Genomic DNA, 57,671 nt, shown 5'->3' on the forward strand with positions numbered 1-57,671 from the left:
CCGTGGCCTGCTGCTGACCACCGAGCCGGGTACGCCGCAGCTGGCGGCGCCGCAGGCACTGAGCCAGTTGCAGGAAAGCCAGCAGCTGCTGCAGCAGCTGGCCGAGTCGGCGGCCAACCAGCAGGCACAGCTTCCGAGTGATCCCAACGAATTGCCGGTGGACACGACGCTGACCGAACTGCAGGAGACCCTGCGCGCGACCCACAGTGGCAGCGCGGCGGGCAGCATTGCCGGTGGCGACGGTGAAGCGCCGGGCTGGAGCGCGCCGGTCCTGCTGGGCAGTGGCGTGGCCGGCGTGCTGAGCCTGACCCCGGCCGACCAGGTGTGGGTGAGTGGCACCCACACTACGCTGGCCAGCGGCGTGGCACTGAACTGGATGACCCAGGGGTCACTGACGATGGCCGTGGCCGGCGGCCTGGTGCTGTACACCGCCGGCATGGAACCCAGCGGCGAGAGCCCGAACCAGGAGCGCGGCATCGCGCTGCATGCTGCACAGGGCAAGGTGAGTGCGCGTGCGCACAAGAACCAGGCGATCGTGGCGGCCAAGACGCAGGTACGCATCGCCAGTACCGAAGCGGACGTGCAGCTGTCGGCGCCGAGCAAGCATCTGCTGGCGACGGCGGCCGGCGCCTACCTGCGGATCGAGGGCGACAACATCGAACTGGGCGCGCCGGGCAAGGTGGAGTTCAAGGCGAGCCAGAGGGAATGGCTGGGGCCGGCGAGTGTGCCCGGTGAGGCGACGAAGAACGAAGGGAAGCTTGCCCTGTGCCCGACCAAGGCGGCAAACGCCGAGCGCACGGGTGCGGCTGTCGTGGGAGTGGGCTGATGCCATGAGCTTTTCGCATAGGCACTTTCTTGAACACCCCATTGCGATCATCAGTGAATCCACACTTGGCCTGATCCCACTCCTGGCCCGGTTCCAGTGCCACAGCCTGGAACCGTCGGGACTCGCATTGCCTGCCGGTATCTGCCCGCATCTGGTCGTGCTCGATGAGGTGGATGCAGCACTGCGCCTTGCTCTGCTGGACGAGCTGGAACATCTGCATGTGGAGGGAGAGCTGCGTGGGTTGCTGGCATTGCTTGGGAGCAGTGAGTCAGGAGAACGGGTAGCGGCGCACCTGCGCTCGGTAATGCTGAGACGCAAGCCCGGCGGTACGCGCTATTGGCTACGGCTCCACGATCCGCGTGTATTCATGCATTTTCCCCGCATCCTTGATTCCCTCCAGCTGCGTGATTTGATGGGACCCATCAGCGTATGGTGGTGGCGCGATCCCGACCTCAATCGTTGGGGAAGCATCGACCGCCCAGCGGAAGCAGGACAGCCTGGCCAGGGCTGGACAGAGCGTCAGTGGGATGCAGTCTTCAGGATAGAACTGGTGAACCGTGTTGCGCTCGATGTGGTGCGCGCCGCCCCGCAGATGGCGGCCCATCCAGATCTCCACGAGCGCGCCGACGTGGCCTTGCGAAGAGCGATCGAACTGGAAGCGCTTGTAGTGCCGGAGGACCAGCAGGCATTCGCCGTGGACCATGTGATCCATGGAGAGGCGCTGTTCGCACACCCGGAAATGCAACGCTGCCTGCGCGACGTTCGCGAGAATGGCGCGACCTACGTCGGCGGTACCGTCGATCTGGACCTGTTCGCGCTCGCACGCGCCACGAATCCAGCAGCCCAGGCCGAACGCCCCTCCGGGCGGCGCTGGTCGGAAAATGAAATCAAAGGAGTGAGAGATGTCTGACTTCAAGCCAGGTTGGTATATCGTCTCCGAACCGGATGCCGAGGGACGGACCACGCTCAAGTACTTCGCCGAGCGAGGTCTGGTCACCTGTGAGTGCTACAGCACGAGTGATGGCCGACAGATCTATCTCTGGGGTAACCGTGAGCGCCCGGCGGGACGAAAGGAGTCCTGGAAATCCACCTACAGGTTCGTCGCGACGGATCCCAATGGGCATTGGGACAACGAGAAGGTTGCTGCCAAGACCAACAAGGGTGCAGGCCAGGGGAAGGCGAAGGCGCTTTCCCCCTGTGAAGACCTGACCAAGCACTGCCCCGCCTGTGACCGAAAAGGCCTGCTGCTCATGCCATTGCGTTATGCGGTCGCGAGGGCGGACGTCAATGGCTGGGCGCAGGCCCCGAAGCTCGCTGGAAGTTTCGCCAGTGGTGGAAGCGCGGTGCCGCTGCCTGGAGCGCTTGCGCAATACACCCTGAGAACAATGCGCGAGGGCTACCTGTATGTGTTCAACGAGCGACTGGGTGCCAAGGGGTGGAAGGGCTACCTGGTAGATGCCAAGGGCTATCTTTCCGAGTTCGACGTGCACGCGTCGCAGCCTCCGACCCTGGAAGCACTGGACAATGCGCCATGCGGTCGTCGAGCGACATCCGAGATGGCGCGCTGCATACCCATTCCTGATGCGCACCTGCCTGGCAAGGTTGGCAACATCTGGATGGCGTTCTGCGATACGCCCTGGACCCCTGCCGTGCTGAAGGAGCACATGGACAAGCCTGCAGTGAGGCAGGCGAACATGCGTGTGTTCGATGGTGCCGCGTGGTGCGAGTCCAAAGGCGCAGCAGCGCAGTCACATGCCGCGACCCTCGCCGCGAATCATTCCAGCGTTGCGGAGTTCAAGGTGGGCGGGGATCTGTTCGAGCGGATGATGCAGCCGATCAGCTTTGCCTGGCCGCTCGGGCTCAACGCCGTGCAACAGAACACGTCACCAGCGTTCGCCGACTCATTGAGTCCCTTCATCAGTGCGGTGGGGAAAGTTCCCCAGCTGCTTGAGGCCGCCAGGCAGGCCGGAAAGGATATTCCGGTCGCAATGGTTGCGCTTGAGGATCCAATAGGCATTGCGATGGACTTGAATGCCCAGATCATCCGACGGACCCATGCATGGACCAACGAACCGCTGCGCCGCTGGAAGCGGGAAAGCGCGCAGGCGATTGATGCGCTCGCCATGGCGGTGCGGCACAACGTTGTCCAGCGCACGAGCGAGACACGCTCGGCCGTGGCGGGAATTTTCGGAACATGGTTCCCCGCGCACTCCAGCGCGGTGTACCGCGGACGGAACCCGGGCGAGAAAATGGAGTACGCGGGCTACATTACCGAGGAAGAAGCTGATCGTCTCGGCACGGAAGCTTGGAATAGCGACCATATCGAACTGTTCGACAATGCCAAGAAGAAGAACTACATCGAGGTTGAGTACCCCGCAGAGCTCTCCGCATTCGAGAAGGCAACCATCGAGCCGCTCGATGCTGCGTATCTCTCGTGGATGAAGTCGGATCTTTACAGAAATCACTTCATCTACAACTTCGACAGGCGGAACATCGACAGCGGCGTGGCCTATGTCCACAAGGTGATGCTGGTCATCACCGATGCCACGGCACGCGCCAGCGTTACCCGGTTCCTGATGGATCGCCTTGGTGATGACCCTGAGAAGCCAGGCTCCGTCGAGGTGCGTGCCCTGGCAGCCAATCAGGAGGAGATCATCAAGGGGTGGGCAGCGGCTACCAAGGAGGGGGCCATGAAGAAGGATGGCGTCAGCTGGGCGGATGCGTCCGAGAAGATCTGGGGCGTGTTCAATTCCGTGCTGACCAGTGATGGCTACAAGGCGGCGATGGCTGGTGGCCCTGCGCCGGTTGGCGGAAAGTGGATGGAGGTGGCGATGAATGCCATCGCCAAGTACGCGTTCCAGATCAGCGGCCCGGTGGTCTCGAGACTGAATGGATTCGGCAACGGTGCGGTGGGCTGGGTGGCGGCAAAACTGCCCGAGCGACGCATCATCTCTCTGCTGGGGGCACTCGCCAAGACGGAGGATCCGAACCGGCGATTGAGGTTGATCGACCTGCGCACGGAGGCGACCCGCAAGCAGGCGACCCGAATGGTGGCCTCCGCGCTGGCAAGCATTTCCGGCGGAAACGAACAGCAGTACCGCAGCGCCGTGCGCGCATCGCTTGATGGAATCCAGGATGCGCAGGGGCGGCGCTATCCGTATCAGGCCCTCATGTTCGTTGACGAGGGCGAAGCACAGCGCCTGACCCAGTTGCGGGGTGCACAGCTCGATGCGCACATTTCCCAGTCGGTGATCGTGCGGCACGAGGAGTTCGATGCGCTGCTGCAACGGAATGTCAGGCGGGTTTTCGATCTTGATTTCAAGGCCGGCGTCGTCTCGAACATCTTTACCGCCTTCAGCCTCGGACGGGCGTGGGATGAGATGAAGAAGGCGAAGCAGGAAGAGAAGGACGTCAAGATCGTCAACTTCGCAGGTGGCGTCGCGGGATTGACTGGCGGCCTGATGGAGCTGAGCGCAGGCGTGGCGAAGAAGCATCCCTGGTGGGTTGGCACCCACGGCATCAGGTTGCGGGCACTTTCCGGACAGCTGAGCACAAGGGCGGGACTGCTGGGAGGGCTTGGAAAGTTCCTTGGCGCCGCGGCAGGATTCATTGGCGGCACGCTGAACATCATCGACGGCTATCAGGACATCGGTCTTTCGCGAGGTTATGGCATCTGCATGATTGGCCTGGGTCTGGCCAGCATCATCGCCGCCATCCTGCTGTTCACTACCTTCGCCTTCGTCGGCTTGATCATCGGCCTGGTGGTCGCGATCATCACGTTGATTGTCGGCTACTTCAAGCCGACGAAGATACAGAAGTGGCTTGATGCCTGCTATTTCGGAAAGCACAAGAGCAAGAAATTCGAGGGTCTCCAGCAGGAGACGGAAGGCTTGAAGGCATTGAGTGAGGCGGATTGATGTACAGCGGCTGGATGCGCAGTTTCCCGACGGATCGCTTTCTCTCGGCGCAGGAGAGCGCCTCGCGTTTCGATCCTCGGATCGCCGAGGAGGTTGCACCTGACGAACGTGCGTCGTTGGTTCATTTCAACTCGACCTACATCGATCTGATCGACCGAAGGTTCCGCCTGCGCGGAATGGTCTCGACCACCATGGTCCTGCTGGGGACGCTGGCCCTGTTCCTGTTCGGTTTCTTTCTGCTTTTCACGCTGGTGATCCCGAACCTGGAAGGCGACTTCTGGGACTGGGTGATGTACGCCATGGTCGGCGTGTGCGTGGTCGGTGCCCCGGTGCTGTTCTGGCACACGACGCTGCGCTACGAGTTCTTCACCTATGTCTGGTATCCGACACGGTTCAACCGGCGCAACCGGACGGTCTATTTCTTCACGGGTGGGGAAGAGGGCGCTGTATCCGTCCCATGGGATGAGGCCGTGTTCTACATCGGGCAGGGGACCAGCCAGGCGTTCCTATGCGACCTCCGCTGCAGCATCCTCGAGGATCGGGTGATCAAGCGCACCTTCGCAGTGGGCCATTACTTCGACGACGAGCAGAAGATCCGCGGCATCTGGGAGTTCATTCGCCGCTACATGGAGCAGGGGCCGGCAGAGGTGGTCGATACCATCGAGGGTCGCCAGATGAACCTGTCCGTGACGCCGTCATGGCGCAACTGCTACCTGTTCGTGGTGGCCAGTCTCGGTCCCAGCCTGCTGGGCGCACGCTTCATCCTGATGCCCTTGCTGCTGCCCCTGGTGTTGTGCCGATGGCTGGTCCTTCTATCCTGCCGCGCGCCCGTGTGGCCACAGTGGGTGGAAGACGAGTGCGCAATCGATGCCAACGATCCTCTTCGGCTCGTGGAACCCGAGGTGATGGCGCAGTTCGAGCCGGATCGGCGTCCGCTCTGAGCGGGCCTCTGCGGCAGCTCCCTGCCTGCGTCAGCAGGCAGGGCTCGGGATCACATCGCCGGGCAGGCCGGATCCTTGCCGCTCACCGCCGCACAGATCCTGCGCCGGCAGTCCACGCCTTTCAGTGACGGGGCTGGGCCATCTACATCGTTTGTTGTTTGACTGAACGTCCGCTTGGTTGACTGCTGTGCTGTACCGGCGTGGCATGACCTTAATTTGATCGGGTCCGAGGTCCTGATGAGTCAATTTGCAGGTTGGCTTGCCCAGAGGTATCGCAACAATCGTCCCCTTACTGAGTACGAAAAGGCTGCCGATGTGCGCCGTTTCGACTCATCCACGTTTGTGCCAATCGATAAGGGAATCATCGCCATTGATGATGACTGCATTGAGTATGTTGATCGTCACTTCCTATATCGCGGTTGGGCATTGATGGGGGCGAGTGTATTCATTGCGCTGGGATTGCTATTTGTCGTGGCGATCCTGCATGCAACTTCCTCTCTGGTTGACCGAGCTGGGCCGCTCGAGTCAGGTGACACGTATGCGATCGGAGGCTTGATCGCTCTCGCTCTTGCATTTCTGGCGTTCATTTTCTGCAAACTGCTCTTGCGGGATGTTCTACGCTATCAGTACTACCCAGTTCGGTTTGATCGAGTCGCACAACAGGTACATGTGTTTACGGGTAAGCGTGAGAGGGTGGTCTCGGTTCCATGGCGGGATGTTAGGTTTGTTATTGGTAGGGACAAGCCTGCGGGCCCCGATGAGGGATGTACTTACGATCTTCGGGGGCTTGTGATGGATGGGGAGCAGGTCGTCTATACGTTTGCTGTTGGATCTGACAGCGGTCCCAACCCAGCGATCACGCTCGCACATTGGGAGATGATCCGCCGCTTCATGGAGGAAGGGCGTTCAGCACTTCCGTTTCCTCCGCTTCAGCTTTACACATCGGTGGCGCCGACGTTGCGAAATGCCTTCATCATCCATGTGTCTTCCGCTGGCGCGGGACTGATGTGGATGGCGCTGCCCATTACATTGCCTTGGGCGCTATTCCGTTTCCTGACAATGAAATTGTGCCGCAAGCCCGTCTGGCCGGCCGCTGTGGTCCGTCGCGGAGCATCTGGGTCCTCCAGTGTGCCGCCGCTCCGCGCGCCGGCAGTGTACGGGCGAGTCGATCATTCAGCAGGGCGCGCAGATGAGATGGAGCGCTTCTGGAAAGAGTCGATAGCCGCAGCGATGGCTCGCAATGATGGGGTGCGGCAGCTGTTGAACGAAAGTGGGGGCAAGGCACGGTGACCGCTATGGCTGGATTCCAGGTGCTTCCAGAGCGGAATGGCTACTGGGGACATTTCCTGACGAACGCGGGTCTGCCGGGATGCGCGCGTGTGGGCCCTGGTCGCGCGGTTCAGTGGAACGATAAGAACTGCCTGGTGTTTTCGGCCTGGAGGCGGTCCTCACATCGGGGTTTTCTATTCGTCCTGTCACTGATGGCGCTGCTACCGCTGTTCAGCATGGCGATGAATGTGCTGCTGGCGATCAAAAGCGAGACGCAAGGCTGGCCGCATTTGATGGTGCTGGCAGCGCTGTTTATTGCCGGCATGATTGGCTGCCTGGCGTTGGCCCGTCATCTGTATCGCAAACCTGCGGAGCCGCCGGTGGTGCTCAGTCGTCGGCTTGGAAAGTTCTACGCTTGGTTGGACGCAAGCAGGGGTTGGAAAAGTCTGGACTACGATACCGTGGTACCCATCAGCAGATGGGATTCGGTCCGCGGCAAGCATGTGTCCACGCCAGTTCAGGTGCTTGCCGTCGTAACGCTGGTGCCAGGCAGTCGCCAGATCGACACATTCCTGCCCCTGTCGGAGCCCGCGCTCAACGACGCCGGTCCCGAAGAGCTATGGGAATTTCTTCGGCACTACATGAACGGCGACATGAGCACACTTCCTGTGAGCGCGGCCCCTCCACGATTGGTCGGGGTCCGGGCCGACCTGGTGCAGTTGGAGCGGCTGGTGTTCGATCCTTGGATTGATCGTGATCATCGCGTCAGAGGGCTTTCCGGATGGCTTCATATCCTGCTTCTCGGCAGCTTTATGTTCTGGTTCGAACTGACGGGATTCTGGCTGCTGCGTCGTGCCCCGCGTGTTGCCTGGCCCGATGCGTTGGCCGACGAGCTGGATTCCCTGGCGATGAAGGCATCGCCCAGCCCAGGCGCGCACCCGCAGCAGTGGGCAGGCGGCGCGCTATGGGTTCGCTGGTTGCTGCCGGCACTACTCAATGCAGTGATCGTGCTTACGCCGATGGTTCTGCTGGCGCTTATGCCGTGGACCACTGGCAGCTCCTGAAGCCCAATCGGTGGGAACTGGGGCGTGCGCTCACCCAGCTGATGCGTCGTGACGTGGTGCACGGTAAAGACGAGCAGCGCCATGGAGCCCAGTGGCGGGCTGATGGCGAACCAGCGCCAGGCCTTCGACTGCCAGCGTGAAAAGCGTGTGGTACATCGAGTGCGAGGTGAGGCAAAACAGGCCAAGCACCAGCGCAATGTAGACACGTCTGATCGGTTCGATCTTCACGGGCATCCATCCCCGCAGCGTCGAGCATGGCTCGACTCTCCATAAGCAGATCACATCGCCGGGCAGGCCGGATCCTTGCCGCTCACCGCCGCACAGATCCTGCGCCGGCAGTCCACGCCTTTCAGTGAGGTGGGGCTGGGGCAGCTGCGCAGCTGCGCCTGGATGTTGGATTCGGTCGAGGCGGACTTCTTGCTGGCCACGCGCTCAAACGCGGCGCGCTCGTCTTCGGCGCGTTTGCGCTGGTCTGCTTCGATCTGGGCGATCAGATCATCCATGCTCTGAGGCTGGGCCTTGGCTTTCGCCTTGGCCTTGTCCTCTTCCTTGATGATGCCGAGCAGGGTGCCGAGCAGATTTTCATCGCCCTTGCCTGCGGTACCGGCGGCGCGACTGCTGCGTTCACCCGGCTGGGCGCCCCGTGCCCGCGTCGTTGCAGCGGTGCCGGTGGTTGCGGCAGCGCCCGCAGCAGCGGTTGCCGCGTCAGCGGCAGGAGCGGGTGGGCTCCCGGTGGTGGCCGGCAGCGCCGGCTCAGTCGGAGAAGCGGGCGCATCGACGATCATCGCGGCACCTTCACCCGGTGCCACCGACGGGGCATCCGGGTGCCCGGTCACATGGCCGGTGTCGGGTGTCAGTGAATACTCGGACGGGTCGCTGTAGTCATTACTACCGGACAGACCCCAGGCGGTCAGCCCGGCGATGACGACCACGGCACTGGCCAATGCCAGCCACAGGACCGTACGGCGTTTGCCGCTGGACGGCGCGCGTGCGGCACGTGGCGACGCGGTTGCCTGCCGGCCCTCCATGTCTGCCAGAATACGGCCCGAATTCGGGGCCTGGCCCTTTGCCTGCGCTCCCCCTGAGAGCAGACTTGGCCGATTGATTCCGCCATTATTCAAGTGCATCCAGCCCTTGGTTTGAGTCGGCAACTGCCGAAGCGAATTTGCGCATTCTTAGTGAAAGCGGTTGGGGCGTCAACCAGATCGCGTGTCAGGGAGGACCGGTGTTGCCAATCGTGGTTGCTGCCATTGCCGTCGTACTGTTGGTGGCTGGCGTGTGCTGGGTACTGTTGTTCCCCGAGACGGTCGAATCGCTGCGTCAGGCGATCGCGAAGCGTCTGGGCGGATTCCGTCGTCGGGCGGGGCAGGTGGGTGACCGGGTCGGTCACGGCGCCACCCGCGTGCGCAGTGGGGTTCGTGAAGAGGTCGGAGCCGTGCACGGCGCACTGCGGCGCCACTGGCTCATTCTGGTTGTCGCCGCAGCGTTGCTGTTGATCCCTCCAACTGTGATATTCGTCACGCGGCAGACCGTGGTCCTGGAGGATTTCAGGGGCGATGATCTGGCGGAATCGAGTTCGATGGTCGCCCAGCTGCTACGTGGGGAGCGGCTGACGCCGCCGCCGCCGCCGCCGCCGGAGGTGTTCACCACTGCCGAAGTGCGTCGTCTGCGGCCCGAAATCGTCACGGCTGATCGCAAATGGGATCAGATCGATCCCGATCTGCAGCAGCGCGTGCTGGCCATCTATGAGGTCATGCGACGCCAGTACGGTTACGAAATGGTGCTGATCGAAGGCTATCGCAGTCCGCAGCGGCAGGCCGAACTGATGGCCGGTGGCAAGGCGACCCGGGCCGGTGCCTGGCAGAGCTGCCACCAGTATGGGCTGGGCGTGGACAGCGCACCGATCCGCGATGGCAAGCTGCAATGGGACATGGAAGATCCGTGGACCCGGCGTGGGTACTTCCTGTACGGCGAGCTGGCTGAACAGGCGGGCCTGGACTGGGGCGGAAACTGGCGGAGCATCAAGGACTATGTTCACGTGGAAATGACGGACCGCTGCCGCGCCGCCCGGGTGGCAAAGCGCGAGGAACTGTCCCGTCAAGGGTGATAACCGCACGGCGGTACTGGTATGGTTACGCCGATGGCCTGCGTCGTCGGGGGAACCGGGGGGCGATGGAACGCCGGGTCACACATGGATCAAGGAGCATGATGGATGGCACGACCGTTTATCGTCGTCGGTGACCCGCTCAGCCACGGAGGCACCGTGGTGGCCGGCACCGGACAGACCGACATCAATGGCAGGCCGGTGGCGCGCGTCGGTGATCGTGCGTTGTGCGCCGTGCACGGCGCGACCACGATTGTCAGTGGCGACGCGACAGTGCTCATCGACGGTCAGCCGGTGGCGCGCGACGGCGACCGCACCGCGTGTGGAGCGACGCTGGTCGCTTCGCAGGCCATGACCGGTCTGCGTTGACCTGCACGGTCGACAGGAGCAGCGCATGGAGCAGGGCAACTGATGACAGGATGGCTGGGCAAAGCAGCTTCGGTGGTGATGATCTTCGTCGCCACCTGGGGCGCGACGATTCTCTACTGGCGCAACAGCGGCACGGTACCGACCGGCATGCAGATGCTGGCCTACCTGGGCCTGCTGCCCGTCGGCCTGAGCGGTGCCGGCTTCATGCTGCGTGGCGCCGCGCGCCGTGGCGTCGATGCGGCGCTGGACAAGGCTGCGGCCAACGATGGGGAGCCGACCAAGGGCAAAGGCGAAGCCGTCGCGACGAAGGCGATGGTGCCGCCATCGGTGGCGTTGATTGCCGGTGGCCTCAGGCTGGGTGTGGATCTGGATGCCCAATCATGGCTGGCTGCTGCCGCTGCGCCGCCGCGTCCGACGCTCGATGGCCGCTTCCGCGACAACTACAACCTGCCGGTGCGCATGAGCGCGGCGCAGGACCTCGATGAGTTCCTGGTGCTGCAGGCCCGTCAGGACGGCATCGACACCGCAGCCCACGAACGGCGTGCGCTTGCCCTGCTGCAGCCGGTGCTGGAGGAACTGCTGGAGGCAGCATCCGCGGCGCTGCCGGAAATCATGGCTTCCGAGGAAGTGGTGGTGGCCGGTCTGCGGCGTCGCGACGAACAGCGCGTGGAGAACGTACTGAGCGTCGAGCTGCTGGTGCCGGGCAGCTGGTCCGATGCGCTGCGCTCCTGGGTGCAGACATGGCTGCTGGAGCAGGCGCGGATGGCAGGCATCGATGCGCGCCGCTTCGATGTCCGGGTCACCTCGCTGGACGGCGCACGCGAGGTGTGGCCGCACCTGCAACGGGTGATCGACGCACTGGATCAGGGCGAGCCACGCTGGCACCTGCTGGTGTCCGCGTCTTCTTCGATCGATGCCGCCATCGTTTCCTCATGGCAGTCCTCCGGTGTGCTGGCAACCGCACAGAATCCGGATGGCCGCATACCGGGTGAGGGTGCTGCCGGCGTCCTGCTGGCGAGCCGGGGCGTTGCCCATGAAGGCGACGCGCGGCTGTGGCGCCCGCAACTGGTACGCGCCGAGCAGATCGAGGCAACCCGGCCGGCCGAACAGCGCCGTCAGCTGGCGACGCTCGCTGCGCAGTGGCAGCAGATGCTGGGCCTGGAGGGAGCACAGGCCCAGTTCGTGCTGCATGATGCCGATCACCGGGGCGATCTGATGGTCGATGCCGCCGCCATCACGGCGTCGCTGGCTCCCGACCTGGACTTCAGTCCGCAGAGCCTGGCGCTGGCGATCAGCGCAGGCGAACTGGGCCCGGTGCTGCCGTTGGCGCAGCTGGCACTGGCCCGCGCACAGCTTGACCGCCAGGCCGAGCCGGTGCTGTTGCTCGGCGTGGCCGACAACCAGCAGCGACTGTTCGGCCTGGTCGACCCTCTTCCTTCCCCGACGCAGGCGGCCGATGCGCCGTCGGCCCCCTGACTTCCTGGATCCCTGCATGAGTTTGAGCAATTTCAGCTACTACCTGCGCGACTACCGTCTCTGGATGGTGCTCGGCCTGGTCGGTGCCGCTGCGCTGGCCCACTACGGTGAGGCCGAAGCACGGCAGATCGGCATCTGGGTGGCCATCGTGCTGGCCGGCCTGCTGGTGCTGGCGCTGCTGGTCTGGATCGTGAAGCGGATCCTGGCCCGTCGCGCGGCCAAGCGCGTGGAGGCGATGGTCAAGGATGAGGCGGACAAGGCGGTAGCCACCGCTCAACCCGCCCAACGTGCCGATACCGAGGCGCTGCGCACGCGCATGATGGACGCGGTCAAGCAGATCAAGTCCTCGCGGATGGGCGTGCTGAAGGGCAACGCCGCGCTGTACGAGCTGCCGTGGTACGTGATCATCGGCAATCCGGCTGCGGGCAAGAGTACGGCCATCCTCAATTCCGGCCTGCAGTTCCCGTTCGAGGACAACCGCGGCAACGTGGTGCAGGGCATCGGTGGTACCCGCAACTGCGACTGGTACTTCACCACCAACGGTATTGTGCTCGACACCGCTGGCCGCTACTCGGTCAGCGTCGAGGACCGCATGGAGTGGCTGACCTTCCTCGGCCTGCTGAAGAAGAACCGCCCGCGCGCACCGATCAACGGCGTGATCATCGCCGCCAGCCTGGCCGAGCTGTCCGGCAGCAAGCCGGAGTTCGCGATCGAGCTGGCCAAGAACCTGCGCCAGCGCGTGCAGGAAATCACCGAGCGGCTGGAAGTGTTCGCGCCGGTGTACGTGCTGTTCACCAAGGCCGACCTCATCGCCGGTTTCAGCGAGTTCTTCCGCAACCTCGATCCCGGCGAGCGCGAGCATGTGTGGGGTGCGACTCTGCCGTTCGACGTGCATCAGCAGGGCGACGCGCTGGCGGCATTCGACAGCCATTTCGACGAGCTGGCCGAAGGCATCAAGGAAATGAGCCTGACCCACATGGCGATGCAGCGTGGCCGTGAAGTCTCGCCTGGGCTGCTGTCGTTGCCGCTGGAGTTCGTCGGCATCAAGCCGGCGCTGCGCACCTTCATCGCTACGCTGTTCGAGGACAACCCCTACCAGTTCAAGCCGGTGTTCCGTGGCTTCTACTTCTCCAGCGCACTGCAGGAAGGGCGTTCGGTGCATCACGCGTCCGAACGCGTCGGCCGCCAGTTCAACCTGGAGCGCGGGTCCAATGTCGATGAGGCGCCGACCGGCCATACGGCGTTCTTCCTCAAGGACCTGTTCCGCAAGGTGATCTTCGCCGACAAGGAACTGGTCCGGCAGTATTCCAGCCCGCACCAGAACCGGCTGCGCTATGGCGTGTTCCTGGGCGCAGTGGGTGTGCTGGCGCTGGCGCTGGGCCTGTGGACCTGGTCGTACACCACCAATGCCCAGCTGGTGGCCAATGCCACCAAGGACCTGGATCAGGCCGTGCGCGTGCAGAAGGACCGCATGGACCTGAAGTCGCGCATCGATGCCTTGCTTCTGCTGCAGGATCGCATGGAGCAGCTGGACCGTTATGGCAAGGAGGGCGGCATCACCACCCATCTGGGCCTGTACCAGGGCACCGCGATCCGCGAGAAGCTGCTGCGTGAGTACAACCACGGCATGCAGCAGGTGATGCTGGCGCCGACCGTCTCCAATCTGGAGAACTATCTCGGCCAGGTGGTCGCCGAGCGCGACAAGCTTGGCCAGGGCGGCAGCGCTGCTGCCGAGAGCGAGGTGCTGTATCAGAACGCATCGCCAACCAGTACCAACGATGCGTACAACGCACTGAAGACCTACCTGATGCTGGGTAACCCGAAGTACGTCGAAGGTGCTCACCTGTCGCAGCAGCTGACCCTGTTCTGGCGCACCTGGCTGGAGGCCAACCGCGGCCAGATGAGCCGTGAGGAGATGGTCCGCGCGGCCGAGAAGCTGATGACCTTCTATGTGGCGCAGGCGGGCCAGCCCAGCTGGCCGCAGATACAGAACAAGGTCACGCTGGTGTCCGACACGCGTCAGGCGCTGGGGCAGGTGATGAAGGGGCAGCCGGCGATGGAGCGCGTGTACGCGCAGATCAAGGCACGTGCCGGCGCCCGCTTCGGAACGACCACCGTCGACAGCCTGGTGGGTGTGGAGCGCAACGGGCGCCTGATCAACGGCAGCTATGCGATTTCCGGTGCGTTCTCGCGCAAGGCGTGGGAAGAGTACGTAAAGGATGCGATCAAGGAAGCAGCCAATACCCAGCTGAGCACCACCGACTGGGTGCTGGGTACCACCGAGCAGAGCGATCTGTCGCTGGCCGGCAGCCCCGAGCATGTCTCGCGCGAGCTGGTGACCCTGTACAAGAACGACTACGCGCGCGAGTGGAGCAAGTTCGTGCAGGGCCTGAGCGTGGCCGAGTTCAGTACGTTCGACGAGGCGGTGGCCCGCATCAACAAGCTGGGTGATCCCGGCAACTCGCCGCTCCGTGTTCTGCTGGAGCGCATCAACGAGGAGACGGTATGGGACAACCCGCCGGCGCAGGCGCGTTCGAGCAAGGCGCGCAAGGGCTTCGTGGCCTGGTTCCAGCGCACCATCCTGCGCAAGGACCCGGCAGCGACGGCCGCCGCGCAGCCGGTGGGTCCGATCGGCAAGGCGTTCGAAGGCATCGCGCGGCTCACCAGTGAGCGCGGCGATCAGCCGGCAGTGATCACGGCCTACTTCGAGACACTGGGCAAACTGCGTGCGCGCCTGAATGCCATCAAGAGCCAGGGCGAAATCGGCGTGGGCACCCGCAAGCTGATGCAGGACACCTTCAGCAATGAAGGCTCCGAACTGAGCGCGGGCCTGGCGCTGGTCGACGAGCAGGTACTGACCGGGCTGGACGAGAAGCAGCGTGAAGCCCTGCGCCCGCTGCTGCTGCGCCCGTTGACCCAGACCTTCAGCGCCCTGATCCCGCCGACCGAAGATGAGGTCAACAAGACCTGGAAGGCGCAGGTCTACGACCCGTTCAAGGCACGCATCGGGCAGCAGTACCCGTTCAACCTCAACTCGGATGTGGATGCCGCACCGAGCGACATCGCCGGCATCTTCGGCGCCAGTGGCAGCATTGCCGCCTTCAACAAGGACGCGCTCGGCACGCTGGTGATCCAGCGCGGTCCGCTGCTGGAGACCCGCCGCTGGGCAGGGCAGGGTGTGAACCTGTCGGCTGAGCTGGTTGCCAACTATGGCAACTGGGTGAGCGGCTCTGCCGCCGGCGCGGCGCAGGACACCACGATCTTCGAGATCCTGCCGTCGCCGGCTGCCGGCGCGCTGGAGTACAGCATCGAGATCGATGGCCAGGTGCTTCGTTATCGCAATACCCCGCCGCAATGGACCACCATGCAGTACCCGAACGCGGGGCAGGTGCCGGGCGTGAAGATCACGGCGGTGACCGGCGATGGACGTACCGTGGAGGTATTCAGTGCACCGGGCGCGAACGGCTTCAACCGCCTGATGGCCGAAGGCGAATACGAGCGCCTGGATGATTCCAGCCGGATCACCTGGAACGGCAATGGTGTGGCCGTGACGGTGGAAATGCGCATCGTCCGCCGGGCCGGCAGCGGCAGCGAGGGCGGTGGCGACTGGCAGCGCGGCCTGCAGCTTCCCGAGCGGGTGGCCGGTGGTACCCCTGCCGCGCCCGCGCCGGCAGCCACCGCGCCTGATGCGGCGCAGACCACGGGAGGTGCGCGATGAGCCGCGTCGTCAGTGCCGGAGTTTCCTACTTCGGCAAGGTGCCATCGCGCGGTGATTTCGTCCGTGCGGCCGACAATCACCAGCTGCTGGGCTGGCTGGACCGGTGGGCGGGCGAGAGCCTGGAACTGCTGAGCCAGAGCCCGGACTGGAAGCAGCGCTACGACGAGGCACCGGAGATTCACTACGCGTTCCTGGGTTCTCGCAGCAAGATGGTGCTGTGCGGGCACTTCCTGGCCAGCCGCGATTCCTCCGAACGCCGCTTCCCGCTGCTGTCCGCGCTGCGCCTGGATGCGCCGGAACCGTTGCCGTTCATCGGCCGCAGCCCGCTGGCGATGTCCAACGCCTGGTCAGGGCTGGCCCGCCTGGCACGCCAGGCCTACCAGGAAAGCGACGCGGCGCAGGCGCTGGCGCAGCTGGCGGACGCACGTTTCAGCATCAGCACCGATCCCGGTGACTACAACGGCAGCTTCCAGGACTTCCTGGAGAGCACCTCCGTGGCAGACCTCGAGTCGCGCCTGCGCGATTCCGGTCACGGCGAGGTGGCGCTGCGACAGGTGCTGCCGGCACTGGGCCTGCTGCTGCAGCCGGTGCTCAGCGGGGGCGATGTCAACATCGACAAGGCGCTGGTGTTTCCGCTGGTCCGTGACCCGGCCTATCGCCCACTGGTGGCGGCATTCTGGCTGGATCTGCTGTCCAGCTTCGTCTCCCGCGGCGATTTCGAACTGGCGGTGCTGATCCGCAACGACGCTGCGCCGAGCATGATCGTCGGTTTCAACGGCGCCGACCGCCAGGTGCTGCGTGCGGTGCTGGACCCGGCGGAAGCCGGCGACTTCCTGATCCGGATCCAGCATTCGGAATGGGTGGACGACTATCTGCGCGGCGATTACAACCTCAACCGCTTCGGCAGCTTCCTCGACCGTGACGATCTGGCCCTGGCCACCGCACGCAAGCTGTTCGGCGAGACTTTCCTGGGAACCTGATGATGCGCTTGTGCAACCCTCTCTCCCTTGCGTTGCCGCTGCTGCTCGCAGCCGTGCCGCTGGCCGCGCAGAACGCGCCTGCTGCGGCACAGGCTGCCACCGAACGACCGGTGGTGATCGAAGGCGTGGTGCCTGACCAGGCGACCAAGGCCAAGCTGCTGAACAATCTGCGTGCCGTGTATGGCGCCGAGCGCGTGGTCGACCGCATCCAGGTCGAGACGATCGCGACCCCGCCGAACTGGGGCGATTACGTGGCGGGCATGATCAATCCCGGCTTGAAGCGGGTGTCGCCCGGCAAGCTGGAAGTGAACGGACAGGCAGTGCGGATCACCGGTGAGGTCGGCAACGAAGCGCTGCGGCAGCAGGTGGCCAGCGACCTGAGTCTGGCCAGCAATACCAGTTACACCGTGACCAACGCGCTGAAGGTCGGCTCGCAGCAGAACGTGCTGGACCAGACGCTGGCCAACCGCATCATCGAATTCCAGAGTGGCAGTGCGCGTCTGACCCCGTTTGGCATGAGCATCCTCGACGAGATGGTCGCCAAGATGGCGCAGATGCCGGACAGCCGTTTCCTGATCATCGGCCATACCGACAATGTCGGGCAGCGCGAATCGAACCTGGCGCTCAGCCACGCGCGTGCGCTGTCGGTGAAGAACTACATGGTGTCCAAGGGCATTCCGGGCAGCCACATGGATGTCGTCGGCAAGGGACCGGACGAGCCGGTGGCGGACAACACCAGCAACGATGGCCGCGCACGCAATCGGCGTATCGAGTTCAAGATCCAGTAAACATGACGGGGATCGGGCCAGACCCGATCCCCGCATGAGCGGGATCCGCAGGCAGATCAGTCTTCTGGATTGACGTCCAGCATCTCTTCCATCTGTTCCAGCGTGCCGTGGTCCTTGATGACGCGCTTGAGCCAGACATGCAGCGGCATCTCGCCCCAGCGTGCGGCCTTCTCGGCGAGATAGGCCACGGGGCTGTGCGGTTCGGTCCGACGGAAGAACTCAGCGACCTGGCGCAGCTGCTGCAGCGCTTCCTTGCGCGAGACGGGTGCACCCGCAGGGCCACGCGGTGCTGTCACCGGGGCCGCTTCGGTCGCGGGCGCCTCATGGCCGAACGATGCATCTTCAAAATCGTCGGAGGAGGCTTCGGTTTCGCCATCGAGCAACACCCCGGCTTCGCGTGCGAAGCGCAGCACGGTGCGCTGCAGGTGTTCAAGCTGCTCACGCACCGCGCTGAAGCTTGGGCCATCCAGCCCCAGGCGGTTGTCGACCGCGGCCTGCAGTTCGGCCAGGGCCTGGCTGCAGTCGGGCAGGTCGTCGGCCAGCTGCCGGTAGAACCCGTGCTGGGTATCGCGGCGGGCGGCAGTGAGAATGTCCAGGCCAGGGCGGCCGTCATCCTCTTCGCCGCTGTTGGCACGGGCATGGGCATGCTCGAAGTCGGCGAGGCTGAAACGCCCCTGTGGCGCGACGGCAATCGGCACGGAGCGCAACCATTGCAGCGAATTGGTCAGCAACCAGCTCAGGTTGCCGATGCGCTCTTCAAAATCGCCGTCAGGTGCCTGCGGATGCACGTCATCCCAGTAGCGGTCGCACAGGCCGGCGGTGAGCCGGTAGCCAGCGGCGAGGCCCTGGAATCCTTCCAGCTGGGTGGCGGCTTCGCTGAGCCAGCCTGCCAGCCGCAGGTCCTTGGTCCGGGTCTGCAGCAGGTCGGTGGCATCGCGCAGCACGCTGCTCCAGTCAGCGTACTTGATGTCGGTCTGCCACGCCCCCTGGTCCAGGGTCGGGTCGTCGGCACGACGGTTTTCGATGATCCGATCGAATTCAGCCGAGAACGACAGGTCTTCACCGGTCGGGGCGTGTTCCGAAATCGGGGCCAGCAGGGCTTCCTGATCCAGCATGGCGGGTCTCGTTGGGGACTGTGGGCGATTCTAGCCCGCCGATGTGAACGCGGTCGCGGGATTGGTCCGTCCAGGCATGCCTGAATACGGAATGCCGTCAGTTATGTGACGAACAACCCACTTCTACGGTGGTCGAGGCGTCGTGATTTTGACGAACACCGCAATCTGGTAGATTTGATGGCTGGAATCCGACGCCGCCGGGTAGGTGCAGGCGTCTTCACACTGGAATTGGCATGGATCAGCTGAACTACGTGATGACCCAGGTTGCCGGGCTCGGTGACGCGCAACGCCTGTATCGACTGCGGTCCGATGCACTGGAAGGGTGCACGGTGGAGCGGTGGCGCGGCGGTGATGCGCTCGGCCAACATGCCTGGACCGATGTCGATGTACTCGCCACGCGCGCTGATATCGCGCTGGATGCCCTGCCGGGCACGCGTGCGACACTGGTCGCGCAGATGGCCGATGGTGGTCAATGGCAGCGCAGCGGCCTGATCGCGGACGCTTCCTGCCTGGGCAGCGACGGTGGCCTGGTGCGCTACCGGCTGCAGCTGGTGTCATGGACGTGGTGGCTGCAGCATGCTCGGCACAGCCGCGTGTTCCAGGAACAGAGCGTGCGTGCGATCGTCGATGCCGTACTGGCAGGGCACGCTGGCATCGCGCGCTGGCGCTGGGCCGAGGGCGTCGACGCCTTCCTTGGCCAGCGCGTGCGCAGCTACTGCGTGCAGTACCGCGAGAGTGACCTGGATTTCCTGCAGCGCGTGCTCGCCGAAGAAGGCCTGGGCTGGCGTCTGTACGCCGATGAGGAAGCGCCCTGCGGCAATGGCATGGAGATCTTCGCCGACAGCGTCGCGCTGCCGGAAGATGCCACCAGCGCGGCTGCAGGCGTGCGGTTCCATCGCAGTGACGCCACCGAATCCAGTGACAGCGTGCAGGCCATTGGCCTGCGTCGGCGCCTGGCCAGTACTTCGATCAGCCTGCAGAGCGATGATTACCGCCAGGTACGCGCACTGGTGGCACAGTCGCCGATGGAGGGCGGAGGTGGCCAATCGTCGCGCGAAGACTACGATGCGGTAGGTGCCTACGCCTTCAGCGACAGTACCGCCGGTGCGCGCCAGGCCCGCCTGCAGGCGCAGGCGCGCGAATCCCACAGCCGTGGCTGGCAGGGGTCGGGTACGGTTCGCGGCTTCCAGTCCGGACAATGGCTGCGGCTGCAGCAGGCCCCCGGTGCGACACCGCCTGAGCTGCTGCTGGTGGCCGTCGAACATGCCGGCATCAACAATCTCCCTACCGATCTGCGACGAAGCCTCGATGACGCGCTGGGCGTGGCGCCGATCGATCCGGCCGACGCTGCGCTCTGGCAGCAGGCCGAAGCAACCGGGTATGGCAACCGTTTCGACGCGGTGGATCGCACCCTGCCGTGGCGCCCGCTGCTGCAGGACGGTAGTGGCGCACGGCTGAATCCGCGCCCGACCGTGCCGGGTTACCAGACCGCTGTCGTGGTTGCCGGCGACGGAGGCGCCAGCAAGGACCTGCACGCCGACAGCCATGGCCGCGTGCGCGTGCGTTTCCACTTCCAGGAAGGTGAGGGCGGCGGAGCCAACGACAGCGCATGGCTGCGTGTGGCACAGCGTTATGCCGGACCCGGCGTGGGCAGCCAGTTCCTGCCGCGCATCGGCCAGGAAGTGCTGGTGGGCTTCCTCGACGGCGATATCGATCGGCCTCTGGTGCTGGGCACCCTCTATAACGGACGGGGTGAGGCGGGCGTGGCACCGACGCCGGCCGGTGGAAGCGGCCAGAGCGACGTATCGCTGTATGGCCAGGCCGCAGACATGCGAAGCAGCGCGCAGGCCAACCTCAGTGGCGGCCAGGCGCCGGCTTGGCATGCTGCCGGAATGGGCGACCAGGCGCATCGGCAGGGCGGTGCGCTGTGGGGTATCCGCTCGCGCGAGTGGGAAGGCGGGCAGGGCGCCAACCATCTGCTGTTCGATGACTCGAACCAGCAACTGCGCGCGCAGCTGGCCAGCAGCCAGCAGGTGTCACAACTGACCCTGGGGCACCTGCGTCACCAGGCAGACAATTATGTCGGCAGCCTGCGTGGCACCGGTTTTGAACTGCGCAGCGACGCGTGGGGCGCGGTGCGCGCCACGGCCGGTGCCTGGTTCTCGGCGTACGGGCATCGGTCGACGGCACCTGCGGGCGAGGCAGTGCAGCCCGCTGCCTTGCTGACGCAGTTGCAGGCATTGGGCGAACGCTTCACCCAGGCCGCGCGTACGCACCTGACCAGCCCGTTGGCGATGCAGGAGGGCGCGCGCGCGCCAAAGCGCTCGGAGCTGGTTCCCGATCAGTCGCCGGTTCCCGCGCTGCTGGCGAGCGTACGCACCACCACGGGCGGTGATGGATTCGATATCGGCAAGAGTGGTGCGACCGAGCGCAAGTCGGATGCTGGGCAGGATCGCGTGCCGCATTCGGGTGATCCACTGCTTGGACTGGCCGCACCGCAGGGACTGGTGCAGGTGGCAGGCCAGGGAGTGCACTGGGGGAGCGGTGAAGGCCTGCTGTTGGCCAGTGGCGGTCATAGCGACACGGTTACCATGGGGCAGACCCGTCTGCATGCGGGGCAGGCGATCGGCGTGCTTGCGTCCGTGGTTGAGGGCGCAGCGGCCGCACCCACCGCGCTTGACGTCGTGGCCGGCACTGAAATGCTCGATATCCAGTCCCAGGCGGATGGGGTGCGCGTGCAGTCGCGTGGCGCTCTGCGCGGGGCCAGCGCGCAGGCGCCGGTGGAACTCGCCGCGGCCAATACGATCCACGTGGCGACGTCCGGGGGGGCCAGCCTGACCATTGCCGGTGGCAACATCACCATCGCCTGTCCGGGCACGATCAAGGTGCATGCGGGCAGCAAGTCATTCGTCGGCCCGGCGCAGCAGGGCTATCCGCTTCCCCAGTTCCCGCGCAGCAGCTGTAAGAGCTGCATTCTCGACGCCATGCGCCAGGGCACGCCGGGAGTGCTGGTGTGAATCGTTACGCCGTGATCGACAGCGCGCAGCGGTCGCACTTCCATGAGCGGCTGGAGCGTCTTGGCGCGCGCTACCGCTCGCTGTTCGAAGGCACGGCCGAGGCCGGCCTGCTGGATATTGCTCCCTTGCTGGTGGCTTGGACGGACAGGGACCTGCACGCGCAGCTGGATGCGGAGATCCGGCAGATGGGAGCGCAAAGGCCGGGCGTGACCCTGCTGTGGAGTGCACTGGAACTGGACGATCTCGCGAAGCGGTTGCGTGCTTTCCATCTGGTGAAGGTGCCCGAGAAGGGCGGTCGCGAGATGCTGTTGCGCTGGTACGACACCCGTATCCTGCCTGCACTGCTGGATCTGTTGTTGCCTGCGCAGCGTGCCGCCCTGCTGGAGGGCGTGCAGCGCCTGCAGTACTTCGATCGCTACGGCGATCTGCAGGAATGGCCGCTGGCCGAGATGCTGGCCGGAATGGATGATGCCGGCCTGCCTGCGCTTCCGCCATTGCGCCTGGACGAAGACCAGTACACGTGCCTGCTGGACGCGTGCGAGCCGGATGTGGCCATTGCCCAGCTTCGCAGGGTCATCCCCGATGAGATCAAGCGGGTGCCGTATCGATCGCTGTACCCGTTCGTCGTCGACCTTATGCAGGATACGATCGCCCACGGTGTGAACCAGGTGGACGATCACGTGCAGTACCTCTTGCTGGCGTTGTACACCTCCGGCGCGTGCCGCGGCCATCCTGCCGTGCAGGCGCGTTTCGCGCAGCCTGCCGGGAGCTGTGAGGTGCCGTTCGCGGACTGGGCATCAGCGCTGCCGGAAGATGTCTGGACGACGGGCGTCCCGCTGTGGGACCACACCGCCTCGCCTTTGCAGGCCGAGCCTGCACCCTCGTGGACGTGAAGGAAGAATCATGCGTTTGATGCGGACCCATCTGCTGGCGGCCCTGGCGTTGCTGCTCCTGTTGCCGGCATTGGCGGCCTGCAAGGGACGGACGGCCTCCACGCCGGTGGCCGTGCTCGGCTACAACCATACGGATGCATACATTGCGCAGTTCCTCGTGAATGGCGGCAGTGGCGGGTCGGCCGATTCCCACTCGGAAGGCGGAACTGTCTGCTGCGTCGTGCTGCCTGATCGATGGACGCCGGACATGAAGGTGGAGATCGAATGGACCACGGATCTGGAAACGTTCCAGAAGAAGACCGTTGCGATTCCGAAGTACAACCAGCTCGGAAACCTGGCCGTTCATTTCCTGCGCAATGGCGAGATCAAGGTCTTCGTCACCAATCTTGTGCTCGGTCATCCCGACTATCCATTGACCGGCCCCGAGGCGCCCTTGCGCGAGGGCGAGAATCCAGTCTGGGAGCACCTTCGGCGCCCGCTTGAAAAGTGATCACGGGGCCCGGTCGCTCACCGGGCATCCGATCCGAATGCTTGGCGTGGGTGACAAGGACAACGATCCCGGCGGGGACCAGCAGCGAATCCAGGAGACAAGGACATGAGTGGACGCACGGCAACCGGCGCGCAACCAATGCCGGCAGATGGACGCAGAGCGCTGAGCGGCGCCGAAGCGCAGCAGCGGGCGCGGGCCATGGCGTGCATGCGCGAGAAGGGCTCCGAATGCCAGGGCCAGGTGCACGTAGGCATCTACTTCGACGGCACCGGCAACAACCGCGAGTGGGAAGGGACCTTTGTAACCGGCAAGACGCGCTCCCCCAAGACCCAGCTGGCCCGCAACGGTCACAGCAATGTGGCGCGCCTGTACGACGCCGCCCTGAAGGAGCGTGGCAACGGCTTCTTCAGCATCTACGTTCCCGGCGTCGGCACGCCATTCGCCGACGTCGGCGATACCAACCAGGATGGTGACACGCTGGGAGGCGGCGCCGCGCGTTATGGTGCGGATCGCATCCACTGGGCCATCCTGCAGGTCATCAATTCGGTACATCAGTACCTGAACGGTGGTGACCTGATCCAGCCCAACGAAGCCAAAGTACTGGTCGCCTCAATGAGCGAGACGCGGCTGCTGGAAGGCATGACGCGACGCGCGATGCTCACGGCAATCGCGCAGCGGTTGGAGCGCGTGGTCAAGGGGCACCAGCGCCGCGTCAAGTCGGTGCACGTTTCCGTCTTCGGCTTCTCGCGTGGCGCGGCACAGGCGCGGGCGTTCGTGCACCGGCTGTATGAGACGGCAGAAGCCTGGGGCAGCGGTTGCGGCTACAACATTGCCGGCATTCCGCTCTACCTGAACTTCATGGGCATCTTCGATACCGTTGCGTCGGTCGGCGTTGCTGCGATGAGCCGCGTCTCGAAGGGCAAGTGGGACTGGGCCGCCGGTGACATGATGAGCATTCATCCCGAAGCACGCCAGAGCGTGCATTTCGCGGCCCTGCACGAGCAGCGGATCAATTTCCCGCTGGACCTGGCGACCAGCGGGAAGGAGGTGCTTTACCCGGGCATGCACTCGGATGTCGGTGGCGGCTACTCGCCCGGCGGCCAGGGCAAGGACTTCGTTTCCGGTGCCGCGAACGGTACCGCCAAGCTTGCGCAGATTCCGTTGATCGACATGCATCATGAGGCCGTCAAGGCAGGCGTGATAATGAAAACGATCGAGGAACTGGGGGCGCAGCCAGTGCTCGCCATGCATTTCGGCTGTCACCCACAGCTGATCCGCGATTACAACGCCTGGCTGACCGGTCACGGTGTCCCCGGAGGCGCGCACACGCAGCAGATTGCAGGACATTGCCGGCAGTACGTTGCCTGGAAGGGCAAGCGGCTGCCGAATGGTCCACAGAGCGTGCTGCAACAGCCGTTCTTCAAGCAGTCCGATGCCGAGGATCAGGTGGATCTGGCCAATGCGCAGCGCGATTTCGCAAATCTGGTTGGAAAGCTGCGCAGGGGCAAGGAGGAGATGGCGGCCTACCGCAGGCAGCTGGACGAAAGCCAGAAACGCATGGAGGCGGGTCGCAAGATCGGGCGTCCGGTATTTGAACCTACGCCACGGGCCTCCCAGGCGGCTTACGACTACGCAAAAATCCCGGCCGAGACCAGCACTCTGCTTAACCTTGTGCTGGACGGTGCGCCGGTACCCGATGTGAGTACGGTGCTGTTTGACAACTACATGCATGACTCGCTGGCCGGCTTCTACATCGGGAAGTGGACGGAGCTGAATATTCCTGCCGTCAATACCTACGGCTACCTCCGCTATCGCGAGGTCTTCAGTGTGGCCGGCAGGAGGGCTCAGGAGTGCCGGGATCCGGCCACGCTGCCGCCAGCGAACATCCCCACCATCGGCGGCGCGTTCCAGCAGCTGGGCTCGGCAATGGGCGGGTGAGGCGATGCAGCGTCTGGAATGCCCGTTGCGCTTATGCGCCAATCGGGCGCTTCACCTCGGGGAGGCTGGGAGCCATGCATCAGAGCAGGTCAGTGAATCGTCAGCGCCCCGCTGCGCTGCGTCAGCTGCTCCTGGCCAGCCTTGTGCTGCCGCTGGTGGCATGCCGGCAAACCACCTCACAGGATATCGAGCAGGCAGACACCGCCGGCCGTGCGCAGGCCTCCATCGAGGCAAAGGCAGACGCCCATGCCGCGCAGGCGGAGCCGCCGTTGCCGGGTGATCCGGACAGCTCTGAAACGCTCTTCGACGGATTGCTGGATTGCCAGCCGAAGGGCTGGTACCTCAGCACTGAATCAGGCCAGCCCGCGAATCCTTACCTGGCCCTGCACGCGCCCGAACCCTGCGAACGCGATGAGGAGTTCGGGATGGCGCACTTCTGCGTCAAGGCCGATTTCCATGGCCTGCCGGTCTACGGGGTCGTTGCCCATCTGGGAACCGCACCCACGCCCATCGGCATCATGATCGATCTACCACTGGACCAGGCGCGTGCGCGACTCCGCATGGCGCTGGGGTCTGAGTTTCCCGATGACGCGCGCAGCCGGCGCGGCGAAAGGCCGATGCTGGGTCCCCAGGTCGGCAACGCGCAGAAGTCGCAGTTGATGTGTGCGCCCGATTGGGCCTGATCAAGATGGGCAGGCGATGGCCCGAACAAGCCAAAGGTTTAGGCTACGTCGGTGGTTCGCGCGCTTCTTGTCGAAGGCCTGGAACGGAGAAATGGTGAAGATCACCACCCGTGTCTGGCGTGGACTGCAGCCTGTGCTGTTGCTCGGCCTTCTTCTCTCGGTCGCCGCTTGCACCGGGAAGCCGAATTCATCGCAGAACCCAGCTGCAGGTGTGCCGCCAACGGGGGCGGCCACTAAGACGAAGGAAGTGCCTGCATCTACAGCGCGAAGCGCACGATATGCCGGCGTCAGGATGCTCTCACCTCATTCCGGCTGCGCGTACGAATACAGCCCGGTGGACTTCTGTGATGCGCAGCATCGCGCGCAGATCGACCAGGCCATCCTTACCCAGGTGCCGAACTTCAACCGGCATTACATCCTGGCCCAGCTGGATGAGCGCAAGGAGTACTTCCAGCGCTCCATCGTGCTGATCGACAGCCGCGACGGCACCGTGTATCCGTTGCCCATTGATGCGTTCTCGGGCCCGCTGGTGGGCAAGGAGGGCGCGCGTACCTATGGCACGGTGGAGACATCCGCTGAGAGCGACACGTTCTGCGTGAGCGGCGCACTGCTCGTCTACCGGGCATTCGAAGAGGGCCGCTTCTGCTTCGGATTCGATGGTGTCAGATTCACCGGCCACACCACGCAGTACATGCAGTAGCGGCCGCCTTCACCCGCGAGCGCCGGCCCGGCTGAACGAGCCGGGCTGTCCGACGTGGCGGGCGTCGCACCTTCATGGCATCCTCACGAAACTGATTGGCCACCGGCCATCGACGGATGAACGACATGCAGAAGTGGATCGGACGCACCGCCGGCGGGTTTGCGGTGGCGCTGTGCCTGGCGGCGCCGCTGGCACAGGCCGCCGAACCGGCCTTTGGTGGCTGGCGCAACCTCGACTCCCGCGATGGTGCCGAGCCCGCCTTGCGCGACGTCCCGTTCGCACTGCTGCCGATGCCGGTCGCACGGGATGCGCGCTTTTCGGTGTATGACCGCGAGAGCAAGCGGCTGGTGTGCTGCCTGCAGGTGGCCAGCGCCGAACTGGATGACACGGCGCTGCGCAAGGTCTATCAATTGCCCGAGCAGTGGGTGACCGACCTGCGCAACGGCCGCAGCACGGCCCGCCCGTGGCCGACGCGGGTGTACGAAATGCGCCGCGTTGGCGAACTGGTCGACTACGGGTTCAGCGATGCGCCGGAGGCCTACAGCGATCTGGGAGGCCTGCTGCTGCCCGCCGACGCGCGCCTGCTGCCCGATGGCAGCGTGCAGGCAGGGGCGACCTATCGCCTGCAGTTCCGCAGCACGCCGCTGGGGGATGACAGCAGCGCGCTGGACCGCTTCACCCTGCAACCGGCACAAGACACAGGCAAGCCGGTGATCGTCGAAGTGTCCTACGGAACCTATTGATCCGGAACGTTAATCCGGCGTGACGGCGGTCGCGTGCGCCGCCGTTTTCCATCTGCTACCGTCGCCCTACAGGGGAAGGACCTGCCCGCCGCGTCGCGGAGGGCAGCAACGGTAGGAACGCCATGGAAGCGATTCGCAACCTCATGGTGCAGGCAGCGGGTCTTGATGCCGGCAGCCGCCTGTATCGGTTGGATCTCCCCGGCATGCCGGCGGTCGTTGTCGACCGGTGGCACGGGCGTGATGCCCTGTCGCAGGGGCGGCATCTTCAGATCGATGTACTCGCGCTGGACGCATCGCTGCCACTGGCTGACTGGCCGGGGCGGCCCGCATGCCTGCATGTGCACCTGGCCGATGGCCAGGATTGGCCGCGTCACGGCGTGATCGCCGATGCGCAGTGCGTGGGCGCTGACGGTGGACTGGTGCGCTATCGCATCACGCTGCGTGACTGGACCTGGTGGCTCGACCAGGCCCGCTGCAGCCGCGTGTTCCAGGAACAGAGCGTGCGCGAGATCGTGGACGCGGTGTTCCAGATGCACCCGCAACATGCGCATTGGCGCTGGAGCGATGAGGTCGACGGGATGCTGGCCGCATCCCGGCCGCGCAGCTATTGCGTGCAGTACCGCGAGACCGACCTGACCTTCGTGCAGCGTTTGCTGGCCGAAGAAGGGCTGGGCTGGTGCGTGCAGGATACCGGGGAGGCGACGGCCGGCCACGGCGTGCTGCTGTTCGCCGATTCGACCCTCCTGCCGGAAGCCGCTGCGTCGCAGTCGGCGGGAGGGATCCGCTTCCATCGCGCCGATGGCACCGAGCAGAGTGATGGCGTGCAGCAGCTTGGCCTGCAACGGCGGCTGCATAGCACGCACGTGCAGCTGCACAGCAGCGACTACCGCAGTGCGCGCTCGCTGGCCGGCCAGTTGCCGGTGCAGGGCAGAGGGCAGGCGCGACGCGAGGATTACGACCCGGTTGGCGCGCATGCCTTTGCCGACGCGGCCGAGCTGCAGCACCACGCTCGGCTGGTCGCCGAGGCACTGGAGGCGCAGGCACTGCAGTGGCACGGCCGTGGCAGCGTGCGCAGCGGCGATGCCGGCCAGGTCTGGTCATTGCGCGGAACGCCGGGGCCGGTGCCGACCGAACTGTTGCTGGTGGACGTCGAGCACGCCGGGGTCAACAACCTGCCGGTGGATCTTCGCCAGGCGCTGGCAGCGATGGACGATGCCGCCGCCACCGCGGACACGCTGCAGGTGGCTGCCCAGACGCAGGGCTACGCACAGACATTCGTCGCGCTGCCCCGCGACCGGCGTTGGCGTCCGACGCTATGGGACGGCACGGGTGCGCGACGCAATCCGCGGCCGCTGGCGCCCGGTTACCAGACAGCGGTCGTGGTGGCTGCACAGGGCGCCGACGGCACCGAGCTGCACGCCGATGCACTGGGACGGATCCGCGTGCGGTTCCACTTCCAGCAGGAAGAGGGCAGCACGGACAGCGCGTGGCTGCGCGTCGCGCAGCGCTATGCGGGGCCGGGCGTGGGCAGCCAGTTCCTGCCCCGTATCGGCCAGGAAGTCCTGGTGGGCTTCCTCGAGGGCGACATCGACCGGCCGCTGGTGCTGGGCGCGCTGTACAACGGGCGCGGAGAAGGCGGCGTCGCGCCGACCCCGGCGGGCGCCAGCGCGGAGGCCGATACGTCCATGTACGCACAGGCGAGGGATGGCACCGGCAGTGCGCAGGCCAACCTCGGGGGCGGCCAGGCGCCTGCCTGGCATGCGGCGGCGACCGGAGAGCAGGCACACCGCAACGCCGGTGCGCTGTGGGGCGTGCAATCACGGGAGTGGCAGGGGGCCGGCTGGAATCGTCTGCTGTTCGACGACAGCGACCAGCAGCTGCGGGCCCAGCTGGCCAGCAGCCAGCAGGCTTCGGCATTGACGCTGGGGCATCTGCGCCATCAGGCGGACAACCATCGAGGCAGCTTCCGCGGCAGTGGATTCGAGTTGCGCAGCGACGCCTGGGGCAGCGTGCGCGGGCAAGGCGGGCTCTGGTTGAGTGCCTATGCCCGCCGCAGCGTCGAACCGGCAGGTACGGCGGCACAGCCTGCTGCGCTGTTGCAGCAGCTGGCCGCGCTGGCCCGCAGCCATGCTACGGCGGCGGGTACGCATCTGACAGTGCGGCCGGCCGCGCATGTCGGCGTGCAATCGCCGCAGCGCTCGCGTTTGGACGGTTCGCAGTCACCGCTGCCGGTGCTGCTGGCCAGCGTACGCAGCACGGTGCCCGGTAACGCGTTGCAGGAAGCGGCCGGGTCGGCGCCGGAACGCAGCGGTGATGCCGGCGAGGGCCGCGTTCCGCATACCGGCGATGCCCTGCTGGGCCTGGCTGCACCTGATGGTGCGCTGATGGTGGCCGGACAGGGGCTGCTTTGGGCGCCGGGCGAGACACTGGCACTGGGCAGCGGCCAGCACGGCGAGGCCGTGGTGATGGGGCAGGCGCGCTGGCATGGACGGCAGGCCATCGGCGTACTGGCCGCAACACTGGAGGGGGCTGATCCGGGCGAGCCGGCGCTGACCCTGGCCAGCGGCGAACAGGTGCTGGACGTCAAGGCGCAACAGGACGAGGTGCGCGTGCAGTCGCGGCAGTCGCTGCGGGGCACGAGCGCACAGGGTGCCGTGGAGGTGGCTGCGGGCCGGACGGTGCAGGTGGCCACCGCAGGCGGGGCCAGCATCACCCTCAGTGGCGGCAACATCGTGTTCAACGCACCCGGCAGGATCAGCGTGCACGCCGGACGCAAGTCGTTCCTGCCCGGCGATCGCGGTCGTTACCCGTTGCCGGTCTTCCCGCAGTCGGTCTGCAAGGAATGCCTGCTGCTGGCCGCACAGCGTGCAGCCCCACTGACACCAAAGGGAGGCTGAGCGTGGCCAACGACTGGCAGTTCCCACCGTTCTCGCCACCGCCGCTGGATGAGGGCACCCAGCGTTACGTTCTGCTCGATGGCGCGCAGTGCGAGCAGCCCCTGCAGCTGCTGCGCGCGCTGCCCTGGGCGCCGCTGCCCCTGTTCGACGGCCTGCTGGCCGATGGTACGGATGACGCCAGCGTGTTCCTCGCACGCCTGCCGCGTGGCCTGGAGCTTGACCGCTTCCTGCAGCGTGCGGCGTCGTACGCGCGTTCTCCGGGCCTGCTCAGCCTGATCGACACGGCATTGCCTGCGGAAGAGCTGCAGCAGCGGCTGCAGAGACGGCTGGACGCCAGCTACCCGAACGGCAAGCTGTTCCTGGCCCGCTTCTTCGACGCGCGGGTGCTGCCATGGTGGGTGCAGGTGCTGGACGCGGCGCAGTGCCGGGCCTTCCTGGCGCTGGGAGAGCGCTGGTGGTACCTGCGCCACGATCTGAAATGGGCGCACCTGGAATTGCAGGACAGCGTGCAGGATCCGCACGATCCTCCCTGGGTGCTGGAGGCGGCGCAGCGGCGCGCCCTGATCGATGCCAGCTACCCCTACACGCTGATCGATCACTTCCAGCTCTCCGATCCGGAGCTGCTGGCGCGGCTTCCCCGTGCGCGCTGGTATACCTTCTTCCGACGGGTGGTGGCCACGGCCGCGGACGTCGGCATCGAGGACAGCCGACGGCTGGTGATGGTGTCGACCTGGGCGCTGCTGGCCGGTGTCGATCTTGGCGAGGATCCCGCATGGCGGCTTCGCCTGCAGGACTTCGCGGCGGGGCGGCGCAGCGCTGCCGATATCGGTGACGAAGTGTGGCCGCTTGAAGAAAGCTGGGACTGAACGGAGCGCGATCGGAATGATGGGCAACAAGTACCTGTGGTGGAGCGCGCTGGCGGTGATCGCGCTGCTGGTGGTGGGCGTCGGCTGCAGCCGGGCGATGGCGCGCGGCAAGACGCCGATCATGTCGTTGTTCGCGTTCAACTACAGCCCGTATTACCTCGACGATGTAAGGGTGGATGGGCAGTTTCTGGGCGGAATCGGTGGATACACCAACGGTGGCTCCGGCATGGCCCCGCGTGCGCCCCGAGGCAAGGGGCCGCACAGCGTGCGCGTGCGCTGGATCGAGGCCAACCGATACGATCTGGCCACCAACCGCTATCTGGATGAAGGGCACCGCGTGCCGCGTGAAGCCGTGGTACCGCTGAAGACGCCCTATCCGCCCAACCCGGCCACCTTGCTGCTGCACTTCTATGCGGACGGCCATGTCGAGGCCGAGCTGCTGGACAAGGGCGTGAACAAGTGGGACGTACGGCGCATGCCAGTGCCGAAGGAGCACAAGGACCATGACCAGTATTGATCCGACCGCGATTCCCGGGCAGGTGGATCTTGAACCGGGCACCCCGGATCCGGTCGCCCAGGCCGAGGGCACGGCACGCACTGCGCGACTGGCCCGCGGCACACGTCCGCTGAGCGATGCCGAGCGCCGCCGTCGCCAGGAGGCGATGTGTGGCACCGTGCCCGACAAGGAAGCGGCCACTACGGGATGCACGCAGAGCCTGCACCTGGCCGTATTCTTCGATGGCACCGGCAACAATCGCGATGAGGAGCTGAACAAGGCCCAGAATGAGCGCGCATTGTCGAACATCGCCCGCTTGTTCATCGCGCACAGGGACGACACGCGGAACATAAAACGGCAGTACCTGTCCGGCGTAGGAACACCGTGCCCGGAGGTCGGTGATAAGGGGGGACTGCTGGGGCTGTCCATCGGCAAGGGCGGGCGCGAGCGCATCGACTTCGCGCTGCAGTCGCTGGACGAGCTGATAGACAGCCAGCCCGAGCCGATGCGCATCCTGGTGGTCAGCGTGTCGGTACTGGGCTTTTCGCGCGGAGCGGCTTCGGCACGCGCGTTCGCCCGCGATCTGGCCGCGCGCTGCCGACGCCAGGCCGATGGCACCTGGCTGTACCGCGAGCGTATTCCGCTGCGGATCGGATTCATGGGCGTGTTCGATACGGTGTGCTCGGTGTGGCCCAGCCTGACGGCGGCGGCAGTGAACTACCGCAATGGGCATACCGGATGGGCTGAAGGCATGACCATACCGGAGATCGTGGAGCAGTCGGTGCACATGACCGCCGCCCATGAGCTGCGCGGCCAGTTCCCCCTGGATTCCACCCGCGAGCATGCCCAATACCCCGCCAACACGGTGGAAATATGGTTCCCGGGTGTGCACTCGGACGTGGGCGGTGGCTACGATCCCCAGCACCAGGGGCGCCGGAACAGCATCGCGCGCTTTGCCCTGAACGAGATGTATGACATGGCGCAGGCCAGGGGGGTGCTGCTCAACCCGATCAGTCGCCTGGAACAGCACGTCAAGGCTGAGTTCGACAAGCAGGATCCGGAACTGCAGGCGGTGTTCAACGCCTATCTGCAGGCGGTGCGGGTCAAGCGTGGACGCATGGAGGACGTGCAGGCGTCGCATATGGAGCTGCTGTATCGCTGGCTGCGCGTGCGCGTGGCACGTGGTGACCAGTTGCCGTCGATGCAGCGGCTTGCTGCACGCGAAGAGGCCCTGCGCGAACAGGTGCGCACGCTGCGCCGACGGCAGTCGCAGCTGCCATCGCCCTGGGACAACGACAACCTGCATCTGGCCGACCAGGGCAATGCGGAGAAGACCGCCGAATGGAACCGGGTGTCAGACGAGCTGAAGGCGCGCAACGATGAGCTCTCTGCGGTACGCAAGCAGCGCCGGGGGCTGGAGAAGGAGAACGACACGCTTCTGGACAAGATCGTCAGCCTGCGACGGCGCCGGGAGCGCGGCAGAACGCTGACAATGGCCGAGCGGGTCACTCTGGAATCCTGGGACAATACGACCCTGCTGCCGCCGGAGGTGGAGACCTTCTTCGATGGGTACGGTCATGACTCGGTGGCGCACTGGTTCATCGGCAACCTGAGCCAATGGCGGGTGCTGTACTTCGGCGCGACCAAGTACACGCCCGGCAAGGTCGAGGAGACGGCGGATACGCGAGAGGCCGTGCCCGGCTGAGGGGGCAGGGTACACTGGCCGGCGCAGCCCTTGCCGTGCCGTCGATTGTGAGACCCGTGACCCGCCTGATCCTGTTGTTGTCCTGTTCGCTGCTGGCGGCCTGCGCCAGCGCGCCTGCGCCGGCTCCGGTCCCGTCGGATGCGCTGTGGAGGCTGATCGAGCGCGATTGCCGCGGTGCCGATGTGCCGCGTGGCGCCTGCCTGCAACGGGACGCGACCGCGGCCCGCCGCGATGTGCTCATCAAGGACGCCCATGGCGACTACCAGTTCCTGCTGATGCCACTGGACAAGGTCAGTGGCATCGAGAGCGCTGTGCTGTACCAGCGCGGTGCGCCGAACTACTTCGCGGCTGCCTGGCAGGCCCGCGGGCATACCGAACAGGCGCTGGGCCGCCCCCTGCCGCGCACTGTCGCAAGCCTTGCACTGAACTCGCCGCACGGCCGTTCCCAGCATCAGCTTCACATCCACATCGACTGCCTGCGCGCCGATGTGCTGCAGGCGCTGGACACGCACGCCCCGGCGGTCGGAATGCAGTGGGCGGCGTTGCCCGTGCCGCTGCGTGGCCATCGTTACGTTGCGCGCATGCTGCCGGGAGCAGAACTGCGTGCCAATCCATTGAACCTGCTCGCCTATGACCTGAGCGGGCTGCCCGATGTCGGCCAATGGAGCCTGGTGGTGGCAGGCCGCGAGAATGTGCTGGGAGGCCCCGGCTTCATTCTGCTGGCGACCCGCCTGGATCCCGCGACCGGCAATGAGGCCAGCGGTGAGGAGCTGCAGGACCATGCGTGCTCGGTACTGACCGGGGCGGATGCCGCGCTGGAGCGGGTCCGCTAGTCCGGGCGGACCTGTTGTCGCCAGCGCGGCGCGGTCAAGGCCAGCAGTTGCCGGTCCTGCCAGCCATCGATATCCAGATGGTGATCGCGCAGCAGGCCTTCATGCTCGAACCCCACCGAGCGCAGTGCATCGACGAAAGGCGTGCTGCTGGCCACCGGAAGCAGGGTGAACACGCGATGCAGTCCGACCTGGTCGAACAGGAAGGGGCACAGCGCCTGCAACGCCTGCGCGGGATGCTCGTGGCTGTGCTGCATTGAACGCAGCTCGGCGCAACGGGCGTGGGCGGAGTGCAGCTGGATCTGCAGTTGATCATGCAGCATGCCGTGCCGGTCATCGAACACGCCCAGCAGCAGCTGGTCGTTGTCCTGCTGCAGGCGCGAACGGTGGACGCCTGCCAGGAAGCGCGCTTCCTCGTCGACGCCGGACGGGCGGAAGATGCCGCGGCTCCTTCGATCGTCGAAGGCGCGCCAGCGTGGCAGATCGGCGCGGTTGAACAGGCGCAGGGTGATCGGGGCCGCCTGCAGCTGCACGAGGTGTTGGCGCAGCACGGGGCGGAGCGGTGGAATCGGAGGGCCGAAGGAACAGGTCGTCATGGCTTGACGATGCCCGTACATGCGGCGCCACACCATCAAGAATGTTGTAAAACGCACGTTGTCAGCGCGCGGCGTCACTTATCAGCTTCCGGCATAAGCCCATCAGGCCTGGTCATTTCCGCTGAAACTGTCCGTTCGGGACACTTTCGTTACGGGATCGTTATGCGCGCACAGGCCGCCGCGTCCCGTCCAATCGTCCAACTCCCCCAGGAAGCCCATGTCCGCCTCTCCCCAGGCGCTGCGCCATCGTCCGCTGGTGCTCGCGCTGTCGTCCCTGATGCTGGCCTCGTTGCCCGCCTTCGCGCAGGAAAGCGCACCTACATCACTGCAGGAAGTGAAGGTCACCGGTTCGCGCATTCCGCGCGCCAGCGTTGAAGGGCCGTCGCCGGTGACCGTGATCAGCCGGGAGCAGATCGACGCGCAGGGCTACCGCAATGCATTCGACGCCCTGAGTGCGCTGACCGAGAACACCGGCAACGTGCAGGGCGAGGATTACGGCAATACCTTCACCCCGGCCGCCAACACCATCAATCTGCGCGGGTTGGGGCCGAACCGCACGCTGGTGCTGGTCAACGGTCGTCGCCAGTCCGACTACCCGCTGGCCTACGAAGGCTCGGTCAACGTGGTGAACCTGGCCAACATTCCCAGCGCCCTCATCGAGCGTATCGAAGTGCTCGCCGGCGGCGCTTCGGCCGTGTACGGTTCCGACGCCATCGCCGGCGTGGTCAACATCATTCTCAAGGAGCGCTACGACGGCGTGGACATCAACGTTCGTGCCGGCGGTACCGAGCAGGGCGGGGGAGACAACCAGCGCGTGCAGGTGGTGGGAGGTGGTGCCGGTGAGCGATGGGAAGGCGTGTTCGGCTTCGAGCTGGGAATCCGCAAGGCCATCCACGCACGCCAGCGCGATTTCATGGACTCGCTGGACGATGATCCGCGTGGCACGGTCCCGCAGGCCACGGCCATCGCCTATCGGCGCAATGCAGCCACCGGCAGGAACATCGACCCGGGCAGTGACGGCTGCGATGCCGCTTCCGGGATCTACGGCGGGAGCGTGTTCCGCGCCACCAATCCGCGCCTGGGCAGTTACTGCGGCAGCAACGAGGCCGCCGCCAGCTACTGGACCGTGCAGACTGAAAAGCGCAACCTCGATGGCTATGGCCTGCTGACCTTCCACCTGGACGAACGGACCGATCTGTTCGCCGACCTGGCCGTGGGCAGCGCCACCATCTACAACAACACCCGTGCCCCGACCTGGACGTCCGCACGCAATTACTTCTACAACCAGAACAGTGGTGAACTGGAGAGCTGGTATCGCCGGTTCGCACCGGAAGAAGTGGGCGGCCTGCCGCGCAACGCCAATCGCTTCCTGGAAAAGTCGTGGTCGTTCAACGTCGGTGTACGCGGCCAGCTGGGTGACAGTGACTGGGACTACGAGGCCGTCTACAGCCGCTCGCGCTACGAGAACCGGACGCGGCGGCCGGTGCTGCTGGCGGGAATCAACGAATACCTGCTCGGCCCGACGCTGGGCGTGCGCGACGGGGTGGAAGTCTACGCGCCGGATCCGGCACGGCTTTACCAGCCGCTGACGCCGGACGAGTACGGGCAGTTGTCCGGTTACCAGGAGAGCCGCAATGCGGCGTGGCTGCAGACCTTCAGCGCCAGCGTCAACGGCCGCCTGTTCGAACTGCCCGGAGGCGAGGCGGCGCTGGCGGCCGTGGTCGAGGCCGGCAGCCAGGGGTATCGCAACCGACCGGACCCGCGGCTGGGAACCGGAGAGTTCTGGAACACCAGTGCCGGCGTTGGCGCAGGGGGAGAGCGTGATCGCTATGCGGTGGGTGCCGAACTGCAGCTGCCGTTGCTGCCGCGCCTGACCACCACGCTGGCGGGCCGCTACGATCAGTACCGGGCCGCAGGCGAACACATCGGCAAGGCGACGTGGAGCTTCGGCGTGGAGTTCCGCCCGCTGGACAGCCTGTTGATCCGTGGCACGGCCGCCACCAGTTTCCGTGCGCCGGACATGAACTACGTGTTCGCCACTGAAACCCGCGGCTACAACCCGGGCATGACCGATTACTGGCGGTGCCGTACCGCCGGTCAGCCGTATGACGACTGCGACTTCAACGGGCTGTCCATCGACTTCAGCAACCGCGCCAATCCGCAGCTGCAACCGGAAACCGCCAAGTCGTACGGCTTTGGTGTGGTCTGGTCGCCGCTGGCAAGCCTGGATTTCAGTGCGGACTACTACGACATCCGCATCGACAACGAGGTGACCAATCTCGACAGCAGCCGCATTCTGCGCGACGAAGCCGATTGCCGCCTCGGTCGTACCCTGGGCGGTGAAGTGCGCGATATCGGTTCACCGCTGTGCCAGGACGCGCTGGCCCGCGTGATCCGCAATCCTTCCACGGCGGCGGTGCAGCCGGACCAGGTCACCCGGGTGCTGATCAATCCGATCAACGCGGCATCCGAATCCGTGCGCGGCATCGATCTGAAGGGCAACTGGCGTTTCGATGCCGGGCGGGCGGGGCGCTTCACCACGCGTCTGGCCTACACCGTCGTGCTTGAGCATGAGTACCGGCAGTTCGCCGATGACGAGGTGCGTGACATCCGCAATTCCCTCGACGACTGGCAGTGGCGCAGCAAGGTCAATGGCAGCGTGACCTGGAACCGCGGTGACTGGACCGCGACGGTGTACGGCAACCGCTATGGCTCGCTGCCGAAGAGCGATGGCAGCGGCCGCATCGGACCGTACATGACGTACAACGCGAGCGTGTTCCGCAGCTTCGGCGACAACCTGTCGCTGGGTGTCATCGTCAACAACCTGCGCAACAGCCGGCCGCCGGCGGACCGCAACGGGGGGGGCTGGCCGTTCTATCCGGTCGGCAACTACGACCCCTATGGCCGCCAGTTCTGGGTGGAGATGGATTACCGCTTCAACTGAGCAGCGCAGGTGGGGCGCCTCTTCGACTCGCGTCTGCGGCGAGCGGAGAGGCGTCGCTTGATGCCTTCACGACGCACGGACAGTCGTCACCCCCGCTCGCAATCACGCTTACGGCAACGCCTGCACCAGATAGGATTCGATGACGTAGCTGAAAGGTTGCTGCTGCCGGTCGCGCAGCAAGGCGCGTACTTCCAGGATGATGCCGTGGTCGCCCTCGCCACGGGGGGGCCAGAAGGTCTGGTCGGCTTCGGTCTCGCGCTGGAAGCCCAGCGGGCCGACCACGCGGCCGAAAGGCTCGTCGGTGCTGTCCAGCACCTGGTTCATCGCCGTACTGAGATGGCCGGGCAGGTACCAGTTGTCGGCCTCGGACAGCACGCGGTTCCCGCACACCAGCTGCACGCGGCGGTAGCGCAGCGCGGCGCTGGAGTCGGCGCCCAGTGCCTGCAGCACCTCGGCCGGGGCCTGCTTGTCATCGCCATGGATGCGCACCGCGCGGACGCGGGCCTGCTGGGCCAGGCCGTGTTCGGCACACCAGCTTTCCAGCGTGGCTGTGGCGCTCTGCCCGGACAGCACCCGCTGATGCAGCCGTTCGACCAGCGCCGCCGGGGCGATCCGCTGCTGGCCAGGCGGTGCCTGCGGCGGCGGAGCGCCGACGGCATCGCTGGCGGACAGGCTGGCGATCGGCGCGGCGGCAAGCAGTGAAGCGGCCTGCCAGCGGCGGATACGATCGTGGCGGTCGGACGGGCCCATGCGGCATCACAGCGGAAACAGGTGTCTATGGTACCCGTTCAGCGCTGTGTACGGCGCACCCGCCGCGCCCCTGCACCCGGCGATATTCATCGAACGGGCTCATACCGGCTCGCGCTGCACCTGCTGCCACAGCTCGCTGGCCAGCGCACGCACGGCATCATCGGCGTCGCCACGGTGCAGCAGCCCGATCTCGTAGTTGTCGATCACCGGCAGGTTCCGTTCGCCGTCGATGATGCGGTGTCCGCGGCCCACTGCCCGGCGCGGCAGCAGGCTGATGCCGATGCCATCGGCAACCGCGCCCTGGATGCCGCTGAGCGATGAACTGGTGAAGGCGATGCGCCAGCGCAGGCCGAGTGCTTCGACCGCCTGGATCATTTCGTCGCGGTACAGTCCGCGCGGCGGGAAGGTCACCAGCGGCAGGGGCTCCTGCAGCAGGCAGCCACTGCGCAGGCTGTCGATCCAGTGCATGGGTTCACGCCGGCAATGCACGGCCTGGCGGCTGTTGCGGCGCTGCTTGACCAGGACCAGATCCAGTTCGCCATGATCGAAGCCATGGGCCAGATCGCGGCTGAGGCCACTGCTGATCTCCAGCTTCACCTGCGGATGGCGGCGGCTGAAAGCGGCCAGCATGCGCGTGGTCTGCGCGTTGACGAAGTCCTCGGGCACACCGATGCGGACCGCTGTTTCGACCGTGGCGCCCGCCAACGCCTGTGCCATTTCCTCGTTCAGGTCGAGCATGCGCCGGGCATAGCCCAGCAGCGTGTGGCCGGCGTCGGTGGGCTGCACATCGCGATGGCCACGCTCGAGCAGGCGATGACCGGCCAGGTCTTCCAGACGACGCACCTTCTGGCTGACCGTGGACTGGGTCGAGTGCAGGCGGGTCGCCGCAGTGGTGAAGCTGCCGCAGTCGGCCACCATCACCAGGGCCCGCAGCAGGTCCAGTTCGAACAGTGACCTATTCGATTTTGAACTTTCTTGCATTTGAACATTTCATTTCTGGATACCCGTGGCGACTTCTACCATGCGGCCAAGGCACCGGCAACGTCCGGCCGACTGATTCCGGAGGGTTCATCATGTACCTGCAACACCGCTGCCTGCGCTGGGCTGCGCCCTCACGGCGCGCGCTTCTGCTGTGCCTGCTGGCCGTGGCATTTCCGGCCTGTGCCGCAGACCCGTCCGGCCAAGCCGACGTGCGGTTGCGGGAGGCCGCCAGCCGCGGCGATGCCGGAGCGGTGCGCCAGGCACTGGCCGATGGCGCGGCCTTGGAAGCGCGCGACGCACAGGGCCGCACCGCGCTGCTGCTGGCGACCCATGGCAACCGCGTGGACGCGGCGCGCGTGCTGATCGAGGCGGGGGCCGATGTCAACGCCAAGGACAGGCTGCAGGACAGTGCCTATCTGTACGCCGGTGCGCGCGGACTGGACCGGATCCTGGCCTTGACCCTGAGCCATGGTGCCGACTTGCGCAGCACCAACCGTTATGGCGGCACCGCCCTGATTCCCGCCGCCGAGCGTGGCCACGTCACCACGGTGCGCATGCTGCTGCGTGCGGGCGTGGCAGTGGACCACGTCAATCGACTGCAGTGGACGGCGCTGCTGGAGGCGATCCTGCTCGGCGACGGAGGGCCGCGCCACACGCAGATCGTGCAGCTGCTGCTCGAAGCGGGCGCCGATCCTGAGCTGGCCGACGGCGAGGGCGTGACGCCGCTGGCTCACGCGCGCCAGCGCGGCCAGGCCGCGATCGAAACCCTGCTGCGCCAGCATGGCGCGACACGCTGATATCTGCTCCTTCCATTCCGCACGCTGGCCGTGCCCATCAGGATGTTCTCCATGTTCTGTTTCCGCCCGTTGTCCCTTGCTGTGCTGTTCGCCTGCGCACCGCTGTCCGCAGCTGCGGCCGAACGTGCCGATCTGCTGATCCGTAATGCCACCGTGGTCGATGTGGAGCACGCCCGCACCCTGCCGGGGCAGAGCGTGGTGATCCGCGGCGAGACGATTGTTGCGGTCGGCCCTGACGCAGGGCTGGAGGGCCAGTGGCGCGCGGACCGGCAGCTGGATGCGCAGGGGAAGTACCTGATTCCGGGACTGTGGGACATGCATGTGCACTTCGGTGGAGGCCCTGCGCTGATCGAAGAGAACAAGGCACTGCTGCCGCTGTACGTCGCCCATGGCATCACCACCGTGCGCGACTGTTCGGGTGATCTGCCGCAGCAGGTGCTGCAGTGGCGTGGCGAGATCGCCGCCGGCACACTGTTCGGTCCACGCCTGCTCAGCTCCGGCGCCAAGATCGAAGGCATCAAGCCGGTCTGGAAGGGGACGATCGAAGTCGGCAGCCGCGCCGATGCCGATCAGGCGATCACGCGCCTGCAGCGCGACAAGGTCGACTTCGTCAAGATCACGGACAGTACGCTGACACCGGAACTGTTCCTGTACTCGGCCGCCGCCGCGCGCAAGGCAGGATTCAGGGCATCGGGCCATATCCCAATGGCGCTGACCGTGGAGCAGGCGGTCGATGCTGGCCTGGCGTCGATCGAACACCTGGACTATGCGTTCAAGGCGGGCAGCAGGGATGAGGCGCGGATTGCAGCCGATTTCGGCGCCGGACGTATCGATCGTGCGGAAGCCAACCGGCAGCTGGATGCCAGTTTCGACCGTGACACCGCGATGCGCGCGTATCGTGATTTCGCCCGTCGAGGCGTGTTCGTGACGCCCACACTCAACGGCGGACGCATTCTCGACTTCCTCGACCAGGACGATCATGCCCACGATCCCTATCTGGCCTACATCGGCCCAGGCCTGCGTGCCACTTACCAGTGGCGCGTGGAGCGCGCGGCCAAGGCCACGCCGGCACAGATCCAGGCGCGGCATGCGCAGTACCGGCAGGTGGCCGCGGTGCTGCCGATGCTTCAGGAAGCGGGTGTGACGATCATTGCCGGCACCGACGCCGGCTTCCTCAATTCGTTCAACTATCCCGGGATCGGACTGCACCAGGAACTGCAGCTGTTCGTGCAGGAAGGGCTGACACCGCCCCAGGCCCTGTCAGCGGCCACGCGGTCTGGCCCGGCCTGGTTCGGGCAGATGGACCGCTACGGCAGCGTGACCACGGGCAAGGCCGCGGACCTGGTACTGCTCACCGCCAATCCGCTGCAGGACATCGCCGGGACCCGGAAGATCGACAGCGTGATCCTGCGCGGCCACGTGCATGATCGTGCAGCGCTGGACAAGATGCTGGCCGACACCCGCGCGCGCGTGGCCGCGTGGAACGATGAAGCAGACAAGGGCCGATCAGCGGACTGAACGCAGTCATCGTTGTAGTGATGAGGGGAACGGGGGAGTCGCCACGCGTTGCTGCGGGCACTCCCGACCGTTCCTTCGTTCGTTTTGCGCTGCGCAAAACGAGCCTGAAACGTCAATTGGGATCGCATTTTTTCCCCCTGAAAACGGGTGTTCCAGCGTAATGACGTGCCAACTGCGTCACAGAGCTTTCAATGGCCCACGCAATGAAGGCCGCATGCACGCAATCTGCATGGAACGTTCACTTCGACGCGGTGTATACCCTCCCGCAGCGGACGGGGAGCAATGGCCGACGTCCGACGGCCCTGACCGCGTCGCTGAACGCGCGTCGGCGATTCCAGACAAGAGGACTGTCGTTCATGCATCTGCATCTCGCGCCCACGCTGTAGCGCTGCATCGCACCACGACCGGGCGCGTCGCATCGCTGCATCCGGTCGCCTGAAGAATCCGAAGCACGTATCCGGCAGCAGGCGGTTTGCCTGTTGGCGGTGGCTTCGCGCGAAAACATATCCATTCCGTGCCGCCGTGCCAGCGTGATTGCTGTGCGTGACGTCGTTGTGCGCATGGCGGTGCGCCTGTAGAGAGGAATGTCCCATGGCCATCCGCGTCAAGGTTGTCCCGGCAAGCGAATCGATCAGCTCCGATACCGCCGCCACCACCGTCCGCAATGATGTCGTGACGCTGCAGCAGAGCAGCAACGTCGCACTGGACGTCGATCCAGACCAGGTCGCCGGCTACGTGAAGGACGGCCAGGATCTCGTGGTGCAGCTGAAGACCGGCGAGAACGTCCGCATCGCCAACTTCTATGCTGAAGGACAATCGCCCAGCCATCTGTTCCTGGTGGATGACAAGAAGCTCGTGGCCGTCGATCTGCCGGTGGTGGCCAGCGATGGGCCGTTGGCGGCGAGCTATCTGCCGCAGGAGACGCTGGCTGGATTCGACTCGCTGACGGCAGCGGGCGCGGGCGCGGGCAGTGGCATCAGCGGCGCGATGGTGCTGGGCGGGCTGGCCGCGGTCGGCGCAGCGGTGGCGTTGGCCGACAGCGGCGGCGGTGGTGGTGGCGGATCGGCGAATCCACCGCAGAATCCCCCGGTACCCGATACCACGCCGCCGGCCGCACCCACCGGGCTGGCATTCAGTGCAGACGGCCGGACGCTTACCGGCAGCGGTGAAGTCGGTGCCACGGTGCGCGTCGATACCAATGGTGACGGGCAGCCTGATGCGACCGGAACGGTGGGTGCCGATGGGCGATTCAGTGTCACCCTGTCGCCGCCGTTGACCAACGGCGAGAGCGTGAGCGTGACGCTGGTCGATGCCGCCGGCAACGTGAGCGGACCGGGGCAGGCGACGGCCCCCGATACGACACCGCCTGCAGCGGCCAGCAACGTGGTGGTGGCTGACGACGGCAGCAGCATCAGCGGCAGCGGTGAGCCGGGAGCAACGGTGGGCGTGGATACCGATGGCGATGGCCAGCCCGATGCCACCGTGGTGATCGGCGGCGACGGCCAGTTCACGGTGCCACTGGATCCACCGCTGACCCAAGGCGAGACGATCAGCGTGGTAGTGACCGATCCGGCCGGCAACAGCAGTCCGCCGGTCACGGTGCAGGCGCCCGACTATCCCGACGCGCCGCTGGTGAATGCCAGCAATGGCAGTGTGATTTCCGGAACGGCGGGCGCGGGCCTGACCATCCTGCTTACGGATGGCGATGGCAATCCGATCGGCCAGACGGTAGCGGATGCGAGCGGCAACTGGAGCTTCACGCCGCCTGCGGCGCTTGCTGATGGAACCGTGGTCACTGCCGTGGCCCAGAATGCGGCCGGCAATACCAGCCCCGCCACGTCGATCACCATCGATGGCGTTGCGCCTGCCGCACCGGTCATCGATCCAAGCAACGGCACGACGATCAGCGGTACCGCCGAGGCCGGCAGCACGGTGACCCTCACCGACGGCAATGGCAACCCGATCGGCCAGGTCACCGCCGATGGCGATGGCCACTGGAGTTTCACCCCGGGCACGCCGTTGCCGGACGGCACGGTGGTGAATGCCACCGCAACCGATCCGGCCGGCAACACCAGCGGCCAGGGAAGCATCACGGTCGATGCGGTCGCGCCGTCCATGCCTACCGTGGAGCCCAGCAATGGCGGCACGCTCACGGGCACCGCCGAGCCCGGAAGCACGGTGGTGCTGACCGACGGCAACGGCAATCCGATTGCGGAAGTCGCCGTCGATGGCAGCGGCAACTGGAGCTATACCCCCGGCACGCCGCTGCCCGATGGCACGGTGGTCACGGTGGTTGCCCAGGATGCCTCAGGCAACAGCAGCCCGCCGGCAACGGTCACCGTGGATTCGCAGCCGCCTGCCGCGCCCATACTCGAGGCCAGCAACGGCACCACGCTCAGCGGAACCGCCGAGCCCGGCAGCACGGTCACCTTGACCGATGGCAACGGTAATCCGATCGGGCAGGTCACCGCCGACGGCAACGGTGACTGGAGCTTCACCCCGGCCACGCCGCTTCCGAACGGCACCGTGGTCAACGCCAGTGCCACGGACGCCACCGGCAACACCGGCCCCGGCGCCAGCATCATCGTTGATGCGGTCGCACCCGCCGCCCCGGTCGTGCTCCCCAGCAACGGCACGAGCATCAGCGGTACCGCCGAGCCCGGCAGTACCGTGACGCTGACTGACGGCAGCGGCACTCCGATAGGCCAGACCACCACTGACGGCAACGGCAACTGGAGCTTCACCCCGGCCACGCCACTGCCGGACGGTACCGTGATCAATGCCACCGCCACCGACGCAGCAGGCAACACCGGCGGGCAGGGCGGCACCACGGTGGATGCGGTGCCACCGGCCGCGCCTGTGCTGAACCTGAGCAACGGCAGCGCAGTCACTGGCACCGCCGAGCCTGGCAGCAGGGTGATCCTCACCGATGGCAATGGTGATCCGATTGCCAGCGTAACGGTGGATGGAAGCGGCAACTGGAGCTACACGCCCGCCACGCCGCTGCCCAACGGGACGGTGGTCAACGCCGTGGCAGTGGATGGCTCCGGCAACGCCAGCGTCGGCAGCAGCGTCACCATCGACTCGCAGGCGCCGTCGGCGCCCGTGCTCGACGTCAGCAATGGCACCCTGATCGTTGGCACCGCCGAGCCGGGAAGCACGGTGACGCTCACCGACGGCAATGGCAATCTCATTGCGCAGGTCACCGCCGATGGCTTTGGCGACTGGACCTTCACTCCGGCGACGCCGCTTCCTGATGGCACCGTGATCAACGCCACGGCCACCGATGCCACCGGCAACACCAGTGCGCCTTCGTCGATCACGGTCGATGCCGTCGCACCTGCCGCACCCGTGGTCAACCCGAGCAATGGCATCACGCTCACTGGCACGGCCGAGCCGGGCAGTGTCGTCACGTTGATCGATGGCAGCGGTAATCCCTTCGGTCAGGCCCCGGTCGACAGCAACGGCAACTGGTCGTTCCCGCTCGCTACGCCGCTGCCCGATGGCAGCGTCGTCAGCGCGACCGCCACCGATGCCTCTGGCAATACCAGCGGCGCGACCAGCATCACCGTGGACGCGCTGCCACCGGCTACGCCGGTGCTGAATCCCAGCAACGGCAACACGGTCAGCGGTACCGCCGAGCCCAACAGCACGATCATCCTCACTGATGGCAACGGTGGTCTGATCGCGGAGGTCACCGTCGATGGCAGCGGCAACTGGAGCTACACGCCGGCCACCCCGCTGCCGGATGGCACCGTCGTCACGGCCGTGGCGGTGGACGCGGCAGGCAATACCAGTCCGCCGGCCACCGTCTCTGTCGATGCCAGTGCGCCGCCGGCGCCGGTCATCGATCCCAGCAACGGCACCACCGTCAGTGGTACTGCCGAAGCTGGCAGCACGGTCATCCTGACCGATGGCAGCGGCAATCCGATTGGCCAGGTCACCGCCGACGGCAGTGGCAACTGGAGCTTCACTCCCGGCACGCCGCTGCCGGACGGGACGGTGATCGTGGCGACCGCCACCGATGCCACCGGCAATACCGGTCCCCAGGCGGCCATCACCGTCGATGCGCTGCCGCCGCCGGCCCCCGTGCTCGAACCGAGCAATGGCACGACGATCACCGGCACCGCCGAGGCCGGCGCCACGGTGATCCTCACCGATGGCAATGGCAACCCGATCGGACAGACCACTGCCGATGGCAGCGGCAACTGGAGCTTCACCCCGGCCACGGCACTGCCTGACGGGACGGTGGTCAACGCGGTCGCGCAGGATGCGGCCGGCAACACCGGCCCGCAAGGCAGCACCACGGTCGACGCAGTGGCGCCGCCAACCCCGGTCGTCAATGCCAGCAATGGCAGCGTCCTTACCGGCACTGCCGAACCGAACAGCACCGTGACGCTGACCGATGGCAACGGCAATCCGATCGGGCAGGCCACTGTCGACGGCAGCGGCAACTGGAGCTTCAGCCCCGCCACGCCGCTGCCCGATGGCACGGTGGTCAACGTCACCGCGACCGATGCCGCAGGCAACACCAGCGCACCGGCAAGCACCACCGTCGACAGCTCGTTGCCCTCGATTCCGCTGATCGATCCCAGCAACGGCTCGGTGATCAGCGGTACTGCAGATCCGGGCAATACGGTCATCATCACCGATGGCAGCGGCAACCCGATCGGCCAGGTCACGGCTGACGGCAGTGGCAACTGGTCGTTCACCCCGGGCGTACCGCTGCCCGATGGGACCGTGGTCAACGTGATCGCGCGCAGTCCTTCGGGTGTCGACAGTGCGCCGGCGGCCATCACCATCGATGGCGTTGCGCCGCCGGCGCCCGTGATCGATCCCAGCAATGGGGTCGAGATCAGTGGCACTGCAGAAGCCAATGCAGTCATCGTGCTGACCGACGGCAGCGGCACTCCGATCGGGCAGACCACGGCCGATGGCAGCGGCAACTGGAGCTTCACCCCGGCCACGCCATTGCCCGACGGCACGGTAGTCAACGCCATCGCGACGGACCCGGCCGGCAACAGCAGTGGCCCGGCCAGCATCACCGTGGATGCGCTGGCACCGTCGGCACCGATCATCAACGCCAGCAACGGCGTGGTGATCAGCGGCACCGCCGAAGCCGGTGCGATAGTGATTCTCACCGATGGCAACGGCAACCCGATCGGGCAGACCACGGCCGATGGCAGCGGTAACTGGAGCTTCACCCCCGCCACAGCGCTGCCGGACGGCACGGTGATCACCGCGGTCGCCCAGGATGCGGCGGGCAACACCAGTGGCCCGGCAAGCACCACGGTGGACGCGGTGGCACCGCCGGCACCGGTGATCGACCCGAGCAACGGCAGTGTGGTAAGCGGTACGGCAGAAGCGGGTGCCACGGTGATTCTCACCGATGGCAGCGGCAACCCGATCGGGCAGACCACGGCCGATGGCAGTGGCAACTGGAGCTTCACTCCGGCCACGCCATTGCCCGATGGCACGGTGGTCAACGCCATCGCGACGGACCCGGCCGGCAACAGCAGCGGCCCCGCCAGTACCACCGTCGATGCGGTGGCGCCGCCGGCGCCGGTGATCAACGCCAGCAACGGTGCGGTGATCAGCGGTACCGCCGAAGCCCGCGCGACGGTGGTCCTGACCGATGGCAATGGCGATCCGATCGGGCAGACCACCGCCGATGGCAGTGGCAACTGGTCGTTCACGCCCGGCACGCCGCTGCCCGATGGCACCGTGATCACGGCGGTGGCCCAGGATGCGGCAGGCAACGCGAGTGGCCCGGCCACGACCACCGTGGATACGGTGGCGCCGCCGGCGCCGGTGCTCGACCCGAGCAACGGCAGTGTGGTGAGCGGTACAGCCGAAGCCGGTGCCACAGTGATCCTGACCGATGGCAGCGGCAACCCGATCGGCCAGACCACCGCCGATGGCGCCGGCAACTGGAGCTACACGCCGGCTACACCGTTGCCGAATGGCACGGTGATCACTGCGGTGGCACAGGATGCGGCGGGCAACGGCAGCGGCCCGGCCAGTACCACGGTCGATTCGGTCGCGCCGCCGGCACCGACGATCGACGCGAGCAATGGCAGCGTCATCAGCGGCACCGCCGAAGCCGGTGCGACAGTGATCCTCACTGACGGCAACGGTATTCCGATTGGGCAGACCATCGCCGATGGCAGTGGCAACTGGTCGTTCACGCCCGGCACGCCTCTGCCCGATGGCACCGTCATCAATGCACTGGCGCGCGACGCGGCCGGCAACAACAGCAGCCCGGTCAGCACGACCGTCGATGCGGTCGCGCCCTCGGCGCCGACGCTCGATGCCAGCAACGGCACGGTGATCACCGGCACCGTCGAGCCCGGCGTGAAGGTGATCCTGACCGACGGCAACGGTGATCCCATCGGCGAAGCCATCGCCGATGGCAGTGGCAACTGGAGCTTCACCCCGGCTACGCCGCTGCCCGACGGCACCGTGATCAATGCCATCGCGCAGGATGCGGCCGGCAACAACAGCGGCCCGGTCACCACCACGGTGGATGCGGTGGCGCCGCCGGCCCCGGTGATCGATCCGAGCAATGGCAGCGTCATCAGCGGTACGGCTGAAGCCGGCGCCACGGTGATCCTCACCGATGGCAATGGCGATCCGATCGGGCAAGCTATCGCCGATGGCAGTGGCAACTGGAGCTTCACCCCTGGAGCGCCGCTGCCCGACGGCACCGTGATCAACGCGGTGGCACAGGATCCCGCAGGCAATACCAGCGGCCCGGCCACCACCACGGTGGATGCGGTGGCGCCGCCGGCCCCGGTGATCGATCCGAGCAACGGCAGCGTCATCACTGGCACCGCTGAAGCCGGTGCAACAGTGATCCTGACCGATGGCAACGGCGATCCCATCGGCGAAACCACCGCCGATGGCAGCGGCAACTGGAGCTTCACTCCTGGAGCGCCGCTGCCCGACGGCACCGTGATCAACGCGGTGGCCCAGGATGCGGCGGGCAATAGCAGCGGCCCGGCCACCACCACGGTGGACGCGGTGGCGCCGCCGGCACCGGTGATCGACCCGAGCAACGGCAGTGTCATCACTGGCACGGCCGAAGCGGGTGCCACGGTGATCCTCACCGATGGCAACGGCGATCCGATCGGGCAGGCTATCGCCGATGGCAGCGGCAACTGGAGCTTCACTCCTGGAGCGGCGCTGCCCGATGGCACCGTGATCAACGCGGTGGCCCAGGATGCGGCGGGCAACAACAGCGGCCCGGCCACCACCACGGTGGACGCCGTGGCGCCGCCGGCGCCGCTGCTCAGCGTGAGTGCTGACGGTACGCTGCTGAGCGGCACGGCCGAGCCCAACAGCCAGGTCCGGATTGTGGTCAATGGAGACACCGCGAATCCGATCACCGTCAATGTGGATGGCAGCGGCAACTTCAGCCTGCCGTTCGCACCACCGTTGATTGCCGGCGAGCTGATCTCTGCGGTGGCGATCGATCTGGCGGGCAATACCAGCGGTCCGGCGACGATCAATGCCCCCGATCTTGCGCCACCGGACATCAGCGTGCCGGAGGCCGCCGACACGTGGATCAATGCTGCGGAAATCGGCGACGGCATCCAGGTCGACGTGACCGTTCGCCCGACGATGCAGGTCGGGCAGGTCATCACCGTCAGGTTCGCGGGCCAGAACGGCTACGAGGCCGATGTCAGCCACACCCTGACCGCTGCGGACATCGCGGCCGGTTCGGTGACCGTGACCTTGACGCCGCCCGCTGGCATGGGGCCGTTCCCGGAAGGCGCATCGACTATCACCGCCGAAGTCGCCGGTGGCACCGCATCGGCGCCGGAAGCCTTCACCATCGATACGGTTCCACCCGCAACCCCGGTGCTGTCGCTGGTCGGCAATCTGCTGACCATTTCCGCCGAACCCGGCACCGAATTGACGGTCACGCTGACGGTAGGAGGTGTGACGGCCACGGCGACGGTCACCGCCGACAACAGTGGCCTGGCGTCGCTGAACCTGCTCACCGATCTGGATATCGACTTCACCTGGGACCAGCTGCTCAACGCACAGGTGTCGGTCGTGGGCAGTGATCCGGCTGGCAATCCGAGCAACGTGGCCAGCATCGGCATCGGCACCAGCATCGAACAGCCGGTCACCATCGGCAACTTCGGGGTGGACGTCAGCCTCAATCCTCTCAGTCCGCGCTTTGGCTTCAGTGGCACCACCGAGCCGGATTCGAGCGTTGTGATCCGGGTGATCACGCCCGCGCTGAACGTCGAGCTGCTGCCGATCCAGGCCGATTCCTCCGGCAACTTCTCGCTGAACCTGCTCAGTCCGACCATCCTCAGCCAGCTCGGGTTGAACATCACCGATATCCTCAACCTTGGGTCGCAGATATCCTTCAATCTGGTATCTACCGATTCCAACGGCAACGACAGCGCTGCTTACGGCGTCACGCTGAGTCCGAACGGCCTGTCGTTGAACATCGGTCAGATCGATGTCAACGGTACATCCGGAAATGACGTACTGTCCGGCGCCAACGGCAGTTCCGAGCACATCAACGGCGGCGATGGCAGCGATCTGATCTTCAACGTCGGCAGCGGCGATCACGTGGTCGCCGGCAACGGCGACGACGCGATACAGATCACCGCCACCAACTTCGTCAGCATCGATGGAGGGGCTGGATTCGACACCCTGATCCTGGCCAATGGCATCGACCTGGACTACAACTCGGCCGGTGTGGGCACGCTCAGCAACATCGAGCGCATCGATCTGGGCACGGGAGATTCGGGCAGCGTGCTCACCCTCACGGCGGCGGAGGTGGCGGCAATCACCGATGGCAACGACACGCTGCAGATCACCGGCGAGAGCAACGATGTGCTGAACGTCATCGGTGCGGTCAACACCGGAACCACCCAGTTGATCAATGGTGTGACCTACGACGTGTACACCTTTGGCAGCACCACGCTGCTGGTGGAGGACAACTCGGTGCAGGTGGTGGCCTGATGCCGCAACGGCGGAGCCGAAGGCGGTGGGCAGGAGGAGCGTTCGCGCTCCTCCTGCTGTGCGGCCTGCCGGCGGGGGCCAGTGCGATGAGTGTGGAGCAGGCTGTGCAGACCGGACTGGCGATCCATCCCCGGGTGCGTGCGGCGCTGAGCGAAGCGGAACGGGCAGGCACCGACGTGAAAATCGCACGGGGGGGCTACTTTCCCGCACTGCAGGTCTCTGGCGGACCGCAGGCCGGACACATGTCCGAGATGGTGTACGACGTCACGCTGTCGCAGATGCTGTTCGACTGGGGCCGGACGCGCAGCCAGGTCGAGGCCGCCAGTGCGACCCAGCGCCGCTATCTGGCAGCGCTGGAGGTCGCCCGGGACGACGCAGCGCTGGATATCATCGAGACCTACCTGGACGTGCTGGTCGCCCGCGAAAGAGTGGTGGCCGTGCGTGACTTCCTGCAGCGGATCGAGGGCGTCCGCGGCATGGCCCGCGACCGCAGCGGCAGCGGCTACGCCGACCGCACCGAGCTGGATCGCGCGCAGCTGGAGTTCGCGCGCGGCCAGGACCAGCTGGCGTTCGAGGAAGGCGCGTTGCGCGATGCCAACAACCAGCTGGCCCTGCTGCTGGGCCGGGATCCTGGCCCGCTGCAGGCGCCGGACCTGCCTGCCGGACGGCGGGCGTGGCAGCGTGACGGCCTGGATGCAGCAATCGAGGCCGCGCCGCTGCTGCGGGAATCGCGCGAGGATGCCGCGGCAGCCGAGGCGGAGCTGGCCGAATCGCGCGCGGCATTGAAGCCACAGCTCAACGTGGAGGCATCGGCGCTGCGCCGCGAGATCGGCGGGCAGATGGAGAATGATTCGGTGGTTTCGCTGCGCCTGCGCATGGATGTCCTGCGCGGGTTCAGCAATTTCCAGCGGCCGGCGGCGGCCCGGCAGCGACTGGAGGCGGCGCAGTGGAGTGCCGACGCCACCCGCCGTGATCTGCGGCGCAAGATGCGCACCTTGTTCGACAACGCCGATGCGCTGGTACTGCGTGAGCAGGCGCTGCAGCAACAGGTGGAGGAGTCCACGCACGTCGGCGGCCTGTATCACGACCAGTTCCAGGTCGGACGCCGCGACATCATCGATCTGCTCAGCGTGCAGCGCGAGCGGATGGAGGCCGAACGCCAGCTGGCAACTCTGCGCATGGAGCGGGTCCGTATCGATTATCGCGCTGCCGCCCAGATCGGGCAGCTGGGTGAGTTGCTTGGAGGGAGGACGCATGCAGACGCCGCGCATTGAATCGACTACCACCGGCAGCGGCAACACGCCGCGCGACCCGCTGCAGGATGGCCTGCTGCTGCTGTGCGAGCGGCTGGGCCGGCCACTGGGTGCTGCCGAGCTGGTTGACGGCATTGCTCTGGAGCAGGGGCGGCTGCCATTGCAGCGGGTGCCACGCGCGCTGCGGCGGGCGGACCTGAACGCGCGCGTGGAGGCCTTCGAGCTGACCGACATCGACGCCTATCTGCTGCCGGTCCTGCTGCTGCTGAACAATGGGAACACGCTGTTGTTGACGGCGATCAGCGATGACCAGGCGCAGGTGGAGGTGCCACAGGCCGAGGGTGGCACACAGGCCATGCCGCTGCAGGCACTGCAGGCGCTGTACAGTGGTACTGCAGTGTTCGCCAAACCGCGCTTCCGCTCGGATGGCCGGGTCGGCGATTTCGCCGCGGGCCGGGGTGAGCACTGGTTCTACGGGCCACTGCGTCAGCTGTGGCGCTCCTATGTCGAGGTGGGGGCCGCCGCATTCGTGGCCAACCTGCTGGCCATTGCGACGGCGATCTTCGCCATGCAGGTCTATGACCGGGTGGTGCCGGTGGCAGCGTTCGACACGCTATGGGTGCTGGCCAGTGGCGTTGCCCTGGCGGTCATCATCGAAGGGGTGCTGCGCGTCCTGCGCGGGCAGCTGCTGCATGTGCTCGGCAAGCGCATGGACCTGCAGCTGGGAACGCTGCTGTTCGCCCGCGTGCTGGGGACCCGGATCAACGCCAAGCCGGCGTCGATGGGGGCATTCAGTACGCAGGTGCGCGAGTTTGAGGGCGTGCGTGATTTCTTCACCTCGTCCACCGCTGCGCTGCTCAGCGACCTGCCGTTCGTGTTCGTGTTCCTGCTGCTGATCGCGCTGATCGGTGGGCATGTGGTCTGGGTGCCGGTGGTGGCCTGTGTCCTGATGGTGCTGCCGGGCGTGCTCGCGCAGCGCCGGCTGGGTGAGCTGTCGCGGCAGAATCTGCGCGAAGGGGCGATGAAGAACAGCGTGCTGCTGGAGGCCTTTGAACACCTGGAATCAGTAAAGGCCACCCGTGCCGAAGGCCGTAGCCTGAAGCACTGGGAAAGCCTGACGGCGCAGCTGGCGGGAACGGCATTGAAGACAAGTACGCTCACCGCCAGCCTCAGCCATGGCGCGGCCGTGGTGCAGCAGCTTGCGTATGTGGGTGTGGTTGCCTTCGGTGTCTACCGCATCAATGACGGTGCGATGACCGTGGGCGCACTGGTGGCGTGCTCGATCCTGTCATCGCGTGCGATCGCGCCGCTGGCGCAGGTTGCGGCGGTGCTGGGGCGCTGGCAGCACACCCGCGTCGCCATGGAGGGGCTGGACCAGTTGATGGGCGCCGAGCAGGAGCGCCCACAGGGCGCCCGGTTCGTGCACCGGTCGCGCCTGCAGGGTGCCTACCAGCTTCACGATGTCCGCCTGGCGCTGGGCGAAGGGCCGTGGGTGGTCGACGTGCATGAGCTGTCCATCGCACCTGGGCAGCGGGTGGCGCTGCTGGGCGGCAACGGTGCGGGCAAGTCCAGCCTGCTGCGCGTGCTGTCCGGACTGGTGACGCCGCAGCAGGGACGCCTGTTGCTGGACGACGTGGCGCTGGCACAGATCGATCCCGGTGACCGTGCACGCAACATTGGTTATCTGCCGCAGGATGTGGCGCTGTTCCATGGCAGCCTGCGCGACAACCTCAATCTGGAAGGTGCCGCCTGGCGGGATGATGAGCTGCTGGAGGCGCTGGACGCGGTGGGCATGGGGCCTTTCGTGCGCGGCAATCCGTTGGGGCTGGACCAGCTGGTGATGGGCAACGGCAGCCTGTCCGGTGGCCAGCGCCAGGCCATCGGCCTGGCCCGGGTGATCCTGCAGGATCCGCCTGTCGTGCTGCTGGATGAGCCCACCGCCGCCTTCGACCAGCAGAGCGAGACCCATGTCATCCAGTTCCTGCAGCGTTGGCTCGGCCAGCGCACGCTGGTACTGACCACCCACAAGCGCAGCATGCTGGCCCTCGTCGAGCGTGCCGTGGTGATGCGCAACGGCAGGATCATCATGGACGGCCCATTGGAGCAGGTGGTGCAGGGCAACCAGGTGCAGCCGATCGCCGCGGTCGCGGGAGGACATCATGGTTGAGCGGCAGAAGCGTTCGCAGCGCCTGCGGCGCGAGCTTGCGGATCCACTGCTGGCGTCCACGCATCCCGTGTACCGACCGCTGTTGTGGGTGCTGCTGGCGACGGTGGCCATCGCCGTGGGCTGGGCCGCGCTTGCGCAGCTGGACCAGGTGACCCGTGGCGAGGGCAGGGTGGTGCCGTACAGCCGCATGCAGAAGATCCAGAGCCTGGAAGGCGGCATCCTCGATCGCCTGCTGGTGAAGGAGGGAGACCTGGTCGAAGTGGGCCAGCCGCTGGTGCGGCTGGAGGAAACCCACTTCCGCACCAACTACGAGGAATCGGCCAACCAGTCGCAGGTGCTGCGGGCCGCAATCGCGCGACTGGATGCGGAGGTGCTGGGCAAAGGTGCCATCGAGTTCCCGGACGACATTCCAGCCGGGAGCGCGCTGGCACGTTCGGAGCGGGAGCTGTACCAGTCCCGCCGTGCGACATTGCAGCAGAGTTCGGCAGCCATCGGCCAGCAGCTGTCGATCGCGCGCGACCAGCTGCGGATCGTGCGGCCGCTGGTCGCGCGCAACGCCGTCAGCCAGATGGAAGAGTTGAAGCTGACCCAGGAAATCGCCACGTTGACCGGCAAGCTCAGCGAGTTGCGCAACACCTATTTCCAGGAAGCCTATACCGAACGCTCCAAGCTGAAGGCGGAGTTGTCCGCACTGGAGCCGATCGTGCACCAGCGGCAGGACCAGCTGCGGCGCACCGAGATCCTGTCGCCCGTGCGTGGGCGGGTCAACACGGTGCTGATCAATACCCGCGGTGGCGTGATTCCTCCCGGCGAGCCGATCATGGAGGTGATTCCGGTGGAGGAACGGCTGCTGGTGGAAGCCCGCGTCAAGCCGCGCGACGTCGCGTTCCTGGTGCCGGGCATGCCGGCCAAGGTCAAGATCACCGCCTATGACTACACCATCTACGGCGAACTCAGCGGCACCGTCGAGCAGATCAGTGCCGATACCATCGAGGAGGATACGCCGCGGGGCAAGGAATCGTTCTACCAGGTGCTGATCCGCACCGATGGCAGCCAGCTGCGGCGGCACGGCGAGGCCCTGCCGATCATTCCCGGCATGGTGGCGGATGTGGACATCCTGACCGGCAAGCGCAGCGTCCTGAACTACCTGCTGCGACCGTTGATCAAGGCGCGGTTGAACTGAGACCGGGAGTCGGCCGCATGCCATGCAGCTGCGGCAGGGCGGCCTTCATCGCATCGATGAAGGCGCGCAGCCGCGCCGGCTGCTGGCGCGCGGCAGGAAACACCACATGCACCGGCAGGGGCGGCGCTTCCCAGCCCGGCAACAACTGGACCAGGCGGCCGTGCGCCAGATCCTCGGCGACCAGCCAGGCCGATACCACCGCCGCACCCAGGCCCGCACGCGCCGCCTGCTGGACCACGAACAGGTTGTCACTGAGCAGGCGCGGCGTGATCGACAGTGTGTGCGGACGCCCGCGTGCGTCGTACAGCAGCAGGCGTTCGCGGTAGTAGGTGACGAGGGAGATCCAGGGCAATGCCTGCGCCTGTGCAGCGGTGGTCACCGCATCGGGATCGACCAGCGAAGGCGCGGCGACCACGATGCGTGGGACTTCGGCCAGCGGCAGCGCGACCATGCGTGGCTCGTCCACCGGGCCGACCCGCACCGCACAGTCGACGCCCTCGGCAATGAAGTCCGGGCGCCGGTCTTCGAGGATCCACTCCAGGCTCAACTGTGGATGCCGGGCGAGGAAGGCGAGCATGGTCGGCAGCAGCTGTGCCTGTCCAAACGCATGCGGCACCATCACACGCAGGCGCCCACGCAGCACGTCGGGTTGTCCCTGCAGTTCGGCCTGGAGCGTTTCCCATTCTTCCACCACCCGCTGCGCGTGCCGCTGGCAGCGCATGCCCTCCTCGGTCAGCTGCAGACCATGCGTGGACCGGTGCAGCAGTCGCAGGCCCAGTTGCCGTTCCAGTGCCTGCAGGCGGCGGCTCACGGTGGGCTGGGTGGTACCCAGCTGCACGGCGGCGGCAGACAGGCTGCCGGCGTCGACGATGCGCAGGAAGGTGCGCAGCAGGTCGAGCCGGTCGGCGCCCGGGGCCATGTCCATCATACGCACCATGTATGAAAAGTATTCATTTGATCCTACTACAGACGTGAGGCGAATAGGCGCAGGCTACCTCCCGTTCCCTGACTGGAGTTGCTGATGTCCACCCCCACGCTTTCCGTGACCGCCCCGCCGGTCGTGGCTCCTTCCACCTCCCTGGTACTGGCGATGGCGGCCGGTGCCGGGTTTTCGGTGGCATCGCTCTATTACAGCCAGCCGATGCTGGGACTGATCGCCCAGGACCTGTCCGCGGGCGAGCGCGCGGCAGGTCTGGTGCCGACCCTGACCCAGCTCGGCTATGCGCTGGGCATCCTGCTGCTGGCGCCCTTGGGGGATCGTTTCGACCGCCGATCGCTGATCCTGCTGAAGTCCGCGCTGCTGTCGGTTGCACTCGCCGCAGCGGCCGGGGCGGGGCACCTGCCGGGCCTGCTGATGGCCAGCCTGCTGGTCGGGTTGATGGCAACGCTGGCCCAGGACATCGTGCCTGCCGCTGCGGCGCTGGCTCCGGATGCGCAACGCGGGCAGGTGGTCGGACGGGTGATGACCGGTCTGCTGCTGGGCATCCTGCTGTCGCGCGTGGTCAGCGGGATGGTGGCCGAGGCCTGGGGCTGGCGCACCCAGTTCGTGCTGGCGGCCGTGTCCGTGGCGGCGATGGGGGTGGTGATGGCGCGTGCACTGCCCCGCTTCGCACCCACCAGCACCCTGCGCTATCCGGCGCTGCTGGGCTCGTTGCTGTCGCTGTGGCGGGAGCAGCCGCAGCTGCGCCGGGCGGTGGCGAGCCAGTCGTTGCTGGCGGTGGGTTTCAGCGCGTTCTGGTCAACCCTGGCGCTGATGCTGCATGCGCGTCTGGGACTGGGCAGTGCTGCCGCCGGCGCCTTCGGTATTGCCGGTGCGGCGGGCGCGCTGGCGGCGCCGTTCGCCGGTCGCTTCGCCGACAGGCTGGGCAGCCCCGCAGTGGCACGCCTGGCGATCATGGTGGCATTGCTTGGCTTTGCACTGCTGCTCGCCGAATCGTGGCTGCCCGCAGCGGCACTGCTGCCGCTGCTGGTGGCCAGCGCACTGCTGTTCGATTTCGGCTTCCAGTCGGCTTTGGTGGCCCACCAGACACTGGTGTATGGCCTGGCGCCCGCCGCACGCAGCCGTCTCAATGCAGTACTGTTCACCGGCATGTTCATCGGCATGGCGGCCGGAGGCGCACTTGGCAGCCTGGCATTGGCGCAGTGGGGGTGGCATGGGGTGGCATGGCTGGCGACGCTCTGTGCCGGTGGCAGCCTGCTGATCCGCCTGCGCTGAGCGCTGCGCGCGCAGCCGCGCGTCAATCGTGGCCGCTGTCGTCCAGGCTGATGATGCCGCGGCGCAGGGCCTGGGTGACCGCATGGGTGCGGTCGCCGACGCCCAGCTTGTCCATCAGGCTCTTCATGTGCGCTTTTACCGTCTGCTCCGAGATCTGCATGCGTTCGCCGATGCGCTTGTTCGAGAGTCCGCCGGCAACATGCCGCAGCACCTCGGTTTCGCGCGGCGACAGCCGGTCCTCCACCACGTGCGCGGCGATGCTGGCGGCCACCGTGGGTGGAATAGGCGCACGGCGACCACCGGCCACCATGCGGATGGTATCGATCAGTTCATGGCGCAGCATGTCCTTGAGCAGGTAGGCGCTGGCACCGGCCTGCAGGGCGCGCACCGCGCGCACGTCGCCGCGGTAGGTGGTCAGCACGATGATGCGGGCACGCGGGTCGAGCGCGCGGAT

General features: G+C 66.2%; 40 protein-coding genes (1 of these 40 running past the window's edge). 32 read left to right on the forward strand and 8 right to left on the reverse strand.

Annotated elements, in window-relative coordinates; all coding sequences use genetic code 11:
* The 6 genes from ABE543_RS00005 to ABE543_RS00030 form a co-directional block, all read left to right on the forward strand.
* Positions 1–826: DUF2345 domain-containing protein (locus ABE543_RS00005; protein WP_346475077.1), on the forward strand; the 826-nt coding region annotated here is incomplete at its 5' end.
* A gap of 4 nt (positions 827–830) precedes the next feature.
* Entirely contained in the window at positions 831–1,736 is a 906-nt protein-coding gene (locus ABE543_RS00010; protein ID WP_253118609.1) for a DUF4123 domain-containing protein, read from the forward strand.
* Entirely contained in the window at positions 1,729–4,743 is a 3,015-nt protein-coding gene (locus ABE543_RS00015) for a T6SS effector BTH_I2691 family protein (RefSeq protein WP_253118608.1), read from the forward strand. Before ABE543_RS00010 ends, ABE543_RS00015 begins: the two co-directional genes overlap by 8 nt.
* Positions 4,743–5,684, forward strand: coding sequence for a DUF6708 domain-containing protein (locus ABE543_RS00020; protein WP_346475078.1), 942 nt, complete (start codon positions 4,743–4,745; stop codon positions 5,682–5,684). The genes ABE543_RS00015 and ABE543_RS00020 overlap by 1 nt, the downstream gene beginning before the upstream one ends.
* 237 nt (positions 5,685–5,921) lie before the next feature.
* Entirely contained in the window at positions 5,922–6,974 is a 1,053-nt protein-coding gene (locus ABE543_RS00025; protein ID WP_253118606.1) for a DUF6708 domain-containing protein, read from the forward strand.
* Positions 6,975–7,165: 191 nt separating this feature from the next.
* On the forward strand, positions 7,166–8,017 hold the full coding sequence (locus ABE543_RS00030; protein ID WP_253118605.1) for a DUF6708 domain-containing protein: 852 nt from the start codon (positions 7,166–7,168) through the stop codon (positions 8,015–8,017).
* A gap of 30 nt (positions 8,018–8,047) precedes the next feature.
* Here the strand turns inward: ABE543_RS00030 and ABE543_RS00035 are convergent, their stop codons facing one another.
* Positions 8,048–8,245 (reverse strand): hypothetical protein, encoded by a 198-nt coding sequence (locus ABE543_RS00035; RefSeq protein ID WP_253161716.1) that lies wholly within the window; start codon positions 8,243–8,245, stop codon positions 8,048–8,050.
* A gap of 50 nt (positions 8,246–8,295) precedes the next feature.
* Positions 8,296–9,045, reverse strand: coding sequence for a hypothetical protein (locus tag ABE543_RS00040; protein WP_262218316.1), 750 nt, complete (start codon positions 9,043–9,045; stop codon positions 8,296–8,298).
* Between the two features lie 197 nt (positions 9,046–9,242).
* Here ABE543_RS00040 and ABE543_RS00045 point away from each other — a divergent pair, with 197 nt between their 5' ends.
* The 6 genes from ABE543_RS00045 (at position 9,243) to ABE543_RS00070 (ending at position 17,452) form a co-directional block, all read left to right on the forward strand.
* Complete coding sequence (locus ABE543_RS00045; RefSeq protein ID WP_345776092.1) at positions 9,243–10,124, forward strand: M15 family metallopeptidase; 882 nt, start codon at positions 9,243–9,245, stop codon at positions 10,122–10,124.
* A 105-nt stretch (positions 10,125–10,229) separates the two neighbouring features.
* Positions 10,230–10,490 carry a PAAR domain-containing protein gene (locus ABE543_RS00050; RefSeq protein ID WP_053518398.1) on the forward strand — a complete coding sequence of 87 codons (261 nt, stop codon included), beginning with the start codon at positions 10,230–10,232 and terminating at the stop codon, positions 10,488–10,490.
* A gap of 42 nt (positions 10,491–10,532) precedes the next feature.
* The gene (locus tag ABE543_RS00055) at positions 10,533–11,966 is read left to right on the forward strand and encodes a hypothetical protein (RefSeq protein WP_346475079.1); all 1,434 of its coding nucleotides are present in this window, start codon (positions 10,533–10,535) and stop codon (positions 11,964–11,966) included.
* Positions 11,967–11,982: 16 nt separating this feature from the next.
* Positions 11,983–15,684: a type VI secretion system membrane subunit TssM gene (tssM, locus tag ABE543_RS00060; protein WP_346475080.1), complete on the forward strand. Its 3,702-nt coding sequence runs from the start codon at positions 11,983–11,985 to the stop codon at positions 15,682–15,684.
* Positions 15,681–16,664: a type VI secretion system-associated protein TagF gene (gene tagF, locus ABE543_RS00065; RefSeq protein ID WP_053518394.1), complete on the forward strand. Its 984-nt coding sequence runs from the start codon at positions 15,681–15,683 to the stop codon at positions 16,662–16,664. The genes tssM and tagF overlap by 4 nt, the downstream gene beginning before the upstream one ends.
* A 2-nt stretch (positions 16,665–16,666) precedes the next feature.
* Positions 16,667–17,452 (forward strand): OmpA family protein, encoded by a 786-nt coding sequence (locus ABE543_RS00070; RefSeq protein ID WP_111185953.1) that lies wholly within the window; start codon positions 16,667–16,669, stop codon positions 17,450–17,452.
* A gap of 56 nt (positions 17,453–17,508) precedes the next feature.
* Here ABE543_RS00070 and tssA read toward each other — a convergent pair whose 3' ends face one another.
* Complete coding sequence (gene tssA / locus ABE543_RS00075; RefSeq protein ID WP_262218314.1) at positions 17,509–18,567, reverse strand: type VI secretion system protein TssA; 1,059 nt, start codon at positions 18,565–18,567, stop codon at positions 17,509–17,511.
* 233 nt (positions 18,568–18,800) lie between these two features.
* On the opposite strand from tssA, the gene ABE543_RS00080 reads away from it, so the two are divergent.
* The 12 genes from ABE543_RS00080 (at position 18,801) to ABE543_RS00135 (ending at position 33,828) form a co-directional block, all read left to right on the forward strand.
* A complete protein-coding gene (locus ABE543_RS00080; RefSeq protein WP_346475081.1) occupies positions 18,801–21,584 on the forward strand; it encodes a type VI secretion system Vgr family protein in 2,784 nt (927 codons plus the stop codon).
* Positions 21,581–22,477 (forward strand): DUF4123 domain-containing protein, encoded by an 897-nt coding sequence (locus ABE543_RS00085; RefSeq protein ID WP_346475082.1) that lies wholly within the window; start codon positions 21,581–21,583, stop codon positions 22,475–22,477. Before ABE543_RS00080 ends, ABE543_RS00085 begins: the two co-directional genes overlap by 4 nt.
* A gap of 10 nt (positions 22,478–22,487) precedes the next feature.
* Entirely contained in the window at positions 22,488–22,967 is a 480-nt protein-coding gene (locus tag ABE543_RS00090; protein ID WP_227255287.1) for a DUF3304 domain-containing protein, read from the forward strand.
* A gap of 105 nt (positions 22,968–23,072) precedes the next feature.
* On the forward strand, positions 23,073–24,905 hold the full coding sequence (locus ABE543_RS00095; RefSeq protein ID WP_229765839.1) for a DUF2235 domain-containing protein: 1,833 nt from the start codon (positions 23,073–23,075) through the stop codon (positions 24,903–24,905).
* Positions 24,906–25,048: 143 nt separating this feature from the next.
* Complete coding sequence (locus ABE543_RS00100) at positions 25,049–25,588, forward strand: hypothetical protein (protein WP_346475083.1); 540 nt, start codon at positions 25,049–25,051, stop codon at positions 25,586–25,588.
* 292 nt (positions 25,589–25,880) lie between these two features.
* A complete protein-coding gene (locus ABE543_RS00105; protein ID WP_197601132.1) occupies positions 25,881–26,288 on the forward strand; it encodes a hypothetical protein in 408 nt (135 codons plus the stop codon).
* A 125-nt stretch (positions 26,289–26,413) separates the two neighbouring features.
* Positions 26,414–27,031, forward strand: coding sequence for a decarboxylase (locus tag ABE543_RS00110; RefSeq protein WP_164151831.1), 618 nt, complete (start codon positions 26,414–26,416; stop codon positions 27,029–27,031).
* A gap of 122 nt (positions 27,032–27,153) precedes the next feature.
* On the forward strand, positions 27,154–29,928 hold the full coding sequence (gene tssI / locus ABE543_RS00115) for a type VI secretion system tip protein TssI/VgrG (RefSeq protein ID WP_346475084.1): 2,775 nt from the start codon (positions 27,154–27,156) through the stop codon (positions 29,926–29,928).
* A gap of 2 nt (positions 29,929–29,930) precedes the next feature.
* Positions 29,931–30,794: a DUF4123 domain-containing protein gene (locus tag ABE543_RS00120; RefSeq protein ID WP_346475085.1), complete on the forward strand. Its 864-nt coding sequence runs from the start codon at positions 29,931–29,933 to the stop codon at positions 30,792–30,794.
* Between the two features lie 16 nt (positions 30,795–30,810).
* Positions 30,811–31,311: a DUF3304 domain-containing protein gene (locus tag ABE543_RS00125; protein ID WP_111185948.1), complete on the forward strand. Its 501-nt coding sequence runs from the start codon at positions 30,811–30,813 to the stop codon at positions 31,309–31,311.
* Positions 31,298–32,995, forward strand: a complete 1,698-nt coding sequence (locus ABE543_RS00130; protein WP_277380778.1) for a DUF2235 domain-containing protein — start codon at positions 31,298–31,300, stop codon at positions 32,993–32,995. Before ABE543_RS00125 ends, ABE543_RS00130 begins: the two co-directional genes overlap by 14 nt.
* 56 nt (positions 32,996–33,051) lie before the next feature.
* Positions 33,052–33,828, forward strand: a complete 777-nt coding sequence (locus ABE543_RS00135; RefSeq protein WP_180875322.1) for a CDP-diacylglycerol diphosphatase — start codon at positions 33,052–33,054, stop codon at positions 33,826–33,828.
* Here ABE543_RS00135 and ABE543_RS00140 read toward each other — a convergent pair.
* Complete coding sequence (locus tag ABE543_RS00140; RefSeq protein WP_309250431.1) at positions 33,825–34,376, reverse strand: GNAT family protein; 552 nt, start codon at positions 34,374–34,376, stop codon at positions 33,825–33,827. The genes ABE543_RS00135 and ABE543_RS00140 overlap by 4 nt on opposite strands.
* 262 nt (positions 34,377–34,638) lie before the next feature.
* Here ABE543_RS00140 and ABE543_RS00145 point away from each other — a divergent pair, with 262 nt between their 5' ends.
* On the forward strand, positions 34,639–37,365 hold the full coding sequence (locus ABE543_RS00145; RefSeq protein ID WP_346475086.1) for a TonB-dependent receptor: 2,727 nt from the start codon (positions 34,639–34,641) through the stop codon (positions 37,363–37,365).
* Between the two features lie 108 nt (positions 37,366–37,473).
* Here the strand turns inward: ABE543_RS00145 and ABE543_RS00150 are convergent, their stop codons facing one another.
* The gene (locus ABE543_RS00150; protein ID WP_065175273.1) at positions 37,474–38,115 is read right to left on the reverse strand and encodes a hypothetical protein; all 642 of its coding nucleotides are present in this window, start codon (positions 38,113–38,115) and stop codon (positions 37,474–37,476) included.
* A 99-nt stretch (positions 38,116–38,214) separates the two neighbouring features.
* Positions 38,215–39,096 (reverse strand): LysR substrate-binding domain-containing protein, encoded by an 882-nt coding sequence (locus ABE543_RS00155; RefSeq protein WP_164151820.1) that lies wholly within the window; start codon positions 39,094–39,096, stop codon positions 38,215–38,217.
* A gap of 92 nt (positions 39,097–39,188) precedes the next feature.
* Here ABE543_RS00155 and ABE543_RS00160 point away from each other — a divergent pair, with 92 nt between their 5' ends.
* The 6 genes from ABE543_RS00160 (at position 39,189) to ABE543_RS00185 (ending at position 55,002) form a co-directional block, all read left to right on the forward strand.
* Positions 39,189–39,893, forward strand: a complete 705-nt coding sequence (locus tag ABE543_RS00160) for an ankyrin repeat domain-containing protein (RefSeq protein WP_197601126.1) — start codon at positions 39,189–39,191, stop codon at positions 39,891–39,893.
* 51 nt (positions 39,894–39,944) lie between these two features.
* Positions 39,945–41,411 carry an amidohydrolase family protein gene (locus ABE543_RS00165; protein WP_346475087.1) on the forward strand — a complete coding sequence of 489 codons (1,467 nt, stop codon included), beginning with the start codon at positions 39,945–39,947 and terminating at the stop codon, positions 41,409–41,411.
* 591 nt (positions 41,412–42,002) lie between these two features.
* Positions 42,003–50,399, forward strand: coding sequence for an Ig-like domain-containing protein (locus ABE543_RS00170; RefSeq protein ID WP_346475088.1), 8,397 nt, complete (start codon positions 42,003–42,005; stop codon positions 50,397–50,399).
* Between the two features lie 104 nt (positions 50,400–50,503).
* Positions 50,504–51,673: a TolC family protein gene (locus tag ABE543_RS00175; RefSeq protein WP_319637168.1), complete on the forward strand. Its 1,170-nt coding sequence runs from the start codon at positions 50,504–50,506 to the stop codon at positions 51,671–51,673.
* The gene (locus tag ABE543_RS00180) at positions 51,654–53,819 is read left to right on the forward strand and encodes a type I secretion system permease/ATPase (RefSeq protein ID WP_346475089.1); all 2,166 of its coding nucleotides are present in this window, start codon (positions 51,654–51,656) and stop codon (positions 53,817–53,819) included. Before ABE543_RS00175 ends, ABE543_RS00180 begins: the two co-directional genes overlap by 20 nt.
* The gene (locus ABE543_RS00185; protein WP_005414746.1) at positions 53,812–55,002 is read left to right on the forward strand and encodes an HlyD family efflux transporter periplasmic adaptor subunit; all 1,191 of its coding nucleotides are present in this window, start codon (positions 53,812–53,814) and stop codon (positions 55,000–55,002) included. The genes ABE543_RS00180 and ABE543_RS00185 overlap by 8 nt, the downstream gene beginning before the upstream one ends.
* On the opposite strand, the gene ABE543_RS00190 is transcribed toward ABE543_RS00185, so the two are convergent.
* Positions 54,983–55,930 (reverse strand): LysR family transcriptional regulator, encoded by a 948-nt coding sequence (locus ABE543_RS00190; RefSeq protein WP_065182966.1) that lies wholly within the window; start codon positions 55,928–55,930, stop codon positions 54,983–54,985. The genes ABE543_RS00185 and ABE543_RS00190 overlap by 20 nt on opposite strands.
* Before the next feature lie 93 nt (positions 55,931–56,023).
* On the opposite strand from ABE543_RS00190, the gene ABE543_RS00195 reads away from it, so the two are divergent.
* Positions 56,024–57,217 (forward strand): MFS transporter, encoded by a 1,194-nt coding sequence (locus ABE543_RS00195; protein WP_065182965.1) that lies wholly within the window; start codon positions 56,024–56,026, stop codon positions 57,215–57,217.
* A gap of 22 nt (positions 57,218–57,239) precedes the next feature.
* Here the strand turns inward: ABE543_RS00195 and ABE543_RS00200 are convergent, their stop codons facing one another.
* Positions 57,240–57,671: the 3' portion of a response regulator transcription factor gene (locus tag ABE543_RS00200; RefSeq protein ID WP_346475090.1), read on the reverse strand. 222 nt of this gene lie beyond the right edge of the window; only the last 432 of its 654 coding nucleotides appear in the window; its start codon lies beyond the right edge, outside the window; its stop codon occupies positions 57,240–57,242.

This window comes from Stenotrophomonas sp. TWI169 (genome assembly GCF_039674705.1).
GTDB classification, from domain to species: domain Bacteria; phylum Pseudomonadota; class Gammaproteobacteria; order Xanthomonadales; family Xanthomonadaceae; genus Stenotrophomonas; species Stenotrophomonas maltophilia_P.

Coding starts and splice junctions, on each gene's coding strand:
- ABE543_RS00090 (WP_227255287.1), top strand. CDS start 22,488: ATGCGTTTGATGCGGACCCATCTGCTGGCGGCCCTGGCGTTGCTGCTC.
- ABE543_RS00145 (WP_346475086.1), top strand. CDS start 34,639: ATGTCCGCCTCTCCCCAGGCGCTGCGCCATCGTCCGCTGGTGCTCGCG.
- ABE543_RS00130 (WP_277380778.1), top strand. CDS start 31,298: ATGACCAGTATTGATCCGACCGCGATTCCCGGGCAGGTGGATCTTGAA.
- ABE543_RS00050 (WP_053518398.1), top strand. CDS start 10,230: ATGGCACGACCGTTTATCGTCGTCGGTGACCCGCTCAGCCACGGAGGC.
- ABE543_RS00125 (WP_111185948.1), top strand. CDS start 30,811: ATGATGGGCAACAAGTACCTGTGGTGGAGCGCGCTGGCGGTGATCGCG.
- ABE543_RS00010 (WP_253118609.1), top strand. CDS start 831: ATGAGCTTTTCGCATAGGCACTTTCTTGAACACCCCATTGCGATCATC.
- ABE543_RS00030 (WP_253118605.1), top strand. CDS start 7,166: ATGGCGCTGCTACCGCTGTTCAGCATGGCGATGAATGTGCTGCTGGCG.
- ABE543_RS00070 (WP_111185953.1), top strand. CDS start 16,667: ATGCGCTTGTGCAACCCTCTCTCCCTTGCGTTGCCGCTGCTGCTCGCA.
- ABE543_RS00155 (WP_164151820.1), bottom strand. CDS start 39,096: ATGCAAGAAAGTTCAAAATCGAATAGGTCACTGTTCGAACTGGACCTG.
- ABE543_RS00015 (WP_253118608.1), top strand. CDS start 1,729: ATGTCTGACTTCAAGCCAGGTTGGTATATCGTCTCCGAACCGGATGCC.
- ABE543_RS00025 (WP_253118606.1), top strand. CDS start 5,922: ATGAGTCAATTTGCAGGTTGGCTTGCCCAGAGGTATCGCAACAATCGT.
- ABE543_RS00195 (WP_065182965.1), top strand. CDS start 56,024: ATGTCCACCCCCACGCTTTCCGTGACCGCCCCGCCGGTCGTGGCTCCT.
- ABE543_RS00190 (WP_065182966.1), bottom strand. CDS start 55,930: ATGATGGACATGGCCCCGGGCGCCGACCGGCTCGACCTGCTGCGCACC.
- tssM (WP_346475080.1), top strand. CDS start 11,983: ATGAGTTTGAGCAATTTCAGCTACTACCTGCGCGACTACCGTCTCTGG.
- ABE543_RS00095 (WP_229765839.1), top strand. CDS start 23,073: ATGAGTGGACGCACGGCAACCGGCGCGCAACCAATGCCGGCAGATGGA.
- ABE543_RS00110 (WP_164151831.1), top strand. CDS start 26,414: ATGCAGAAGTGGATCGGACGCACCGCCGGCGGGTTTGCGGTGGCGCTG.
- ABE543_RS00170 (WP_346475088.1), top strand. CDS start 42,003: ATGGCCATCCGCGTCAAGGTTGTCCCGGCAAGCGAATCGATCAGCTCC.
- ABE543_RS00020 (WP_346475078.1), top strand. CDS start 4,743: ATGTACAGCGGCTGGATGCGCAGTTTCCCGACGGATCGCTTTCTCTCG.
- ABE543_RS00080 (WP_346475081.1), top strand. CDS start 18,801: ATGGATCAGCTGAACTACGTGATGACCCAGGTTGCCGGGCTCGGTGAC.
- tssI (WP_346475084.1), top strand. CDS start 27,154: ATGGAAGCGATTCGCAACCTCATGGTGCAGGCAGCGGGTCTTGATGCC.
- tssA (WP_262218314.1), bottom strand. CDS start 18,567: ATGCTGGATCAGGAAGCCCTGCTGGCCCCGATTTCGGAACACGCCCCG.
- ABE543_RS00160 (WP_197601126.1), top strand. CDS start 39,189: ATGTACCTGCAACACCGCTGCCTGCGCTGGGCTGCGCCCTCACGGCGC.
- ABE543_RS00180 (WP_346475089.1), top strand. CDS start 51,654: ATGCAGACGCCGCGCATTGAATCGACTACCACCGGCAGCGGCAACACG.
- ABE543_RS00055 (WP_346475079.1), top strand. CDS start 10,533: ATGACAGGATGGCTGGGCAAAGCAGCTTCGGTGGTGATGATCTTCGTC.
- tagF (WP_053518394.1), top strand. CDS start 15,681: ATGAGCCGCGTCGTCAGTGCCGGAGTTTCCTACTTCGGCAAGGTGCCA.
- ABE543_RS00150 (WP_065175273.1), bottom strand. CDS start 38,115: ATGGGCCCGTCCGACCGCCACGATCGTATCCGCCGCTGGCAGGCCGCT.
- ABE543_RS00165 (WP_346475087.1), top strand. CDS start 39,945: ATGTTCTGTTTCCGCCCGTTGTCCCTTGCTGTGCTGTTCGCCTGCGCA.
- ABE543_RS00185 (WP_005414746.1), top strand. CDS start 53,812: ATGGTTGAGCGGCAGAAGCGTTCGCAGCGCCTGCGGCGCGAGCTTGCG.
- ABE543_RS00040 (WP_262218316.1), bottom strand. CDS start 9,045: ATGGAGGGCCGGCAGGCAACCGCGTCGCCACGTGCCGCACGCGCGCCG.
- ABE543_RS00105 (WP_197601132.1), top strand. CDS start 25,881: ATGCTCTCACCTCATTCCGGCTGCGCGTACGAATACAGCCCGGTGGAC.